This window comes from Aquimarina sp. MMG016 (genome assembly GCF_018100805.1).
Classification (GTDB): Bacteria; Bacteroidota; Bacteroidia; order Flavobacteriales; family Flavobacteriaceae; genus Aquimarina.
Map to the genome: position 1 here is coordinate 1 of NZ_JAGJEA010000009.1, position 57,671 is coordinate 57,671.

Genomic DNA, 57,671 nt, shown 5'->3' on the forward strand with positions numbered 1-57,671 from the left:
TTAAAAAAACAAAACCCCTAACTTCTCAATGAACTTGCAAAAAGAATCCCCCTTTTTGCGGGTGCAAACATACATGAAATTATAGGAACCGTGATATCTTTTTTAGATTTTTTTTCAAGAAAAAAGAAACGTCTTGATTTTTAAAAAGATAGAAAACGAAGATACTAAAAATTAATCAAATCAAAGATGGTTTTTTTGTTGTTTTTAACTTATAAACTATACTTCTTACCGAAAACTTGTTTTTTAATTGTATTAGGGATGGTAGTGACATCCTTTTACCTATCTCAATATTATTAAAAATATTATATTATAGGAGACAGTTATAATTATTATAAACTATCATCAATATTCATTGGTAAAAGATATAGCGGACAGCCCGACCGAGTTAGCGAGGGAATACCCAAATTACTTTTTTACTGAAGTTGTTTTTGCAGTATCTGACCACTTATTTCTTAAATCATAAAAACTAAAATCCAGAGCTGTTTTCTGTTCCTCGAGAATATTAGACTGAAAACTGCGCTGTAGTATATCTTCTATCCAGTAATCTTCCTCTACATTAATGGGATCATATTTTTCCTTTAATGATATATCAAAAAGTTTAGCTGTACTATTATACCAAAATGCTTTCCAACCACTCCTGTATTCTTTAATCAACTCGAACATAGTTTTACCAGTTTGTCGATTAATGAGTTTTACCAATATCTGACCTTCTGTACGCGTCATCTTTTTTAGTTCTGCCGTGAACTCTTCCTCCATATATTTCTGGAGTATTTTTATATATTTCTTTTTTCCTCTTTTGGAATCAATATTTTCTAACCTTTCCCTCAGCGTGATCAATCGATCGGCTGCTAATTTAGCATAAGGATATACTTTCCTGGTTTTACGTCTTAGGATGAGATACTTTCTTCGAGCAAGTTTATCTTTGAACTTTAATCTCCCTAAAATAACAACCTCATCAAGATCTATTGCCTCATGAGGAATCGTATCTCCCTCTATAATATAATATTGTACATAACGTGTACTATCTACTTTTGACGTATCTATCTTTTGCTCCCCCTTCTGAGCATAAACAAAAGATGTAAACATCAATAATAATATGTATGATAATGGTCTAAACATGATAGATTAAAGCTCCTCTAAAATTGTTCCAAAATTAAGAATTAACCTATTGTAAACTGTAAAATGAATGTGAATATTATTATTTTCGCATAAAACGACATATAACATGGCAAAAAAAAGCATTCTAAATAAAAAGTCTCTGACTTTTCTCGAAAAATATTTGAATAACCCTGCTCCCACAGGATATGAGTGGGAAGGTCAAAAAATATGGATGAGCTATTTAAAACCTTATGTTGATGACTTTATTACTGACACATACGGTACAGCTGTGGGTGTTATTAATCCTAAAGCTAAATATAAGGTTGTTATAGAAGGGCATGCAGATGAGATTTCGTGGTATGTTAACTACATTACTGATAATGGTCTAATCTATGTAATAAGAAATGGAGGAAGTGATCATCAGATTGCTACTTCAAAGCGGGTTAATATACATACTAAGAAAGGAATTGTAAAAGGTGTTTTTGGATGGCCAGCTATTCATACACGAAATAAAGCTAAAGAAGAAGCTCCAAAATTAGATAACATATGTATTGATGTTGGATGCTCCACTAAAGAAGAAGTCCTTAAACTTGGAGTACACGTAGGATGTGTAATCACATATCCTGATGAGTTTTTTATTCTGAATAAAGACAAGTTTGTTTGTAGAGCTCTTGATAACCGAATGGGAGGTTTTATGATTGCTGAAGTTGCTCGTTTACTTAAAGAAAATAAAAAGAAGCTTCCTTTTGGGTTGTATATTACCAACTCTGTACAGGAAGAAATAGGATTAAGGGGTGCCGAAATGATTACACATACCATCAAACCTAATGTAGCAATTGTGACTGATGTTTGCCATGATACCACTACACCAATGATCGAAAAGAAAACTCAGGGTGAAACTAAAATTGGTGACGGTCCAGTGATCTCATATGCTCCCGCAGTACAAAATAGACTTAGAGAATTACTTATTGATACTGCTGAAGATAAAAAGATACCTTTTCAGCGTATGGCATCTAGCAGAATGACTGGTACAGATACAGACGCCTTTGCTTATAGTAATGGCGGTGTAGCTTCTGCCTTGATTTCTTTACCTCTGCGATATATGCATACTACTGTCGAAATGGTACACAGAAACGATGTAGAAAATGTAATCAAATTAATTTATGAAAGTCTTCTAAATATTAAATCTGGAGAAACTTTTAGTTACTTTGGAAAGTAATCTATAAAACAAAATGATATGAATCCTGCCTTTTGGGCGGGATTTTTTATTTTTAGATTATGGCAGACGAACTTATAGATATTTTAGATAAATCAGGGAAATTAACAGGAGAGGTTAGATTAAAATCTGAAGCTCATCGATTAGGGTTATATCATGCCAGTGTACACATCTGGTTTTATAACAAGGAAGGAAAGATATTATTCCAAAAAAGGGCTGATGATAAAGATACTTTTCCAGGTTTTTGGGATGTGTCTGTCGCTGGACATATTAGTGCAGGAGAATCTCCTGAAGGTTCAGCAATTCGTGAAATTGAAGAAGAAATAGGTGTGTCAGTAACCCAAGAAGATCTTGAATTCATCGGAGTTTATTTAGCCGAAAAAACTCCTAAACCCAATCTTTTTGACAATGAGTTTCATCACATTTATACAGCAGAGCTAAAAGTCCCCTTGGAGAAACTTACACTTCAGGAGGAAGAAGTAGCTGATATTAAATTGATTTCAGTTTCTGAATTAAAGAACAGGGTAGAAAATGCTATTCCTAAAGAATATGTTCCTCACGATACTGAATATTTCGAGCTCATTCTTAAAGAAATCACAAATCGACTGGCATAATACCCCTATCACAACTAACTATTGTAACTTCAAATCTCAGAGCTTAATTATAGTAATTTTGTATTAAAACATAATAATCAATAAACAAAAACTATGGTTAATTCTAATAAAAAAACAATAGAAGCACTAAATATATTATTATCAGATTATCATCTATATTATCAAAAACTTAGAAATTTTCATTGGAATATTACCGGGCCGCATTTTTTTGAGTTACACTTAAAATTTGAAGAGCTTTATGAAGATGCTAAGTTAAAAATTGACGAAATTGCAGAAAGAATATTGACTCTTAGAGGAAAACCTATAAGCAATTTCAGTTCATACATAAATACTTCGAATATTGAAGAGTCTGACACTAACTTAGTTGATCACGAAATGGTTTCTGCAGTTCTTAAAGATCACGAAATGTTGTTAGATCAACTTAGAAAAGTAACAGAAAAAGCTGATGACGCTAAAGATGATGGTACTTTGGATATTACTGGTACATATATTGGTGAGTTAGAAAAAACAAGTTGGATGCTAAATGCCTGGAATCAAAGAAACTAAAATATCAAAAATTGCTTTCCTCATTTTTTTGGTAACTACTACTATTAGTTGTCAAAAAAATGAGGACACTAATTTAATTAAAATCAATTCTCTCCCCCACTCTATTCGAGAAGTGTCTGGAATTACCATGTTGCCAGACAATCACATATATGCTATAAATGATTCTGGGAATGATAATACACTGTTTAGGCTAAATAAAAAAGGTGAAATCATAAACAAATTAACCGTTCCAAAAGCTAAAAATGTAGATTGGGAAGATTTGGCATATGATCAGGAAAACAATATATATATTGGTGATTTTGGCAATAACGGTAATGATAGAAAGAATTTAAGAATCTATAAGGTTTCTGGTATCTTGTCTGACAGTATCGTGGTAACAAAAATTAAATTCTCTTTTGAAGATCAGAAGAAGTTTCCTCCTAAGAAAAAGAATTTCAATTTTGATGTAGAAGCTTTCATTTACCTAAAAGGAAATTTATATCTATTTACTAAAAACAGAGGATCTATAGCTGATGCGACTACTAAGCTTTATAAAATTCCGGCTACTCAAGGTAAACATACTGCAAAATTGATTGGATCTTTTAAAACTTGTGATGACAAATCAGATTGTCTTATTACAGCAGCTGCAATTAATTCATACGCAGATAAAATTGCACTATTGACTCACAACAAGGTTTTTTTACTCAGTAATTTTAAAAAAGATAATCTTTTTGGTGGTGATATTAAAAAGATAAAACTACATCATTACTCTCAAAAAGAAGGAATCTGTTTCAAAAATGATTCAATTCTTTACATAACGGATGAAGGTACTAAACATAAAAAAGCTGGCTTATACGAATACTCCCTAAACTAATCTTTTGTTTTATACCAATCTTCATCTAAGATGGCATACTCATAATTATCAGACCAACCAGATTTAAGAGGTAATACTTTTCGTTTATTCCCTTCTCTTATCATCCCTACTTTTTCAAGTACCCTTATTGAACCTAAATTATTCACAGCACACCCAGCTTCAATACGATGTAAATTCAATTCTTCAAAACCAAAATTTAATATTCCCATTAAAGCTTCTGTTGCATAACCTTTTCCCCAAAATTCTGGATTAATTTTATACCACACAGTAGCTATCTTATACTTTGAGTTACCAATACGGATTGCAATAAGGCCTATAAAACTAGAATCCTTCTCTATAGCATAAACATATTCTCTTCGAAGACGAATTGACTCTAACCATTCATCAACAACAAACTCTGTAACCTGAATATTAGTAGGAATACCTAATGCATTATACTTATCTACTTCCGGGATAGAATGCAATTCATGAATTTTTTTTAAATCCTCTTCTTTAATTACACGAAGCTGTAATCGATCTGTATATAACATCAAGTTTTTCAATTTAAAATTTAAAACAAACTAAAAAGTTATCAACCAAAACCACACTTAAACTTAAAAATAAGCTCTTAATCGATAAAAAACACATAATCAAATTATTAAGATATAATTTTTGTAATCTAAATCTTACTTATTAACATTTTGATAGCATCTTATCACCAATATCACAATTATAACTATTTATTATTCATTAAATTAGATTTGTTATTCAATTGAATACCCTCAAAATAACCCCCAAAAAAAATTATAATGAAATTAGCCTCAAAACACTTTCTGTTAATTGCATTTCTATTATCTTCTTTTGCTTTTTACGGTCAAGAACAAGTTTATACTTCTAACTCCAAAAACACAACTATATTGGTTCACAAGCATTCTCAAAACCTTAAAAAAGATTTAAATAAAAACACTTTACTTTTAAAAGAAGAAATAAAAGAAAATATTTCATATAAAGGTAAAAAGAAAGAGCTTTCATTAAAAGCCAAAAAAAAATCCGAATTATCTTTAAAGACTACTGAAGTTTCTGTTCCCAGAACTACAATAGACTTTTTTTAAAACCCTTCTTTACACATATATTTTTATTGCTTTCTATCAAAAAGTTCCTGGTATCCAGAGCATCACGGTACGTGGAACTTTTTCTTTTAGAAGCTCATTCCTAAACCAAAAGTAAATCGAACACCATCATCACTATTGAATAACCCTAATTGCCCTGAGACGGAATCCACAGCATTTACCCAAAAACCTCCTCCTATTGAATCGTTCCATCGATCAGAATCGTCATCATCATACCATACTCTACCAATATCATAACCACCAAAGATTCCTAATTGTAACGGTAACAGACCTGTTTTAAATTTATTAAAACTATACCGGAGATCTCCACTAAATGCTAAAGCACTCTCACCAACAAATCTCTCCTCACGATATCCTCTTAATCCATTGGTTCCACCTAAACTGGCTCCTTGATAAAATTCAAAATTATCTCCAATATTGACTTCTGCTATTACATCTGTTTTTAATACCAACTTTCCATTTCTGGTAATCGCATTATAAAAACCAAGTTTAGAATTGATATATCCATAAGTTCTATCCGTATCCTCCACATTCATTGTGGCTCCAGTTTGTATATTAAATAACATCCCTCTCGTTGGATTAGCAGGATTATCATAACTCTCGAACTTATATTGAACATTAAGACTTGTAAAGTATTTTCTATCAAAAAAATCGGGATCTACATTTACCAACTGAAGTCCGGAAGTAATAAATCTTCCTGGTGTATCTTGGACTTCGATTCCTTCAAACAAGGCATTGACAGATAACTCGCTTCCATAGAAGTTCTTCTTAGCTAATCCCAATCCAAAAGACCATATTCCAGTTTTTACACGATTAAAATCTAAACCAAGTGCATCATCCAAATTCAAAGTATTGTTTCCTAATCCGAAAAAGTTTTGTGCAAAATTCTCACTTGTATACAAAGCGTTAACAAGGATGTTCCAATTTCCTATCGCATTCATAAATTCTCCTGCATATGACAACTCATATCCTTCAGTAGCAAAATAGTATGCTCCTCTAAACCTATGCTTGCTATGATATGGATCATTTTTAAATCCTTTAGTAGTAAAAACATCTGTAACATTAATATTCAAACCATCATCAGGATTGAAGCCAATAAAAGGGGTTATAACATTCGTCTTCTCGATGAATTTATTATAATCATATATATTATAATTATAGATATTACTAAAAATAAATTTTGCCCCTCCTTTTTTATGTATTGTATTCGGTTTTGACTTATGGTCATAAACTTTGATTTTTCGCCCATTTTCTATGGTATACTCATCATTATTTTGTCCCCCAACAATTCGTATTTTAATTGGATTACTACCTTTTCCTTTTATTATAAATTTATCATCATCATCTAATCCATAAATCCATATTTCTTTGGTTTCTTTAGCATCAAAAACTCTTTCGTAATAAGGATCTTTTACTTTCTCGTTTTTAATTCTTGAAACTTTTACGCTTGTTTTATTATCTCTTCTTACAATTTCAAAAAAATCATCTTTATCCGTTCCTTTTATAATTACATGGTTAGAAAGATAGTCATAATAGCTATCTGCAATATCAACTATATCATCTCTTCTGGTTTTTAGGTAGCTTTTTATTTTTTCTGAAGTTTCATCCAAAGTTTCCTTTGGAAGATGGTTAAACGCATTTTCAATAGCATCATCAGATAGATTTTCTTTAATATAATTTGCTTGTTGCAACCATTCTTCTCTTCCAGAACTCTGTGTTAATGCTTTGTCTAAACGTGTCCCAGATTGATTAATCCATCGTGTTTTCTTAAGTTCATCATCGTACACCTGAAATTTACGAGCTAGTGGAGCAACAAATTTTACGATACCAAGAATGACACCATCGTAATTACAAAATACCTGATCACGATCCCTAGGAATTGGTCTATATGTTTTCTTTTGTTCTGTATCAAAACGTGCCCATCGCCACTGATCAGGATGACGATCCCAATCACCAAGGATCATATCAAAAAGCCTGGCTCTTATATAACTCTCTTCATCTATTTGATAGTCCTCATCTTTCCTGATTTTGCGCAGGAGATCATCTGTACTTTCTACATCATCAGGTTTACCAAAAGAAGTTAAATCATTATATTCTTTACTCGGGCGCTCTTCTAAGAAATATATTTCATCTCCAAAGGTTTCATTATACTCCCCCAAGGCAGGATGTTTGGGAATATAATATAGTTTAGGGTTTGCATGGTAAACCCCTATTGCATCTGCTAATGGGCCTACTGCCAAAAATGCATAAGGATAACTAGAGGTATAAAAATCAGACAATACATCTTCAGTAAAGGTATCATCAAAGCTATCTTCTAGATAAGTAAATTTAAAAGCTCCTTTTTGTAAAAATTGAGTTACACTCTTTCGCATTGCTCTTAAACTATATTGCTTTCCGTCCTTATCAATAAGCCGTAGAGATCGCGTAACCTGTCCTCCTCCTTGTCTATCTATTGTGAAACCGCCCATTAGTGTATCCAAAGTTGCTACTGGGACTTTTATGTTTTTTCCATAAATGTTACGATAGTGATCTCCCCAAAGCCATTTATGAAATTTTGATTTTTCAACCTCTTCCTTTTCATAAATAGAAGCAGAAACTTCATTATCAAAAGAATTAGAGAGATTACTATAATCCAATATTTTTTTATTTTGATGAACTTTGGTTTGATATACCAACTTAGGGTTACCTTTTTCACTTCCATAAAAACGCACATTGGATGAACCATCTTTATAAACATCTAAAACTGCAAATCCCTGACCCGGATAAGAGAACAACCCATCTTTACCTAAGGAGGCTGCTGAAACCTTAGACCCTGAACCTGATACAATTTGTTTTAAACCATCATTATCCAAATATTGTAACGAATGTTCATGACCTGACACAAAGACTACCTTATCTAAACTTCTCGTCATAGTAGTCAACCTTCTCATTAATCTATTATAATGTGTGTTAGAAAGGTCTTGTGAAGTAACACCCCCTTGAGAACGAATTTGAGTCGCTATGGATCCTAAAATCGGTAACGGAATCTTCTTTTTTGAAGGGAAAATATGTTTATCAAAACTAAATTTCCCACCATGAGGACCATTGGTAAACATTGGATGGTGTACCGCAATTATAATGGTCTTCTTACTATGCTTCTTTAATTCTCCTTCTATTTCAAGAAAGAATTTTTCTCGGGTCTTAATTTCACAATCATCATTTATAGTAGGGTTTTTATTCCAGTTAGCAAGATACCATTGCGTATCTAAAACCAATAAATGTATCTTATCACTAACTTTTACACTTTCCAGAGGGCATCCTTTAGCGGGTAAAAAAGCTTCTTTATCTTCAAGTTTTTTATTTACATATTTTTCTTCCCTTTTTAATCCTTGTACTCCATCATTATACCAGTCATGGTTTCCGGGAATAAAAATAACATCCCCATCAAAATCCTTTACGGATTCTACTTGCGCATTTATCCTATGCTCTGACAGGGATCGCTCAGGAGCTTCTTTTTTAGGCATTCCTTTCGGGTAAATATTATCTCCTAAAAAAAGTACATAATCATTTTTTGAAGATACCGTATCTAATACTTTTTTTAGTACCGTTAAACCATCGGTAGTCTCATCCTTACTAGCATAACCAGCATCGCCAACCAAATAAAACGTTTTTTCTATTTCACCCTTGGGTAATGTTTGTGCAAAATTTTCGACTTTATATCTAGGAGAGTATGTTGCACAAGAACTCAATAGTAGGACAGTGCAAATAGTTAGAATCTTATTATATTTATTCATTGTTTGGAATACAGTCTCTTATTTTTTAGTTAATTTGAGTCTTGAAAAATCATAAATATGTCTTCTTTACTAGAAAAAACTGACAGTTTTGTTTCGGAACTTTTTGAAAAAGAACTTCCTAACACCTGTATTTATCATAATTACGATCATACAAAAAGAGTATTTAAAAGTACAAAAGAAATTATTGATAACATCAAAATCTCTGATGAAGATAAAGAAGTATTATTATTAACCGCGTTATTACACGATACCGGTTATTCTAGAAGCTCAGAAAATCATGAGGAACATAGTGTAGCTATTGCAAAAGATTTTTTATCAGATCAGAAGGTTTCTCAAGAGGTTATAGATAAAGTTTCTAAACAAATTTTAGCCACCAAAATGGAACATACTCCTACTGATCTTATGGAAGAGATTATTAGGGATGCGGATGCATCACATTTTGCGAAAGATTATTATGGTGAGACTAGTGAGTTACTAAGACGCGAGTTTAAACTTAATGATGTAAAAAAAATGAATACTGCTGATTGGCTAAAGGCAAACATTGATTTATTTCAAAATAAGCATCGTTTTTATACCGACTATGCAAAAGAGAATTGGGAACCTAAAAAAGAAGATAATTTAGCTAAAATGCTAGAAGAACAATCTAAGTTGAAGAAGCAAAGAAAAAAGGAAAAAGAAAAGCTAAAACAAATGTATAAGGAGGAAAGCCCTGAAAAAGGTATCCAAACTTTATTTAGAGTTACATTAAGAAACCATCTAAAACTTAGTGATATTGCAGACACTAAAGCCAATATCTTACTTTCGGTTAATGCAATAATCATCTCATTAGCACTTTCTAATCTTATTCCTAAGTTAGATAACCCTTCGAATCAATACTTGATATATCCTACCTTAATATTCGTGACCTTCTGTATTGCCTCTATTATTTTATCTGTATTGGCTACTCGTCCTAATATTACCAGTGGTGAATTTACACATAAAGAAGTTGAGGAGAAAAAAGTAAACTTACTTTTCTTTGGGAACTTTCATAAAATGCCTCTTAATGATTATAAATCTGCTATGAAAGACCTTATGAATGATAAAGATTATATCTATGACACCATGATAAAAGACCTATATTTTCTTGGAAAAGTATTACATAAAAAGTACAAGATTTTACGTATAACTTACACTGTATTTATGATAGGGATTATTACTTCTGCAATTAGTTTTTTAGTAGCTTTTAATACGTTACAATAGTTGCTAATTAATTTCTTTCATTAAATCTTCATACGTATAATACTCTTTATCTTCTTCTCCTTTATGATATAAGATGTTTACCCTTATAGCTCTAAGACCTGTAACTCCCTGGAGATCTTCTATATCAACAATTTCAATTTCTTCTTCTAAGTATTTCTTAGATTGTAAAAAGTTTATGTACTTAACGTATTCTCTTTCATCAGAACTTTGAGAATATACAATTACCAGCTTCCCTTTTTCAGTAATTCGTTGATCCGTTCCTTTGATTTTTGATTTATCTACTCTCTTTTTAACAACCTCATATCTGGCATTATAGGTTCCATCTACATCAAAACGTTTCTCATCCATTCTAAATCTCACGGATAAAGATGAATTAAACACTAACACCATAGATGCAACATCTAGTTCTACAGGAAGATCTTTCTTCATCAAGTAATATGCATTTTCCATCTCACACATTACCTGTAACTGCCACAATCGTAGGTTATATAGGTATATTTTATTAAAACTATCTTGTTTAGTAATGGATTCTCCAATATACATATTATGCTCTACTCCATCAGATTTAAAACGTTCGAAATAGTGGGGGTACATCCCTTGGGCTTCATCCTGTTTCTGATCCAATAATGCAGCCATCTTTTTATTGATAAGCATAACAGAATCATCATATGCTTTGCGATGCTTATAAACTGTTTTAATATTGCTATCCAGCATTTCCTCATATCGATTGATGAGCACATCTAATTCATCATTTTTTTTCTGTAGATGTCTAAAAAGCGGAGTGATTTCTTTTTTAATGAAACTAATAATCTTTTGTTCACTATCTACTTGCAATCGCTCATTGATAACATTAATAAAATTATCAGTTCTATATTTTAACTGTTCATATATAGGCAAAGGTTCTGTTTCCAGTAGTTTATCAATTATATCTGCAATACCTTTAAGCTGTAGAACTAAATCTTTTTTTACCGCCTCATTACGTGCATCAGAAGACCCTTTTATATCTATTTGTCCATATAAAGGATATACATTTTCAAAAACCACTTCTCTAAATGAAACTGGGTTTTCATCTACCATAGCACGCATAAAACGTTTAGCCTCTTGCCTAAATTTCCATTGAACACTTGGATGTATAGAAGTACATTCCTGTTGAATAATTAATTCTAGTTCATTTTCCGCTTTAGCCTTAGATCTAAGAACAGAATCCACCAAGTATGGCATAACATCTTGGAGCTTATTAGCATTAATAGTATTTAATTCATGAACATTCGGTGATACAATTTCCAGAACTCCTAACATTTTACCTTCACTAACAATGGGAGCTATTATTGCGCTATTGATACCTTGAGCAATAAGGTTTTTGTACATCTTTTCATCCGGAGTAGATTTTTGATATCTCTTTACATCAGAAATTGCAAAATATGTTGATTCCTCAAAAAGATAATAGTAGGTACCTTTGCAAAGTGCAGCTTCGCAACTATCAGAAAATTGATCAAAAAGAATATAACTATCTATATCCTTAAAAGGTACTCTCTCGAACACCTTATCTTCTTCATTATAATTAGAAAAACCTACTTTAATTTCTCTCAGATTAAATATAGCTCTAAAAATATCTTGAAAGCTATCTACAAAATCTCCTTGTTTTTTATCATATCTAAGCAGACTAGTCTTAAAATCCGATAATGAAACATCTGTGGTAACATCAAAAAGATTAGCAATCACTACACCTTTAAATATCCAACTGTTCGGAGGAAATTTTTCTTTCCAAATTTCTACATTGTCAAAATTATCCAACAATTCAGCAACGTCTTCATCTGTAATATCCCTAGCTTTATCAGTCTTTTCTATTTCAATAAAATCTCCATTGTACAAAATTCTATAATGCCTTGTAATACCATTTGCATCAGGAATATCATAAAAAAATGGTCTTCTAAAATCAATAGTATATCCATAGTACTGGTTAAGAATAATACTACATCCCATTATAAAATAATGATCTTCATCTAAGTTTTTGATTTGTGGTTCAAAATCTACACCAGCATTTTTAACTATATTCTTATAGCGTTGTGAAGATTGTAATACTGTATTATTAAATGGTATCGTCGCAATTTTTATTTCATTTTGCTGTAAAATTTGAGCAAAAGAATCTTCTAATACCAGATGAATTTGTGGTAATAATTCCTTAACTCTTTCTTCTGTCTTAATACCATCTTCAAGTTCAGGATATGTTTTTGCGATTTTTAAAATCTTATTGGCACGATCTCTTAATAGTTCATTATCACTTTTCTGAAATTTTCTGTAATGATCAAAAAACTTAGAAAAGCTTATCCATATATCAAGTGGAAAATCCTGCTCTAACACCTCCATATCAGCTTATTTATCGTGGTTATAACAAAAATACTACAAAAGCTATGCATTGCGTATTAAGATTAACAATTAATTAAATTAAAAATCATGATTCACACATATCCATGACGATCACTACCATTATAATTGGACAGAGAAACCAGTAAATAATTACATTGTATATTAACTTAGACTATAAATCAAACTATTTTGTTACATCTATCTATCAGTTTTCTTTGGTCTGCAGAAGAAATTTTAACAAATATTGATATCAAAAAGTTAATTTTTGGAGTTTATACCTTGGATTCTTTATTTTTACCTCTTTACTAAATATGAATACCATGAAAAGAATTGCAATGCTGGCCTCAATTATTTTACTTGTTGCTTGTCAAAAAGAAGAAAAAGGATATATCATATCTGCAGAAACAGAGGGTTTTGAAGATGGAACTATGGTTTACGTTAATGCTGTAAGTCAGTCCAACAGAGCTAGTATCATAGATTCTGCAAGTATAAACCAAGGAAAGTTTAAAATAGTGCTTCCGCCAGTAGAGACTAAAGATTTTAATTATCTGACTTTTAAAAATTTACCCGGAAATGTTTTGTATTTAGGAGAGAATAGTCCTATTAAAATGACTATTTATAAAGATAGTTTAAGGTCTTCTATTGTTAAAGGAGGTCCTGAGAATGAGCTATTTTTTAAATATCTCAATAAAATGAAAGCTTTTAATGAGAAAAGAATAAAGCTAAATAATGAATATCAATATGCTACCAGATTAAATCAACCTGAGAAAGCATTAAAAATAGGCACACAGACTGAAGAACTAAAAAGTAAGGAACAAACTATTCGCAAAGAATATGCTCAAAACAACCCTCAGTCTTTAGTTTCTGTAATGGCACTTACAGATCTTATCAATTTAAAAGCATTACCTATTAAAGAAGTTCAAGAGATTTATAATACTATTGATGATTCTCTTAAAACAAGTCGTTTAGGTAAAAACCTAAGTTTATTGATTAATAATGCAGTTGTGCAGTCACAACAGAAAAAAATTGATATTGGTAGTGAAGCTGCGGATTTTTCAGCTCCCAATCCTGATGGTAAACTTTTATCTCTTAAAGAATCTTTAGGCAAAGTTACTATTATAGATTTTTGGGCGTCATGGTGTAAACCTTGTAGAATGGAAAACCCTAATGTAGTAAGAGTCTACAATAAATATCATGATAAAGGACTTAATATTATTGGAGTATCACTTGATAAAAGACAAGAGTCCTGGACAAAAGCTATTGCAGCTGATAATTTAAACTGGAATCACGTATCTAATCTAAAATATTGGCAAGAACCTATTGCAAAAGTATACGGAGTAAGGTCCATTCCTGCCACATTTATATTAGATGAAAAGGGTAATGTGATTGCAAAAAACCTAAGAGGCCCAGCTTTAGAAAATAAAATCTCAGAGTTACTAGGAGAAAAAGCGCTTTAGATTAAACTCAAAATATAGTATAACAAAAAACGATCTAATAAAGGTCGTTTTTTTGTTTTATAAGCTTAGCTTACTTAATTTGAACAGCTTTTAATGGTTTCATAAAAGCTTCTATACTCCTCATAAGTTACTAGCTTTCCTTTTTTATCTAAAACAATTTCATTACTCTGAAGAAATTCTTGAAAAGAAATTATTTTCCTGGCATAATCATCAATCACAATCTCCAACTGACTATTTTCTGTAATTTTACTTTTATCTAATTGCATACTAAATGTCCCATCAAAACTAGTATACGCGTATATACATTCAGAGTCATTTAGAGTTAATTTAATGGCTACCAGAGAAATCGAAGTATTATCTGGCTTCAATACCTTACCCTTTACTGTACCAATATCTTCGGTTTTGGTTCTTTCTTCTATTTCTATATTTTCATTGTTTTCTTCCGCTCCTTCAGAAGCTATTGCCGAAAGATCTTCTATAGTCCAATCATCGGTTTTTTCATCATTCTTATACCCACCTTTAACAATAACTCCGGATTTATCTCTCCTCCAGTATTCCCCATGTTTTTTACCATTACGGTACTCTATTTTCTCAAGCGCTCCGTTTTTAGTGATACTCCAAGATCCTGTTTTTTCACCATTCTTATAATATCCTTCTTCACTAAAATCTGTACTACTATCAGCATTATAATAATATCCTTCTTTTTCTCCATTATCATAATTTTCTATAGTAGCCAAATCAAGATCACCCTCCGAAAATGATTGAAAATGTAACCACTCGCCTTGTCTTTTTCCTCTGTCATATTCTACCCTGCTAATTTTGGTTAACTTCCCTTCAGTATAATATTTTATGTAATATTTACCTTCAAGATCACTTTCTTTATTCTCTTCTACCAATTTTTCATACCCTTCTTGCATTAGCCTAACATAACCATCTTTAGCAGGATCCTGGGCATTAAGATTAAGGCAGAAAATTAAACACGGTACTAAAAATAATAGTATATTCTTTATGATGATATTCAATTTCATGTATTGGTTTTTTTGTGGTTAAGAGCTTTAAAATATAATCCTCATACATACATATCGAATTACAGTATGATTTATTGTCAAAACTATATTTTGATTGTATAATAAAAATAAGGAAAAACAATAATATGATGCTTAATCTCAGAAAATATAAGTTAGTAAACTTATATCAAAGCTTACCTAGTCTTTGTAAAATAAAAAGTATGATTATAGGTATTGCCAACAGTATTATCATCAATAAGTTCTGCTCAAACAAATACGGTGCAAAAATCAAAGTGATCACATAACCTCCTACTGCTCCACCAAAGTGAGCATCATGACCAATATTTCCTGTTCTGGTTTTCATACCATAAATAGAGTATAATAAATAAACTATACCAAAAATATATGCCGGTATGGGGATTGGAATAAACATTAAATACAAACTCATCCCTGGCTGAAATAATATACCTGAATAAATTATGCCAGAAACTGCGCCACTGGCGCCAACAGCACTGTAATGATACTCGTCTTTATGAAAAAAAACAGAGAATAAGTTACCTATAAGTAAACTTCCTACATAAACTACCAAAAACTTGATATTTCCAAGAAAAGTTAACACAACTGGTGCAAAAAAATAGAGGGTAAACATATTGAAAAATAAATGCATCATATCAACATGTAAAAATGCTGAAGAAAACATTCGTATTTGCTCTCCTCTGCGGATTCCTCCTATATTAAACTTATATTTTTCAAAAAAAGAAAAATCATTAAACCCCATTAAAGAAACAATGACGTTAATAGCAATAATTACTATTACAACAATGTCCAGATTTATCATATTCAGTAAATTTTGATCAAATATACCATATATTTTATTTCAGAAAACCACCTGATTAAGACTTTCTTATTAGTAAAAGTTTAAGACAAAAAAAATCGAATACTTTTATCTTTGTATGCTTTAATTGATTCAGTTAATGCAGTTATTAGTATACCGTCTTATCTATCCGATGCTGTGGTGTATTTCGAAATTACCATGGAGAATATTTTATGTTTTTTCAACCTGTCTCTACATAGTAACTTATTATATAATTAGATATCGAAAAAAAATAGTTACTGAGAATTTGACCTTAGTTTTTCCTAGAAAATCAAAACAAGAAATTTATGGAATCCGCAAAGCTTTCTATAGACATATGTGCGATATGTTTTTAGAAATGATAAAAACGATGTCTATTTCTGAGAAAGAGCTAAGCAAACGTTTCAAGATCACTAACCCCGAGGTTTTAACAACTATTGAATCTAAAAATAAAAGCATTATAGTATTAATTGCTCATTATGCTAGTTATGAATGGTCGATTGCAGTACAATTTCTTGGTGGTTTTCCTATAGTTGGAGTATATAAAAAACTGAAGAATGAACATTTTGATAAGCTCATACACCAGATAAGAGGTCGTTTTGATGCTAGATTAATATCTAAACACAACACTATTAGAGCAATTACTAGAGATAAAGTACAAGGTAAGCTATGTGCTTATGGTTTTGTTACTGATCAATCTCCCAGGCTAAAAAATTCTATGTATTGGACTAATTTTATGGATATCAAAGTACCTATTTACCTTGGTGGAGAAAAAATTGCAAAACGAATGAACTTACCAGTTGTATACCTAAAAGTAGATAAAGCAAAGAGAGGTTACTATGAAGCGGAATTTATTCTTATTACAGAAAATCCTGAAGAATGTGATGATTATTATATTACTAAAGAATATCTAAAACTTGTTGAATCACAAATCCGTACTAAACCGGAGCATTATCTCTGGACACATAAAAGATGGAAATATCGTAATGCTAAAATCCCTAAAGGAGCTATTGTTGACTAAGCCATAGTTAACATTTAATTTTCATCTACAATTATACTCTGCTAAATTCTTTGTTAAGTTTTTATTAAGGTTTAATTAAATCCATGTATTTTCGTCCCAAAAGCAATAATACTGCATGCAATTAATTATCTACAGAATTGTTTATCCTTTATTATGGATAGTTTCTAAATTGCCATGGAAACTCTTTTATGCATTTTCGTCCACTATTTTCTTTCTGATTTATTATATCATTCGCTATAGAAGAAATGCAGTTACAGAAAATCTTCAATTAGCTTTTCCGGATAAATCATTAGATGAGATTAAAAAGATCAGGAAAGAATTTTATAAACATCTGTGTGATATGTTTCTGGAAATGATTCGGTCTATCTCTATTTCTAATGAAGAGATGATGGAGCGTTTTACTGTTACTAATCTTGATATGATTAGAGAATTAGAAGCAAAAGGAGAAAACATTATGGTATTCATAGCACATTATGCTAGTTATGAATGGTCCAATGTTATTGATATACAAACAGGTTTCCAGGCAGTTGGTATATATAAACCTATCGGTAACATTTACTTTGATCGACTGGTACACAGAATTCGTGCAAGGTTTGGCTCACGTGTGGTTCCGAACAGAGATGCTATGAGAGTAATAACAGAAGATCAAACTGATGACAGCTTATCTATGTATGGGCTTGCAGCTGATCAATCTCCCAAATTATACAAAGCGATGTATTGGACTAATTTTATGGGGATAAAAGTACCTGTATTCTTAGGAGGTGAAGTACTTGCTAAACGTTTTGACCTTAATGTATATTATCTAAAGGTTGAAAAGATCAAAAGAGGTTACTATGAAGCTACTTTTGTACCTATAAGTGAAGATTCTAAGAATGCTGAAGATTATACTATTACTAAAGATTATCTAAGATGCATAGAGAATCAGATTCGCAATAAGCCTCAATATTACCTTTGGACTCACAAACGATGGAAGCATCGTAATGCACAAATTCCTGAAGGTGCTACCATAGATTAATGATAACTTATCGAAACAATTCGGCACATTGATAAAAACAGTGTTAATCTAACCTTAATAACAGTTTTTAGAAGTATCTTTAGCACTTTTTGATTTAAAAATCATGTTATGCAATTACTAGTTTACCGTTTAGTATATCCTATATTATGGATGATTTCGAAATTACCCTGGAGACTATTTTACATGTTTTCTACTGGTGTTTACATCCTTATATATTATATAATAGGGTATAGAAAAAAGACAGTAAATGAAAATCTAACTCTTGTTTTTCCTGAAAAAACTCCAAAAGAAATCAAAAAAATAGCCAAGGGTTCTTATAAACATATGTGTGATATGTTTTTGGAAATGATCAAATCTATCTCTATAACAGAAACGGAAATAACAAAGCGTTTTGAAATCACAAATATGGATAAGCTTAAAGAGCTAGAGATCAAAAACAAAAGTGTTATTATAATGATGGGGCATTATAATAGCTATGAATGGACTAATTCAATAGATATTATTTCAAAATTTAGATGTGTTGGCATCTATAAGCCCGTAAAAAATAAATATTTTGACAGATTAGCACATCGTATTAGAGGAAGATTTGGTGCTCGTTTAATACCTAGCGCCAAGGTGTTTAGAGAAATGACTAAAGATCACAATAAAGAAAATCCAGAATTAAGCATTTATGGATTAATTTCTGACCAGTCTCCAAAATTAAATAAGGCTATGTTCTGGACAGATTTTATGGGTATAAAAGTCCCTGCTGTTATGGGGGGAGAAGTATTAGCTAAGCGATTAGATATGAGTATATTTTATCTACATGTAGAAAAAGTAAAAAGAGGATATTATCAAGCGACACTCATACCTATCTCAGAAGATTCTAAAAATTCTGAAGACTATGATATTACCAAACAATTTATAAAACTTTTAGAAAAACAAATACGCAATAAGCCAGAAAATTATTTATGGAGTCATAAACGTTGGAAACACCGTAATGCAGAGATTCCTAAAGGTGCTGTTGTAAGCTAGCACAAACTTACCAGGTTATAAAAACCTGGTAAATAAGTGTGCTTAAAAATTAAATTCCTGCAATTTCTTTTAGCGTAGTAATGGTATCTTTGGCTAATTGGTCAGCTTTCTCTTGACTCAATGCTTCAGTATAAATTCTAATAATTGGTTCTGTATTACTCTTACGCAGATGAACCCAGCAATCAGCAAAATCAACTTTTACACCATCAATAGTAGTTACTTCTTCTGACTTATGTTTCTTATGAAATCCATCCAGAATAGCATCAACATCCAACTCAGGTGTCAACTGAATTTTGTTTTTACTCATAAAATAAGATGGATAACTATTTCTCAATTCACTTACACTACATTTTTTCTCTGCCAAATGTGTCAGGAATAATGCAACTCCTACCAAAGAATCTCTTCCATAATGTGATTCCGGGTAAATAATTCCTCCATTACCTTCTCCACCAATCACGGCTTTATTGGCTTTCATCTTTTCTACTACATTCACCTCTCCTACTGCACTGGCTTCATAACTACCATTATGTTTTTCAGTAACATCTCTAAGCGCTCTACTAGAAGATAGATTAGAAACAGTATTACCTGGAGTCTTACTTAACACAAAATCTGCGCAAGCCACCAAAGTATATTCCTCTCCAAACATTTCTCCATCTTCACTCATAAAGGCCAAACGATCCACATCAGGGTCAACTGTAAGACCTAAATGTGCCTTCTCTTTAACAACTAGTTCTGATAGATCAGTTAAATGTTCTTTAAGAGGTTCTGGATTATGCGGAAAGTGACCATTAGGTTCACAATACAACTCCACAACTTCTACTCCCATTTTTTTAAGTAATCTTGGTATTGCAATTCCTCCTGTAGAGTTTACAGCATCAACAACTACTTTAAAACCAGCTTTTTTTACAATATCCGAATCAACCAAAGATAAATTCAATACTTCTTCAATATGTTTATCAATGTAAGTGTCATTTACCCTAATATTACCCAAATCATCCACTTCTGAGAAACTATAATCATCACTTTCTGCTATATCAAGGATTTTCTTTCCGTTTTCGGCATTAAGAAATTCTCCTTTTCCATTCAATAGTTTTAATGCATTCCATTGTTTAGGGTTATGGCTCGCCGTTAAAATAATTCCTCCATCAGCTTTTTCTAATGGAACGGCAACTTCTACTGTGGGTGTTGTAGAAAGTCCTAAATCTATTACTTCTACCCCTAACCCTATCAAACTATTCATTACCAACTGCTGAATCATAGAACCTGATATTCTCGCATCTCTGCCTACAACTACTATTGGATGTTCTTTATTTGTTTCTTTTTTTAACCAGCTTCCATATGCAGAAGCAAATTTAACTGCGTCAACAGGTGTTAGATTATCACCTACTCCCCCTCCTATGGTTCCTCTAATTCCTGAAATTGATTTGATCAGTGTCATATATTGTATTGATTGTATGATTTTGAGGACAAATGTACATTCTACAACCCATTACGACAACTTTACCATTAAAGTTTATATAAAAACAATACTAACATTACTAAAAATTGTAAATTGACCTAATGAATTTCCTAGCTCACATCTACCTTTCCGGAGACGATCCGGAGCTTAAAATAGGCAATTTTATTGCCGATTCCGTTAAAGGAAAAAAAGTTCTAGAATACCCTGATCGCATTCGACAAGGGATCACACTTCATCGCAAAATAGATCATTATACTGATAGTCACGAAACCGTAAGAAAAAGTGTATCTCGTTTGTTTCCCAGGTATGGTCATTACAGCACCGTAATTGTTGATATACTATATGATCATTTTCTAGCTGCCAACTGGAGTGAATATTCTAAAGAACCTTTGGAACAATATGTTAATGATTTTTATCTTTTACTTCAAGACAATTTTGATGTTTTGCCAAAACGTGTTCAGAACTTTATGCCTTATATGCTAAGAGATAATTGGCTACTAAGTTATGAGTCTATTCCTGGAATTGGCAGAATTTTATATCAAATGAATCATAGAACTAAAAATCGATCTAAGATGAACTTTGCTGTAATCGAATTAGAGCAATATTATGCTGAATTTGATAGCGAGTTTCGATCTTTTTTTGAAGAATTAGAGCTATTTACAAAAAATGAAATGAGAACATTATGAAGCAATTACTTTTCTTTTTACTTCTTCTACTAAGCTTTTCTTGCAAAACATCTACCCATGAAAAACCTGCACCTGTCAAAGGTTTAATTACTCAAAATGCAATGGTAGTTTCTGCCAGACAGGAAGCCTCTAAAATTGGAACAGATATTATGAAAAATGGAGGTAATGCTTTTGATGCTATGGTAGCTACAGAAATGGCTCTTGCCGTTTCATACCCTTATGCAGGAAATCTTGGCGGTGGTGGTTTTATGGTATACCGAGAATCAAATGGGCGAATTGGAGCACTGGACTACAGAGAAAAAGCTCCTTTAGCATCTACAAAAGACATGTATCTGGATGAAAATGGCGAGGTTATATCTAAAAAAAGTCAATTAGGTGCTATGGCTGTTGGAGTTCCGGGAACAATTGCCGGAATCTTTGAAGTTTATAAAAAATTTGGCTCTCTACCTATTGAAGATCTTTTAACCCCTGTGGCGGATCTTGCGAGAAATGGTATTATAATTACTAAAAAACAGGAAGCACGTTTTGAAAAATACAAGGACCTGTTCTTTGAAGCGAATGGAGATACCATTCCAATAACTAGTGGATATAAAGCTTCTGACACCCTTAAAAACCCAAAACTAGCGGAAACTCTAGAAAGAATTATTAAAAATGGCGTTGATGAGTTCTATCGCGGTGAAACCGCAGAAAAACTTGTAAACTTTCTTCAATCCAGAGGCGGAATAATTACGATGGAGGATCTCGCAAAGTATGAAGCTAAATGGCGTGAACCTGTTCAGTTTAAGTATAAAGATCTAAATATAATATCTATGTCTCCACCTTCTAGTGGTGGAGTATGCTTAGGTCAGATCATGAAAATGATCGAACCCTATGATTTGAAGCAATATGGACATAATCAACTCGAAACAATTCAGATATTAACCGAAGCAGAACGCAGAGCTTATGCCGATCGTAGTTTTTATCTTGGGGATCCGGATTTTGTAGAAATTCCTATAGATACATTAATCAGCAAAGAATATTTAAACTATAGAATGGAAGGTTTTAGCTTAGATCAAGCTACACTTTCTTCTACTATTAATTGTGGCATAATACCTGGGTACGAAAGTGATGAAACCACACACTATTCTATTGTTGATGAATATGGCAATGCTATTTCTGTGACCACAACACTTAATGGCGCATATGGTTCTAAGCTATATGTTCCCGAACTTGGTTTTTTTCTAAATAATGAAATGGATGATTTCAGTGCTAAACCCGGAGAACCTAATATGTTTGGGTTAATTGGTGCAGAAGCCAATGCAATAGCACCTGAAAAAAGAATGTTAAGTTCTATGACGCCAACAATTATCGAAAAAGATGATAAATTATGGATGTCCATAGGTACACCAGGAGGTTCAACAATTATCACTTCCGTTTTACAAACTATCCTCAATGTAAAAGAATTTGGGATGACTATGCAGGATGCTGTAAATGCTCCACGTTTTCATCATCAATGGTTACCGGATTCCATATATTTTGAACCAAATAAGTTTGATCAAAAGCTTTTTAAAGAATTAGAAGCTAAGGGATATAACATAAGTGAAAAGGAATCTAAAATTTCGAGTAAGGTGAATAGTATTTTAGTCTATCCTAACGGAACAATGGAAGGAGGAGCAGATAAACGTGGTGATGATACTGCTGTGGGTTATTAACAAATAAATCATGGAATTTGTTTTAGTTTTAAAATCCAAATTAGAACGTAATGCTAATGCAGAAGAAGCAAGAGCAATGGAGGCTTATATGAAAGACCTTTTCACTTATTATGGAATAAAAGCTCCTAAAAGAAAAATTTTATTAAAAGAAACGATCAATGAATTTAAAGGGGAGTTGACACGAGACAATGTTATAAAAGTTTCCAATACATTATATCAAGACCTTCATCGAGAACTTCATTATTGCGCTATTGAAATTGTGGATCGTTTTCTTAGGAAAAAGTATACGGTTAATGATATTCAATTCATTGAAAAACTAATTGTAACTAATTCTTGGTGGGATTCTGTGGACTTTATCGCAAAACATATTTTAGGAAACTATTTACTGCAGCATCCCGATCAGATTCAAGAAGTGATAAGCAAATTTTCTTCATCAAAAAATATGTGGTTGAACCGAAGTGCTATTTTATTCCAATTAGGATATAAAGAGAAAACTGATGCGCAATTATTGTTTTCACTATGTGAGAAACATAAATCTTCTGATGATTTTTTTATAAAAAAAGCAATTGGCTGGGCTCTAAGAGAATATTCTAAAGTTAACCCAGAAGCAATATTGTCATTTGTATCTAAAACAAAACTTAAACCTTTGTCAGAAAGAGAAGCTTTAAAAAGAATCCAATAAAAAAATGCGCAGCTTTTGACTGCGCATTTTTAAATATATAATTAAGATTTACTTCACTTCTTCGAAGTCTACATCTTCTACATCACTTCCTTCTGATCCACCATCAGCTGATTGGTCAGCTCCGGCATCTGGTCCAGGTTGTCCGTTTTGTTGTGCTTCTGCTTGAGCTTTGTACATCTCTTCACTAGCTACTTTCCAAGCTTCATTGATTTTATCAAGAGCTGGTTGGATAACCGCAAGATCTTTAGACTCATAAGCCTTCTTCAATTCTTCCAAAGCCTCTTCAATTGGTTTTTTCTTATCATCAGATAACTTATCACCAAATTCTTTTAGTTGCTTTTCAGTCTGGAAAATCATTCCGTCAGCTTCATTCAACTTATCTGCAGTTTCTTTAGCCGCTTTATCAGCTTCAGCATTTGCTTCAGCTTCTTGCTTCATTTTCTCGATTTCTTCTTCTGTCAATCCTGAAGAAGCTTCGATACGAATATCCTGAGACTTATTAGTAGCTTTATCTGTAGCAGATACCTTAATAATACCATTGGCATCAATGTCAAAAGTTACCTCGATCTGTGGTGTTCCTCTCTGTGCTGGTGGAATTCCATCTAAGTGGAAACGACCGATAGTCTTATTATCTGCAGCCATAGGACGCTCTCCTTGCAACACGTGGATCTCTACTGATGGTTGATTATCTGCTGCTGTAGAGAAAATCTGTGATTTCTTAGTTGGGATAGTAGTATTAGCTTCGATAAGCTTAGTCATTACATTACCCATTGTCTCAATACCAAGAGAAAGTGGTGTAACATCTAATAGTAATACATCTTTTACATCTCCGGTTAATACACCTCCTTGGATTGCAGCTCCAACAGCTACAACTTCATCTGGATTTACACCTTTACTTGGTGATTTTCCAAAGAATTTTTCTACTGCCTCCTGTACTGCAGGAATACGTGTAGAACCACCTACTAATATAATTTCATCAATATCACTAGTTGATAACCCTGCTGCTTTAAGAGCAGTACGACAAGGCTCAACAGTTCTTTTTACTAAATCATCAATTAATTGATCAAATTTAGATCTTGTTAATGATCTTACTAAGTGTTTTGGTCCACTAGCAGTCGCTGTTACATAAGGTAAATTGATTTCTGTCTGTGAAGAAGAAGACAATTCTATTTTAGCCTTTTCAGCAGCTTCTTTAAGACGCTGTAATGCCATTGGGTCTTGTCTAAGGTCCATATTCTCATCAGCCTTAAACTCTTCTGCTAACCAATCTATAATTTTTTGATCTACATCGTCACCTCCTAAGTGTGTATCTCCATCTGTAGATAATACTTCGAATACACCATCTCCTAGTTCTAAGATAGATACATCATGAGTACCACCACCAAAGTCAAATACTACGATCTTCTGATCAGTTCCTTTTTTATCCAAACCATAAGCCAATGCTGCTGCGGTAGGCTCATTGATAATTCTTTCTACTTTAAGACCTGCAATTTCTCCAGCTTCTTTAGTTGCCTGACGCTGAGCATCATTAAAATAAGCTGGCACAGTAATTACAGCTCTAGAAACGTCTTGTCCAAGATAATCTTCTGCTGTTTTCTTCATTTTCTGAAGTGTCATAGCAGATAATTCCTGTGGTGTATATAAACGTCCATCAATATCTACACGTGGCGTATCGTTATCTCCTTTTACTACTTTATAAGCTGCTCTTTCCGCTTCTTTTGCAGATTCAGAGAATTTATTCCCCATAAATCTTTTAATAGACGAGATAGTCTTAGTCGGATTCGTAACCGCCTGACGCTTTGCAGGATCCCCTACTTTAATTTCTCCACCTTCTACAAAAGCAATTACAGAAGGAGTTGTTCTTTTACCTTCGGCATTAGGGATTACTACAGGCTCATTACCTTCCATTACAGAAACACAAGAGTTGGTTGTCCCTAAGTCTATACCTATTATCTTACTCATATTTATATTAAATTGTTATTGTGTTTTCAAAAAAATATTCAATCCATTTAGGTCAATGATTATGCCACGACAATTTAACTGACATGATGTCACAATACCCTTTAACATCTTTGGTTTTATTCGTCTTAAAAATTACAATAAATGACACAAATAACTAATTCACAAAAAGAAGGTTTCTTTATTACCAAAAACCTATATTTACCACCTAAATCATCTCAATAATTACGAATAATGGAATGTATTAGTGTTTTTGATATGCTAAAAATAGGTGTTGGACCATCAAGTTCACACACATTAGGTCCCTGGAGAGCTGCACGTAGATGGATTGCTGAATTAAAAAAGAATGGTCAATTTCAATCCGTGACATCAATTAAGGTAGATCTTTATGGCTCATTATCCTTAACAGGAAAAGGACATGCTACTGACATTGCAGTGATATTGGGCCTTTGTGGGTATGACCCACAGACTATTGACACTTCTGCCATTAATAGCATAATTAGTAAAATTACTGACAAAAAGGAGATTTCTTTTAATCATGAGCTTTCAATTTCTTTTGATCCAAAAACACAAATTATTTTTAATAGAGAGTTTAAAGACTTTCATCCCAATGCAATTACATTTCAAGCTACATTAAAAGATAACCAAAAGATCTCTTCCTCATTCTACTCGATTGGCGGAGGATTTGTAATAAAAGAAGAACGAAAAAGAAAAGAGAAAAAGTTATCAGCATTTAAGGGATTTCCGTTGCCAATTCAGAAAGCAACGGATTTATTAGAATATTGCCAAATACGGCAAAAAAAAGTTTCGGAAATAGTCCTAGAAAACGAACGATCATTACTTAGTGATAAAGAGATTGATGAGCGGATTGCTCAAATATGGCGCGTGATGCTAGATTCTATGTATGATGGTTGTCATACAGAAGGTATATTACCCGGAGGATTAAATGTAAGACGAAGAGCCTATGACACTCATAAAAAACTAATTGGTGGTGCTTCTTATAATAATCCAACAGAATGGATAGAAGCAATTAGAGATACCGAGGTGAAATTTCGTCAGATATTAAAATGGGTATCGTGTTTTGCTTTGTCAGTAAATGAAGTCAATGCTTCATTAGGAAGAGTAGTTACTGCACCAACTAACGGAAGTGCAGGAGTCATTCCTGCAGTTATGATGTATTATATGGTGATTGAAAACCACGATGCGAATTTTGAAGACGTCAAACAATTTATGTTAGTCGCCGGAGAAATTGGCAGCCTTTTTAAAAAAGGAGCAACCATATCTGCTGCCATGGGGGGATGTCAGGCAGAAATAGGGGTTTCATCAGCTATGGCTGCCGGAGCCTTAACAGAATTAATGGGTGGCACTCCTGAACAGGTTCTAATGGCCAGCGAAATTGCTATGGAACATCATCTAGGTCTTACCTGTGATCCAATAGCCGGTTTGGTTCAAGTTCCTTGTATCGAACGAAATGCCATGGGTGCTGTCAAAGCAATCAATGCTTGCGAAATGGCGCTGGATACAGATGCTTCAAACGCTAAAGTCCCTCTGGATAAAGTAATAGAAACCATGTGGGAAACAGCTCAGGATATGAATACTAAATACAAAGAAACTAGTGAAGGTGGTCTAGCCGTTAAAGTGAGTTTGAGTGATTGTTAATATAGTTTGGGAGTATATGAGTATGTGAGCTTTTGAGGCAATCTTTACTTGAAATCAAGCCCAAACTTGTCATAAACTCACCTCTACTTACATCCTTCTCGTTTCCTGGTATCTGCTATGGATATGATTTTCCACGACTCTCCATCATTGTATAATTGAAAAGTGTTTACACCACAATGACTAAAATTATCATTTACATAAAATTCATAAGGAGTCCAGGCTTGAGCAATGCCTTCATTAGCTACAATAGTAAAATCCAATAATTTTTCGTTCCATTTTTGTTCTGCAGGTCTACTGCCTATTGCTGTCACAAATTTTTGAACATCTGTCGTAATTGCTTTTTTACCCCCTGATTTTGTCTTAGTAATGGTCAGCAAGACCATATTATGATCCATAGTATTTTTCATTTTGATAGTGTCTCCAGAATGAAACCCATCAAAAAACTCTTCAATAGTTTGTTTTACTTCGTCTTGATAGGTATTCATTTCAGATTTTGAAGTATCTTCTTGTGAAAAAGCACTAAAAGAAATAAATAAAACAACTAAAATGGATAGCTTTTGCATAATACTTTTCATTTTTTAATTTGTTTAAAAATAAGATTTTAAATATTAAATCATATTATTAATTTTTTAAAGCTAAAAAATATGATTAATCAAAAATAACATTCACTTGTTACGATATTGGTAAATGATTACTTTTACATCTCTAAAAACAACTGAAAATGTCAACAGCAAAAAAAGATTACAAGCGGGTTACTGTAAAATCTCTGGTAGAGATGAAATCTAACGGAGAAAAAATATCCATGTTAACAGCCTATGATTATACTATGGCTAAGATTGTTGATGGTGCTGGAATAGATGTAATTCTTGTTGGTGATTCTGCTTCTAACGTAATGGCTGGTCATGAAACGACATTACCGATTACATTAGATCAAATGATTTATCATGCATCTTCTGTAATAAGAGCTATTGATCGTGCATTAATTGTTGTTGATATACCTTTTGGAAGTTATCAAAGTGACCCTAAAGAGGCTTTGAGATCTGCCATTAGAATTATGAAAGAGTCCGGAGCACATGCTGTAAAAATGGAAGGAGGAAAAGAAGTTAAAGAATCTATCAAAAGAACTCTTAATGCGGGAATTCCGGTAATGGGTCATCTTGGTTTAACACCTCAATCTATATATAAATTTGGAACATATACTGTACGTGCTAAAGAAGAAGAAGAAGCTCAAAAACTAAAAGAAGATGCCTTAATGCTGGAAAAAGCTGGATGTTTCGCCGTGGTATTAGAAAAAGTTCCTGCCAAACTAGCTAAGGAAGTAGCAGAAAGTCTTACCATACCTATTATTGGTATTGGTGCTGGTAATGGGGTTGATGGCCAGGTACTGGTAACACACGATATGCTAGGTATGACACACGAGTTTAATCCACGTTTTCTAAGACGTTATCTTGATCTTTATACAGAAATGACTAATGCTTTTAAACAATATGTTACTGACGTAAAAAATGTTGATTTTCCTAACGAAAATGAGCAGTATTAAATAGTACTTAGTTGTTAGTTGAGCATATTCAATTATTTTATTTCTAAAAATTTGTCTTTAAAAATTCTATCCAATAAATCCAATCTACAAGTTCTTTATGAAGACAATCACATCATTATTGTCAATAAACGCCCTGGAGATATTGTACAAGGAGACAAAACCAGAGATAAACCGCTTAGCGAAATAGTCAAAGAATATATAGCAGAAAAATATAACAAACCGGGAGCAGTATACCTGGGAGTAGTTCATAGACTAGATCGTCCCACAAGTGGCATTGTGGTTTTTGCTCGTACAAGTAAAGCCTTACCAAGACTAAATAAGTTATTTGCTAATAAGGAAGCTCAAAAAACATATTGGGCAGTGGTAAAAAACAAACCTCCAAGAGGAAAGGATACACTGACACATTGGCTTAAGAGAAACCCAAAACAAAACAAATCTTACGCTCATAAAAATGAAGTCCCTGATAGTAAAAAAGCCATTTTAGATTATACATTGATAAAAAAACTTGATAACTATTATCTGTTAGAAATTGATCTACATACAGGACGTCATCATCAAATACGTTCTCAGTTATCAAGTATCGGATGTGTAATCAAAGGTGATCTCAAATATGGAGCCGATCGAAGCAATAAAAATGGAAGTATTCATTTACACGCAAGAAAATTAACTTTTATACATCCTGTCAAAAAAGAACAATTAAATATTATTGCTCCTCCTCCATCTGATCCTGTTTGGGATGATTGTTTATAAAAGTTATTTATAGGATCTAACACTTTCAATTACTACTGATGTTAAAATCAATGCTCCTCCAATAATTGTGGAGAACACTGGAATTTCTCCTAAAAAAATAACGCCAATAATAATACCATACACTGGCTGTACACTACTAATAATGCTAGCCGTCGTAATTGAAAAACGTTTAAAACTGCCTAAGAACATAGTATGACCTATGGCAGTTGTCAATAAAGCTAAGGTCAACGTCGGTAACCACTGTTCAGTAATTCCTGAACTATCCATAATAAACAAAAACGGAAGTAAACAAATACTAATTACCACCAATTGATACCACATCAGTATGGATCCATTATAATTACCTACTTTGGTTTTCATGATAATATTTCGGAGTGAATAACATAACGCAGAGATAATTCCTAAGATTACTGCTTTTGTATAAGAATTGCTAAAATCTAAATCAGGAACGAGAAAATAGATTCCTATCAAAACCAAAAACGCCAATAATATATGTACTTTCTGGAATTTGGTTTTTAACAAAATAGGTTCTAAAAGAGCTGTGATCACCGGATATGTAAATATCGACAACATACCAATCGCTACATTAGACAACTTTAAAGAATAGAAATAAGTAATCCAATGCAATCCCATCAACACTCCACTTAAGATAATCGTCGGCCGATCCTTACTGCTTGCACTAAAAGAAATACATTTCCATTTACAGTATATGAATAATAAGATACAAGCCATTATGGCCCTAAAACCTATAATCACTGGAACTGGCATATCAATATATCTTCCTAAAGCACCAGAAGTACTTATAAAAAGCATAGCAAGATTAAGCTCCAAAATGTTGCGCAAGTGTATGTTCTTTTGCATATAAAAAGTATTATCGAGCCAATTTTTCAGATTTTTCCTTAATAATATCTGCTACTGGTCTTCCCTCAATATTACTTTCTAGCCATGAGAGGATATCTAAGTATAAAAACGCTCTCTTTTCATAAGGATGATCTTCATACTGTTTTAGTGTTTTATGTAACTTCCTAAACTCATCTTTGATCTGATGAGGAAAAATATCTCCAAGATTCTTCAGGAATTTGATCATTTCTTTTTGAACTTCATGCAAGTCATTCATCTTAAGTAAAAATCGATATGTTTCCTTTAATTGAGTTTCTAGATAGTAATCCATTCCAGCTTCATAATGTGCAACTAGGCTTAATACTCTAGAAAAACACATAAGGTCTTCTCGCATTTTTAAGGATTTGTTTGTGATAATCTTAGCTAAATATTCAATACATTTTTTATGATTAGCCATCCCAAAATATAGACATCCTATTTTATAATACAACACCATAATATGATGGTCATCTAATCGATTTTTGAATTCAGCAATACCTTTGAGAATTTCATCGACTAAATATTCCCCTTCATCAAATGTACCTTCCAAAAAGTGAACATTCAATTTATTATTATAAATAAACTGAAACGATAGTACCTCAATATTGTCATCCTTAGGAAATGTTTTATCAGATATAGCTTCTTCAAATTGTATTAAAGTAGATTTTAACTGTGTCTTATCCTTTATTAAAAACAAAGATTCTAACAGATAGTGATTCCCTCTAAGAAAGAACACTGGATTCAATGCAATCATTTTTGGGTTTTCGTAAAAAAGATCAACCCATTTCTTTGAATATTTATAACAAGACAAAAAATCTTGAACAATAAAACTATACCAAAGATGCGCTTTATACAGCCATAGTTTTTCCCTAAACCCTAATAAATTCCATTCATATTTTGGCAATTTGCTATGAAAATAATTAGAAATCACCTTATGCTCTTCATCATTTCTAACATACCCACTTTTAAGCATCAAACCATATAATTGAAGAGATAAGTTTGACAACCTGCTAGTAAGTACATTTTTCATACTAAGCATTTTTGCTTCTATGGTCAACTCATCAGCTCTACTATTTATACTTCTGGTTATATATTGAGTTTCAATTATCTTTTCCAGCTCTACAATCTCATAGGCGATATTATGCTCTTCGTTTTCCTTTGCAAGAGCTTTAGCCTTTTCTAATATCTTCAAACTCTGTTTATATAAGCCTTTGTGATACAGAATTGATGCAAAATCCAATTGTTCTCGTATCTGGGAACGAACATTTTGGTGCAAAGGACTTAATCTCAGACTAATCAAAATTTGTTTATAAAGGTGCGCCTTGAGGTTAGAAAGCTGTAATTTGGTTACAATACCTTTTTTGACAATAAGATCTTCGTCTAAAGCATCACTTTTATCTAAATGATTAAAAAGTGCAAGGAATTTAGAATCGGTATTCACTCCTAAACGACCTACATATACCTTAAATTGTCGTTTTTCAGACTTAGAAAGCGACTTTACTAAAACAAACAAAGGATCTTTTTGATCATTAGTCATTGTAAGAAAACTTATTATAATTAACTGATTAAAAGAAAGTTATGTTTTCATCAAAACTTTTTAGCATTGTAAAAACCACCACAAAACACTTCCCTTTTGAATTCCCAAAATATAAATTCGTAAGAGATTTAGAAAACTTCTTGTTAAGAATATTTTAAAAAAGATGTTTTTCAAAACAAGCGCTAAAAACTGATAACTCAAAGAATTTATATGAGCAATAATAAAGTCCAAATATTTGACACAACTTTAAGAGACGGAGAACAGGTCCCTGGATGTAAACTAAACACCAAACAGAAATTGGTTATCGCTCAACAACTTGACCTTCTTGGCGTAGATGTGATTGAAGCAGGTTTTCCGGTTTCTAGCCCAGGAGATTTTGGTTCCGTAAATGAAATTGCAAAAATTGTAAAGAATGCTACTGTTTGTGGTCTAACCAGAGCTGTTGAAAATGATATCAAAGTTGCTGCCGAAGCTCTAAAATATGCTAAGAAACCAAGGATTCATACCGGAATAGGTACTTCTGAATCTCATATAAAATATAAGTTCAACTCTACACAAGACAAAGTTATTGAAAGAGGTATTGCTGCTGTGAAATATGCAAAATCTTTTGTTGAAGATGTAGAATTTTATGCAGAAGATGCCGGTCGCACCGATAATGAGTTCTTAGCACGAGTTTGTGAAGCTATGATCAAAGCCGGAGCGACCGTTCTTAATATACCCGATACTACTGGTTATTGCCTACCAGAAGAATATGGTGCCAAAATCAAATACCTTAAAGAAAATGTAAAAGGTATTGATAACGTTATTATTTCTTGTCACTGCCATAATGATCTAGGCTTAGCAACAGCTAATTCAATAGCTGGCGCAATCAATGGAGCTCGACAAATCGAATGTACCATTAACGGAATTGGAGAACGTGCTGGTAATACATCATTAGAAGAAGTAGTGATGATCATGAAACAACATCCTTATCTTAATCTTAATACGGATATCAATTCTAAGTTATTGTACGAAACTAGTTTAATGGTATCTGATAAAATGGGGATGATGGTACAACCTAACAAGGCTATTGTAGGTGCCAATGCATTTGCTCATAGTTCTGGAATCCATCAGGATGGAGTGATCAAAAATCGTGAAACATATGAAATTATCGATCCAGCTGAGGTTGGTGTAACAGAATCAGCCATTGTTCTCACAGCCAGAAGCGGTCGTGCAGCATTAGCATATAGAGCGAAGAAGGTTGGGTACGAATTAACCAAACTTCAGCTGGACGATGTATATCAAGAATTCTTAAAATTTGCAGATAGCAAAAAAGAAGTGGTAGATGAAGATATTCATTTAATTATGAAAAATACTAATGTAGAGGCTGCAATATTAGCCTAATATTTATTAAAACATACCTACCATATTCATTATGAAACCTGGTAGGTTTTTTTGTATATGAAAAAAACATTATTCGATAAAGTTTGGGATGCTCATGTCGTCAAAAAAATACAAGACGGTCCACAAATTTTATATATAGACAAACATTTGATCCACGAAGTTACTAGTCCGCAAGCCTTTGGAGAACTAGAACAACGTGGAATCCCTGTTTTTAGACCTAATCAAATTGTAGCAACAGCTGATCACAATACTCCGACAATAGATCAACACCTACCAGTAAAAGATCCTTTGTCTAGAAATCAACTACAACAGCTAACTATTAACTGCCAAAAGAACAACATCACTCTTTATGGCTTAGGACACAAATACAACGGTATCGTCCATGTAATGGCTCCAGAATTAGGTATTACTCAACCTGGAATGACAATGGTTTGTGGTGATAGCCACACCTCTACTCACGGAGCATTTGGAACCATTGCTTTTGGTATAGGAACCAGTCAGGTTGCACAAGTATTCGCCAGTCAATGTCTTTTATTACAGAAGCCAAAAAGTCTTAGAGTTAATGTCACCGGAAAACTAAAACCTGGTGTTTTACCAAAAGATGTCATTTTATATATCATTGCTAAACTAGGAACCAATGCCGGCACCGGATACTTTTGTGAGTATGCCGGTAATGTATTCGAAGAAATGTCTATGGAAGGTCGTATGACTGTTTGTAATATGAGTATCGAGATGGGTGCTCGTGGTGGTATGATTGCTCCTGACGAAACGACTTTTGAATATGTAAAAGGAAGAGAATTTGCTCCTAAAGGAAAGGAATTTGACAAAAAAGTTACCTATTGGAAAACATTACCTACAGATGAAGGTGCTGTTTTTGATAAAGAATATCATTTTGATGCTGAGGATATCGAACCCATGATTACCTATGGTACTAACCCTGGAATGGGAATCAAAATCAATGAAAATATACCAACTGAAAATAATGCTTCTTTCGAAAAGTCATTACGTTATATGAATTTCGAAAAAGGGCAATCACTTATTGACCAAAAGATTAATTACGTTTTTATAGGAAGTTGCACCAACAGTAGAATTGAAGATTTCCGAGTGGCGGCTGGCTTTATAAAAGGAAAGAAAAAGGCTGATAATGTAACCGCTTGGTTTGTCCCGGGATCGCAGAAAGTAGCAGAACAAATCATTGAAGAAGGCTTGAATGAAGTTTTTGAGGATGCCGGATTTAAATTACGTCAACCCGGTTGTTCCGCTTGCTTAGCAATGAACGACGATAAAATCCCTGAAGGCGAGTATTGTGTATCTACATCCAATCGTAATTTTGAAGGAAGACAAGGTCAAGGCGCCAGAACTATTTTAGCAAGTCCTCTCATTGCAGCTGCAACGGCTATCGAAGGAAAAATTATTGATATTACTAAACAATTGAATTAATCATGGATAAGTTTACTAAACTCAAATCCTCAGCTATACCGCTATCCATAGAAAATGTGGATACAGACCAGATTATACCGGCTCGTTTCTTAAAAGTTACTAGTCGTGATGGTTTTGGAGAAAATTTATTCAGAGATTGGCGTTATCATAAGGACGGAAGTCCAAATTTAGATTTTGTAATGAATAATGCCACATATAGTGGAAGTGTTCTGGTTGCAGGAGACAATTTTGGCTGCGGATCTAGTAGAGAGCATGCTGCATGGGCCATTCATGATTATGGATTTAAAGTTGTAGTATCTAGTTTTTTTGCAGATATTTTTAAAGGAAATGCTCTAAATAATGGAGTATTACCAGTTCAAGTATCTCCAGAATATTTGAAAGAACTTTTTACACAAATAAAAAAAGATCCGAAAACCCAGATTGAAGTTGATTTGGAAAACCAAAAAATAACTATCCTATCTACGGGTTCATCTTCAAGTTTTGAAATTAATAGTTATAAAAAAACTTGTTTGATCAATGGATACGATGATATAGATTTCTTAATCAGTAATAAAACTGAGATAGAAGCATTTGAAAACGAAAGAGTATAAATTTAGGAAAACAGACAATAGAAAAAAGAAAGTAGATCTTTAAATCAGCCTACATTCTTTCTCTTCTCTCCGCAAAAAAAAGAATATGAAACTAGACATCGCTGTATTATCAGGAGATGGCATCGGTCCTGAAGTGACTGCGCAAGCCATCAAGGCACTAGAAGCTGTAGCGCATAGCTTCGATCATAACTTTATTTTCAAAGAAGCTTTGGTAGGTGCAATTGCAATTGACAAAACCGGAAATCCATTGCCTAATGAAACGCTAGAGCTTTGTGCTAATACTGATGCTGTATTGTTTGGTGCCATTGGCGATCCAAAATATGATAACAATCCTAGTGCTCCTGTTCGTCCTGAGCAAGGGTTATTAAAATTGCGTAAAGAACTTGGTTTATACGCTAACATTCGTCCTGTAAAGGCATATGATACTCTGATTGATAAATCTCCGCTCAAACGTGAGATTATTGAAGGTACTGATATTTCCATATACCGAGAACTTACAGGTGGTATTTATTTTGGTAAAAAAGAGCTAAGCGATGATGGTACAGTTGCCTCAGATTTATGCGAATATTCTCAGGCAGAAATTGAGCGTATTGCACATTTAGCTTTTAAGGCAGCTCAAAAGCGCAGAAAAAAATTGACTCTAGTTGATAAAGCTAATGTTTTAGAATCTTCTAGACTATGGAGGAAAGTAGTTACGGAAATAGCCAAAGGATATGACGATGTGACTATAGACTTTCTTTTCGTGGATAATGCTGCCATGCAAATGATCCTAAATCCTAGCCAGTTCGATGTGATTCTAACAGAAAACATGTTTGGAGATATTATTTCTGATGAAGCAAGTGTAATTGGTGGTTCTATTGGTTTATTAGCATCAGCATCTGTTGGAGACACATGTTGTATGTTTGAACCTATTCATGGATCATATCCTCAAGCTACAGGAAAAGGAATTGCTAATCCTATTGCAGCTATATTATCCGCAGCAATGTTATTAGAACATTTTGACTTAATTAATGAAGCTAATGCTATAAAAGCAGCTGTAGAAAAAGCTTTAGAGTTAAATCTTACTACTCCTGATCTAAATAATAATAATCCTTTAACTACTGAAAAAGTTGGAGATTTTATAACAGATTATATTTTAAACCCGGAAGATTCAAATCTTAATTTCGAAAATATACACGTAGGCCAATCTACGATTATCTAAGATATATAACTTTTGTTTATAGAAAAAGCAACCAAAAACAAGATTTTGGTTGCTTTTTTAAGTTTCCATCATAGTAAAACAAAATAATAGTTTACTTTAGAATCAAAATAGCTTTAATACTATGAGTAACTCATATGCATTTTTGATTTTTTGTTTTATTATGAATTTAGTTTCTGCTCAAGAAATTATTTGTTCTGCGGAAGATAAAAATATTTTTAATTCCAAAATCGCAGAACTAAAGCATTTAACTTCTTCAGAAAATAAAACCGGTAAAAACATAGTCATTGTCGGAAAAAGCTTTCTCAATGTACCTTATGTTGCCAACACCCTCGAAGTTGGAACAACAGAATCTTTGGTGGTAAACTTACAAGGACTAGATTGTACGACCTTCGTTGAAAATGTTTTAGCTTTTAGCTTATTACTTAAAAATGAAACCAAAGATATCGATAGCTACACCCAACTCTTAGAAAAAATACGATATCGAGATGGTAAATTATCCGGGTACTCATCACGGTTACACTATTTCTCAGATTGGATTACTAATAACGAAAAGAAAGGGTTGCTAAGAGATATTACTTCTGAAATTGGTGGTCAAGAAATCAATAAAGAAATTAATTTCATGAGTACTCATCGGGACTTGTATCGTTTCTTAAAAGATAATGATCAAAATTTTGAAGGAATCAAAATTTCAGAAACCCAACTTAATCAAGAAAAACTATGCTTTCTTCCCCAAGATCGGATTAAGGATAATGAGCATTTAATTCGATCTGGCGATATTATTGCATTAACTACAAGCATAAAAGGTTTAGATATTACTCATACAGGTATTGCAACAAGAGAAAGTAATGGTCGTATACACTTACTCCATGCATCCACCTCCGGAAAAGTTGTTGTTTCTAAACTTCCATTAGTAGACTATTTAAAAAAGATTAAAAACAATACAGGGATTATGATAGCTAGGGCTATATCCAAATAAGAATAAAATGTAGTGATTTTTTTCTTTAAAGATCATCCGCTTTTTTGTACTTTCTAAAAATGAAAATTTCAGCTTTCTTAATTATATTTTTCCCTTCTCTAATGCTTTCACAAAGCCTCGAAAAGCATTTATGGAAAGATCGTGTACTTTTAATTATTGCTGATTCGTATGACTATTTATTAGTACAACAACAGCTTCAGGAATTATCTTCAAACAGAAGAAGTCTGGAGGAAAGAAAACTAGTAATATACCAAGTCACTCCTACTTCATATCGTTTTGGAATAACAGATGATGAAACCAATAAGAATCAAATACTTTATAAAAACTATAATCCTTCAAAAGATCCCTTTATAATTTTACTGCTGGGATTAGATGGAGGTGTCAAAATGAGTTCAAACAAATTGTTAAGTTCAAAGCAAATCTTTAAACATATTGATCAAATGCCAATGCGCATACAGGAACTGAGATCAAAAAAGAAATCATAACATCCTTAAATACCCAATTACATTCTCCTCAATCCTTTTTTCGATAGCGGTAACATCCCCTTTTTCAAAATCAGATCCTGTTATATTTTCATAGAGTTCAATATAACGTTCAGATACTGAAGTAATATATTCATCCGTCATTTCCGGAACTTGTTGTCCTTCTAATCCTTGAAAACCATTACTGATCAACCACTGACGCACAAATTCTTTGGATAATTGTTTCTGTGCTTCTCCTTTATTTTGACGTTCTTCGTAACCCTCAGCATAAAAATAACGAGAAGAATCCGGAGTATGAATCTCATCAATTAATACTATTTTTCCGTCTTTGGTTTTACCAAATTCATATTTAGTATCCACTAAAATCAAACCACGTTCGGCTGCAATTTCAGTTCCTCTTTGAAATAACTTTCTAGTATAATCTTCCAGAATTATATAATCTTCTTCAGAAACGATTCCTTTTGCCAAAATATCTTCTCTAGAAATGTCTTCATCATGATCCCCTTTTTCTGCTTTGGTGGCTGGAGTAATTATAGGTTCAGGAAATTTATCGTTTTCAATCATACCTTCAGGCATAGGTACTCCACATAAGCTTCGCTTTCCAGCTTTATATTCTCTAGCAGCGTGACCGGATAAGTATCCTCTAATTACCATCTCCACTTTAAAAGGTTCGCATAAATGCCCCACCGCAACATTAGGATCAGGAGTAGCAATCAACCAGTTTGGCACAAGGTCTTCTGTCGCTTTCATCATTTGAGTAGCAATCTGATTAAGGATTTGACCTTTAAACGGAATTCCTTTTGGCATCACTACATCAAATGCTGACAAACGATCGGTAGCGATCATTACCAACAATTCATCATTAATATTATATACTTCTCTTACTTTCCCTTTATAAACTGATTTCTGTCCTGGAAAGTTGTAGTTTGTATCTGTTATGGTATTCATTTTAGTTTATGAGTATTTTAGAGGTGAGTAAGTGAGTAGTTTTATTTATTATGTTTGGATGCTAAATGTTTTTTAAATGAAGTAATCATCTTAGATATTTCTGTAATATCAGCTCTATTTTTCTCATTTAATTCTTCAGATATAAAACCACGCAATCTTGCTTTCGTACTACAAACAATACACTCATGAGCGCTATCCCAAGCCATTTGAAGATATCTATTAAACTGTGCGTTTGAACTCGCTGAACCCTCTGCTATATTTAAAGCAATAGAATCCGCTGCTCTTATAAATTGAGAAGACAATCTATATATTTCTTCTTTTGGAAAATTTATTATTTGATCATTAACCGATTCACCAAACTCAATGGCTTTATTATAAATAATCAAATCTTCAAACTTAAAATGATATTTACTTCTCAATATATTTAACTTTTAACCCTTATTGAGTTTTGCATGATCTCCGAAACCCTCTCACATACTAACATACTCAAAAACTCAAATACGATATTTATCCATTTCTATTTTCAATTTCCTTATAAGCGGCAATTACTTTTTTGACTAGTTTATGACGTATCACATCCTTATCATCAAGATAAATCATACCTATTCCTTGAATATTTTTTAACACTAAAAGAGCTTCTTTAAGACCTGAAGTTACTCTACGTGGTAAATCAATCTGTCCTGGGTCTCCCGTTATTATAAATTTAGCATTTTTACCCATACGAGTCAGGAACATCTTCATCTGGGCATGAGTAGTATTCTGTGCTTCATCCAAAATTACAAAAGCATTATCCAGTGTACGACCGCGCATAAATGCCATTGGAGCGATTTGGATAATTCCTTTTTCAATAAAACTATCTAATTTTTCTGCTGGAATCATATCCCTCAGAGCATCATACAAAGGCTGCATATATGGATCTAGCTTTTCTTTGAGGTCTCCTGGTAAAAATCCCAGGTTTTCACCCGCTTCAACAGCTGGACGAGTAAGAATAATTCTTCGTACCTGTTTTTCTTTTAAAGCTTTTACTGCCAGTGCTACCCCAGTATACGTTTTACCCGTTCCTGCAGGACCAATAGCAAAAACCATATCGTTTTTATTTGAAGACTCTACTAATTTACGCTGATTAGCAGTCTGAGCTTTGATCAACTTCCCCCCTACACCATGAACTAAAGTCTCACCACTAATGGCAGAAGTTTCATAATCAGCCTTACTTTCACTGGTCAATACTCGTTCAATTACATTTTCATCCAGTTTGTTGTACTTACCAAAATGATCTAACAGCATATTAAGACGGGTGTCAAACTCTTCTAGCATCTCTTCATCGCCATATACTTTCATTTTGCTACCTCTAGCTACGATTTTTAACTTAGGGAAATATTTTTTTAGTAGTTGAATATTACCATTCTGAAGTCCAAAAAACTCCCTGGGATTAATTTCTGTTAGTTCAATTATAAGTTCGTTCAAAAGCTATAGAAATTTTAGTATGATTTGTTTTTAGGATTGACTAAGTTTGCTGAAGTTATTTTGCAGTTTTTAGAGGGAAAACAAATTGTAAAACGCAACCAGGAATACTTTTTAAGATTTAATATATTTTTATTACTAAAAAAATACCTGAATATTAGGTTTTATACATCAACTTATTGTCAGAACAAAAACTTTGAATAACTTCTAAGCAAATTTACATATTTTTAAGTGCTTACAATTAAAAGATATTAACAATTCGTTATAGATGCCAATAATAACATTAACTACAGATTTCGGAATCAAAGATCACTTTGTATCTGCTGTTAAAGGAGCAATCTATACAGAACTACCAGATGCCAGGGTTGTTGATATTTCACATGAAATATCGCCTTTTCATATTACAGAGGCGGCCTATATTATCCAAAACGCTTATAAGAGTTTTCCCAAAGGAAGTATTCATATAGTCGGAATTGATAGTGAATTACACCCTGAAAATAAACATATTGCAGTAAAACTAGACGATCATTATTTTATATGCGCTAATAACGGCTTGATATCATTAATTGCTTCAGAATTTAATCCCGAAAAAGTAGTAGAAATTAATATTCATGACGCAATTGTCACTAATTTTCCGGTATTAGATGTTTTTGTAACAGTGGCCTGTCATATTGCACGTGGAGGAACATTAGAAGTCATTGGTAAAAAGATACCAGAAATTAAAATGATCAAAGGCATCACTCCTATTGTTAATGTGGGAGACAAACAAATTGTCGGAAGTATTATCTATATAGACAATTACGGAAATTTAATCACTAATATTACTCGTAAACTATTTGAAGAAGTAGGAAAAGGAAGAAAGTTTAAGATTACGGCACGCAATGCAGTATTCGAAAATATTTATAACAGATATAGCGATGCCATTAATTTTGAGATAGAAAAAAGTAAACGCGAAGAAGATGGTAAAAAATTGGCTGTTTTTAATTCATCAGGATATTTAGAATTAGCCATTTATAAAAGTAATCCTAAAACTGTCGGAGGAGCTTCCAGTTTATTTGGGTTACATTTCAGAGATACAGTGAGTATTAGCTTTGAGTGAAATAGTTCGAGAGTCTTTGAGCAGGTGAGTTAATGAGTAATTAGTTGGTTAATGGGCGTTCGGGCAGGCTTTCAACTATATCTTTTTATGTACTCTCGAGTGAAGTCGAGAGTACATAAAAAGGATGTCGTTTCAATCCTTAACGCAAAAAAAAACTTTGTAGCTTTGCCTCTTTGAAACTTAGCAACTAGAAAAATGATCATTAGAATTGTAAAAATGGGCTTTATCCCAGAGGAGATAGATGCTTTCTTAGAGAACTTTGAAAAAAACAAAAACAAGATCCGAAATTTTAAAGGTTGTAGACATCTGAAACTCATAAGAGATATTCATAACCCTAATCAATTCTTTACATATAGTCATTGGGAATCTGAAGCACATCTCAATAACTACAGAAACTCTGCGTTATTCAAAGGGGTTTGGGCAAATACCAAAAATAAGTTTAATCAAAAGCCAGAAGCCTGGAGTGTAGAACAAGTTTGGGGTTCAGAATAATAAATTCATTTTTACCATATAATTTCAAAAAAGAATGTTAGCAATCATACGAAAAGAGATCAATACTTTTTTTTCATCAGCTGTTGGATATCTGGTTATTGCCATTTTTCTAATTCTTAGCGGTTTATTTTTGTGGGTGTTCAAAGGGCAATTTAATATTCTGGATAGCGGTTTTGCAGACCTTTCCCCTTTCTTTCAGATTGCACCGTGGATTCTATTGTTTTTGATCCCGGCAGTAACGATGCGAAGCATTTCTGAGGAGAAGAAACAAGGAACTTTAGAATTGTTATTAACAAAACCAATACAACATTGGCAGCTTATTTTTGGAAAATATTTGGGTGCTCTACTTTTAATTTTAATGGCATTGTTACCTTCAATATTATATATCATCACTATATATCAATTAGGAAATACTGAAGGTAATCTGGATATTGGAAGTACTTTTGGGTCTTATATTTCACTATTACTGCTATGCGCAGCCTATGTATCTATAGGGATCTTTGCTTCTTCAATAACTAATAATCAAATTGTAGCTTTTCTTACTGCACTATTCTTATGTTTTTTAGTTTATTATGGATTTAGCGGTTTAGCTAATTATTCCTTATTTGGGTCATCAGACTATTTTCTAGAACAACTAGGAATGAAGTTACATTATGAACGTATAAGTCAAGGCGTAATAGATACTCGTGATGTCTTATATTTTCTGAGCATTATTGCACTTTTTGTTTCATTAACTGTTATAATCCTCAGAAAAGGCAATGCAAAACAAAAACTTAGACCTTTAGGTATTGTGGTTATAGGAGTTGTTATTATAAATTTGATAGGCAACTCTGTATATGACCGATTTGACCTTACTAATGATAAAAGATTTACACTTTCTGAGGCAACAGAAAACCTAATCCTCGAAGCTGAAGTCCGAATTGCAATCGATGTGTTATTAGAAGGTGATTTTCCTTCAGAATTTAGAAAATTACAGGTTGAAACTAAACAATTACTCGAAGAATTCAATGCCATTAATCCAAATGTGCAGTATGTTTTTACTAATCCTCTGGAAGAGGAAGAGTTCAGAAGAGAAACCATACAAGAATTACAAAAATTTGGTTTAACTCCTATGGAGGTTAGCGTTCAGGAAAGCGGTAAAACAGAGATTGAAACCGTTGTTCCCTGGGCAATTATGAATTATCAGAATAGAAGCGTCAAAATTCCTTTAGTCAAAAACACTATGGGTGCTACTTCAGAAGAGCGGGTCAACAATTCTATTCAACAATTAGAATATACTTTTGCCGATGGTTTAAAAAAATTAATTCATCCTAAAAAACATAAAATTGCAGTTTTAAAAGGTAATGGTCAATTACCAGATGTTAAGATTGCTGACTTTATTAAAACACTTCAGGAATATTACTTTGTTGGAGCATTTACTTTAGATTCTGTAGCTACTAACCCCTCTAAAACACTAGAAGGTTTACAAAAATTTGATATGATCATCAATGCAAAACCTACAGAAGCTTTTACTGAGAAAGAAAAATACGTTCTTGATCAGTTTATCATGGATGGTGGTAAATCTCTCTGGTTAGTAGAATCTGTAGCTATGGAGATTGATAGTTTATTTAATCCAGAAGGTGTTTCTCTGGCCACTATAAGAGATTTAAGACTAGGAGATGCTTTATTTTCTTATGGTGTTCGTATTAATCCTGTTCTCATAAATGATCTATATTCAGCTCCTTTGGTTTTAGCTTCAGGACGAGGTGATAATACTCAATTCACTCCGTATAAATGGTTTTATGCTTCTTTGACTCAAAATAATACCAATCACCCTATTGTAAAGAACACAGAGTCTGTACGGTTTGAATTTTCAAATCAAATAGATACTCTTAAGAACGATATCAAAAAAACAATTTTACTAACAAGTTCTGAAAGAACTAAGATTGAAGGTGTTCCAAAACCTGTACGATTAGGAGTAATTCATGAGAAACCAGATATAAATAGTTATAATCAGGGGTCACAAAATCTTGCGGTGTTACTGGAAGGTAGTTTTAAATCTGTATACAAAGATCGCATTAAACCATTATCTATTGAAAATCAAAAAGACAATAGCTTAAACACCAAAATGGTTGTTGTTGCCGATGGAGATATTATCAAAAATGGTACTCGAAAAGGAAAACCAATCGAATTAGGACTTGATCCATATCTCAATATCAAATATGGAAATAAAGAATTCTTACTCAATACGATAAATTATCTTCTTGACGATTCCGGTTTGATAGCAGTACGAGGTAAAGAAATTAATATTCCATTTTTGAATATCGAAAAGGTGGTCAATAATAGAACTTTTTGGCAAGTAATAAATATTTTGTCCCCCCTACTAATTCTTGGAATTTTTGGATTTATATTTTCGTTTCTAAGAAAGCGAAAATATCAGAAATAATGACATTTCTGTCTAATTTTTATTTTTAACAAGTTAAATAGAAATTTTATGAAAGAGTATCAGTCATTTGAAACAGAAAGGCTACTACTTAAACCAACTTCTGAAGAGGACGCCTCATTTATAGTAGAATTGTTTAATACTCCTAAATGGATAAAAAACATTGGAGATAGAGATGTTAAGTCAATAGATGATGCTATTGAATATATTAAAAGTAAAATGACTCCTCAATTAAAAAAGCTTGGCTATTCAAATTATACTGTAATTAGAAAATCTGATGGGGTTAAATTAGGTACTTGTGGGTTATATGATAGAGATGGATTGGATGGGATTGATATTGGATTTGCTTTTCTTCCACAATATGAGAAAAAAGGTTACGCCTTCGAAAGCGCCAGTAAAATATTAGAAGTAGGGATTAATATTTTTAGAATAAAGTGAATAAGCGCCATTACGATTAAAGAGAATGTAGCTTCTCAAAAATTAATAGAAAAATTAGGGCTTCAGTATATAAATGTTATAAATTTTCCTGATGATGACGAAGATTTATTATTGTACAAACTACAGGTATCATAAAGTGGATTGTCGTATCTTTATTATAAACTTCTATAAATGAATTCAACTGAATATATAAAGGGTACAAAAAAGCAGTTTTTATATTATAAATCTATTGCTGAAAAAACTTTTGACACACTAACTGATGAACAAATATTCTGGCAATACAATGACACAAGCAATAGCATAGCTATGATTGTAAAACACCTTTGGGGAAATATGATGTCGCGATGGACAAATTTCCTTACTGAAGATGGAGAAAAGACTTGGAGAAAGCGTGATGCAGAATTTGAAAATGATATCAAATCCAGAGCAGAAGTATTACAAAAATGGAACGAAGGATGGCAGTGTTTGTTTGACGCTTTAGATAGCGTTAACGATACTAATTTTAATCAACCGATCTATATTAGAAATGTAGAACATAGTATCCAGGATGCTGTTAACCGTCAACTAGCACATTATCCATACCACATAGGTCAAATTATCTTTATCGGAAAAATGATTCAGGATAATAAATGGCAAAGTTTATCAATTCCTAAAGGAGAATCTGCAACATATAACAAAAAAAGATTTGCCCAACCAAAACATAAAGCGCACTATACAGACGATCTTATGTATGATCCTCATAAATCTTAATTTCTTAATTCATTCATATAGTCAATAACTCCTTATGGTTTGTTAATAACTAACGTTTTTGGCATAACAAAATCCTAATAGATTACAATTATATTTGCCTAAACTGTACATAAACGAGTCACACACATATGAAATTTATAGTATCTAGTTCTTACTTACTAAAACAACTTCAGGTATTAGGTGGTGTTATTAGCAATAGTAATACTTTACCTATTTTAGATAACTTCCTATTCGAATTAGACAATAACACATTAATGGTTTCTGCATCAGATTTAGAAACTACAATGTCTGCCAAATTAGAAGTAGAATCTTCTGATCAAGGAGTAATTGCGGTACCGGCAAAACTATTATTAGAAACACTAAAAACCTTTCCGGAACAGCCTTTAACTTTTGTTGCAGGAGATAGTAATACTGTAGAGATTAGTTCTAATCACGGTAAATATGCTTTGGCATATGCTGATGGAGAAGAATTTCCTAAAGCCGTAGAGTTAGAAGATCCTAGTTCCACAAACATACTTGGTGATATTTTGGCTACAGCAATTGGAAAAACCATTTTCGCAACTGGTAATGATGATTTAAGACCTGTGATGAGCGGTGTGTTTTTTCAATTCTCTACAGAGGGTTTAACTTTTGTTGCTACAGATGCTCATAAATTGGTGAAATATTCCAGAGAAGATGTAAAAGCTTCTCAGGCGGCAGAATTTATTATGCCAAAGAAACCTCTAAATCTGCTAAAAGGAATTTTAGCTGGAAGTGATAGTGAAGTTACTATTGAGTATAATGAGTCTAACGCTAAATTCACTTTTGATGAAACTCAGTTAATCTGTAGATTAATTGATGGAAAATATCCAAACTATGAAGCTGTAATCCCAAAAGAAAATCCTAATAAACTAACCATTGCTCGTACTCAGTTTTCAAACTCAGTGCGTAGGGTTTCTATTTTCTCTAACAAAACTACACATCAGATCCGTCTTAAAGTTGCCGGAGCAGAATTAAATATCTCTGCAGAGGATATTGATTATTCTAACAAAGCAGAAGAAAGATTAACCTGTGATTATCAAGGCGATGACATGCAAATTGGTTTTAACTCTCGTTTCTTAAGCGAGATGTTAAACAACCTAAGTGCGGATGAGGTACAATTAGAAATGTCGTTACCAAACCGTGCCGGGATATTGACTCCAATCGATGGTTTAGATGAAGGCGAAAATGTAACAATGCTAGTAATGCCTGTGATGCTGAATAGCTAATATTAAGCATTAAATATGATATATAAATCCAACCACTTTGCAGTAGTTGGATTTGTTTTTTATGCTTAAATTGTTAAATATCTAAAACAATTATATTGCCTTGCACAAACCCTTTCTTTGACTTAGAAAACAAATAATAACAAATTAAACCAACATAATATATTTACACATGAAAATCTCTTTAGAACAAGCAGAAAAAATTATAGCTGCTGCCAAAAAAAAGTCAATTGCTTTAGACACTAAAATGAATATCTCTGTAGTAGATGCAGGAGCTAATCTTTTGGCTTTTGCCAGAATGGATGGAGCTTGGTTAGGTTCAGCTGACATATCATTGAAGAAAGCAAAAACAGCTCGTTTCTTTGATATGAATACTGGTACTATTGGAGAACTATCTCAACCTGGAGGCTCTTTATATAATATAGAACATTCTAACGGAGGTCTAATAACATTCCCTGGTGGGGTACCTATCAAAAATGGAAACGGTGAAATCATCGGTGCTATTGGAGTAAGTGGTAGTACTGTAGAGAATGATCATGCGGTGGCAGAAGCTGGCGCTACAGCATTGTAACGATTTTATATAAAACGTGTGGATTATCAAGATTTTATATAGCATAATCTACACGTTTTTTAATAGTAGTTTTACTCCCATTCATGGCTACTAGCAACACCAGAAATATGAAAAAAATCGTTAGTTACATTTGGCCACTTACCAAAAAAATTCAGTCTAAAATTAACGGAACGTTGGAAATTACCTGGATGAATGGTAAAAAGGTGTTGGATAGTGAAACAGCCAATTATTCTTACGGTTCGTTACAGCGGGTTTTAGATTATGGATTATCTAAAATATACTTTGATAGTAAAGCAAGCATCCTTTTGTTAGGAATGGGTGGAGGAAGTGTTATAGATACATTAAGAAATAGATATAACCACAGGGGTCATATTACTGCCATAGAAATTGATCCGATAATTATTCAATTGGCAAAAGATGAATTCTATATCACAGAAAATAAAAACTTAAAGATTATTGCTGAAGATGCACATCGTTTTGTAATTAATTGTAAAAACACTTATGACCTGATCATCATGGATCTCTTTATTGATCTAAAAGTACCTGAAGAATTCTACAAAATTGAATTTTGGGATCAACTTATTAAATTAATGAAACCAAAAGGGAATGTGCTTTTTAATGCAGGTATTCAACTGGATGACGATTCTGATCTACAATCTCTCATAGCAAATTACCCTAAAGAGATAGAATTTCATCTACACGATAATGTTCACGGGACAAACACCCTGCTTATCGGAAGAAAAAAATAGTATCTTCGTGAGTGATTTTTACTACCGTACTTATGAACGCAAAAAGTCTTACTGGTACTGCCCAAACCATAGCATCTTATATTCATAGAACACCGGTGTTAACCTCCAGACTTCTCAATGAAATTGCAGGAGCAAAACTGTATTTCAAATGTGAAAACTTTCAGCGAATGGGGGCGTTTAAAATGCGTGGTGCCACACACGCTATTCTTCAATTATCTGATGAGCAAAAAGCTAAAGGTGTCGTTACACACTCTTCGGGTAATTTTGCACAAGCCCTATCACTTGCCGCTCAGAGTTTAGGAGTTAAAGCATACATTGTGATGCCATCAAACGCTCCTCAGGTGAAAAAAGATGCGGTAGCTGATTACGGCGGACATATTATAGAGTGTCCTCCTACTCATAAAGATCGCGAAGAAACAGCAAATAGGATTCAAACTGAAAAAGGAGCAACTTTCTTACATCCTTATAACGACCATAATGTTATATTAGGACAAGGTACTGCAGCTTTAGAGTTATTAGAAGATTATCCTGATTTGAAATATATATTCGCTCCTGTGGGTGGAGGCGGTTTAATCGCTGGTACGGCACTGGCAGCACACTTTTTTGGCAACAACTGTAAAGTCATTGGTGGAGAACCTTTTGAAGTTGATGATGCGTATCGAGCAGTACAAAGCGGTAAACTAGAAATTAATGAAACTACTAATACAGCCGCTGATGGACTGAAAATGCCATTGGGTGATCTTACCTTTCCTATCATACAAAAATATGTCTCAGAAATTATCCGGGTAGATGAAAAAGAAATTATATCGGCTATGCGATTGATTTGGGAACGCATGAAAATTATTATAGAACCTTCTTGCGCTGTTCCTTTTGCTGCTTTATTAAGAGAAAAAGAACATTTTCAAGATAAAAAAATTGGAATAATTCTCTCTGGTGGAAACGTTGATTTGGGTAATTTACCATTTTAAAAAAAACACTTCAACCATTTATCACGTTAAAATATACGCTCAATCTATGTAATAATTGTTGTATAGATATCCATACCCCTAATTCTACCACACTATCAGGTTTCATAGATGGTATAACTTCTTTAATGATAGAGTCATTAATTTCCGCAGGACTATTGGATATTGCCTTTGTTAACATTATGGTTGCAGCTTCTTCTTTGGTTAGACAAGTATTAGAAAATAAATTGGTAAGCAATTTTTTGCAGGATGATGTATCAATTGGAGTAGCTTGTCTTCCTATTCTTTTTATACCCTCTAAAGTGTCTATTCCAATATCCGGGATTAATTTTAAAATAATCACTTCAGCTTCTTTGGCAAGTGCTTTGTTTTGAATTGTCAAATAGTACACAAGACTGGAAAGATATTTAACCCTTAAACCTAATTCAGTTGTTACCGGATCAAGGTTACTTTTCAATACAAAGGTCAATGTCTTAATAACTCGTTTACTTTTTATGTTTTTCAAAAAAGGAAAAGTATATCCTGTATATTTTTCAAGGTATACCTTTGATTGTTCATAATTATCCGGCACACCTTTGGTCCAACGTTTTTCCATCATAACAGCCCAGGGAGCATATCTAAGAATACGCAAGTAGGTTAGAAAATTATCTTTTTTTATTGGTTTTGTATTAATCTCAGATAAATCAATATTCGATTCACTATGTTTTCCGGGATCCCAACCAATCGATAATAGCAGCTTACCTACATCTTGTATAGAACCTGTTTCAAGTTCAATTCCCACAGCATCCATAAATTTATTCAGGAACCCCATTAAACCAATAGAAAATATTATTTTATCTATTTCTTCCCCAGTCAAGTAAGAAGTCAACTTACTATAATTTTCTTTAGTTAATTGAGAAGGAATTGTTGACATTCCTTTGGCTAGACTTACTACTGCTTCTTCTAATTCTGTATACTCACGCTCACCAGAAATAACTTTTGAATCCAAGCCTCTACGCAGGGCAAAAGAACAACAATGTGCTGTACAGTATTGACAGCCTGCTTCTTTACTAGCTGTATACATTGCTAATCCCATTAATTGTTTCAATAATTTTCCTTTCCATAAAGAATTAGGTAAACCCAACAAATTAGGGACCAAAATATTATATGTTCTGAATCCTGTAGGCCAAATTTCAAGGATGGGATCAGCATTAGGTATTACTCCTATCAATTCATTGACTAATGAAAGCATAGGATGATAATTCTTATGTAAAGTCTCAAAATTTATTGCACAGGGCTGCAGTTGTTGAGCAAGAGTAGGTACCATTATGTAAAGAGTTGGTTAATATGCATACAATTTAAAAAATGTTTGTGTCATTTCTAAATTATTAACCATCAATATAAACATTACAAACCTTAAAACTAATCAATTAGTTAAAATACTAATAAATTAGTTGTAAAACTAAAATATTAGTAGTATGTTTGTTTTGTAAAATTGATATAATGCAAAAGTTAGCCAAAAGAGAAGAACAAATCATGCAAAGTTTATGGAAGCTCGACAAAGCTTTCATAAAAGAAATTATTGAAGAACTCCCAGAACCAAAACCACATTATAATACAACTGCCACTATTGTTAAAATCTTAGAAGAAAAAGGTTTTATTAGTCACGTAGCTTATGGAAATAGTTTTCAGTATTACCCACTAGTCTCTAAGGATGAATATCAGAAAGAGGTATTAGGAGAAGTAGTTAATAATTACTTTGACAACTCTCCTATGGCTTTGGTAAAGTTCTTTGCTAAGGAAGAAAAAATCAATACACAAGAATTAGAAGAAATCATTCAATTGATAAAAAACAAAAAGTAATGGATTATATCATTCATAGCTCAGCCTTAATAGGATTATCATATATTGTATATAAGTTTTTCCTTTCGAAAGAAACTTTTTACCATTTAAATAGATGGGTTCTTTTATCTTTAATTGTGCTCTCCTTTACTTTACCGTTTATAACTATCCCAGAAAGTTTGTCCTTTAAAAGTGTGGTAGTTGAGGAATCAACTGTTATAACAAAGAGTCCACCAGTTTCAGTTATAGAAACTCCTCAAAATACTGCAGTTATTGATGAAGTATCAACTAATGATTCACCATCAATTACTACAAGCCATATCAGTACTAATTTAGATTGGAAAACAATCCTTGTATACATTTATGTATTAGGAATTATGGTATTCGGTGTACATTTTCTAATCCAATTAGGAGTTTTATTATACCGAATCATAAAATATCCAACTATAGAAGTTGATGACTATAAAATCATCGAAACCAATAAAAAACATGCCCCCTACTCTTTCTGGAATCGAATATTCATGAATCCCAGCCAATATAACCCAGACACTTATTTGCAGATTCTAAAACATGAACAAATGCATATCAAAGGAAAACACAGTATTGATATGCTTTTAGTTGAGTGTTTAGTGATGTTACAATGGTTCAATCCTTTTGCTTGGTTATATCGAAAAGCTATTGATAACAATCTTGAATATTTGACCGATGAAAGTATGCTTACTATTGGTGAGGATAAAGAGGTCTATCAAATGAATCTTTTAAAAGTCTCAACTCCTAATATGCCTACAGGCTTGGCAACAAGTTACAATCAATCATTTCTCAAAAAACGAATACTTATGATGAATTCTAAAAAATCGACAGCAAAATCAGGATGGAAATACCTAATCATTATTCCATTACTAGCACTTACGGTATTTTCTTTTAATCCGGTTAAACCAAGTACCTCTCTTGTAGTAGCTAATGAAAAAGAACCCGAAAACATGATCCTAAACCCTGAAAAACAAAATATAGTTTCTGAAGCCGATGGAGATTTTACCAGAGGGGTTTGGGATGCTGAAGTTGGTGGCGGAAAATTATGTATAATGTTTAGAAGTGCAGAACCTCTGAAAAGAAATTTCTGGTCTACGACAAGATGTTATGATCCTTCGTTTTTTGCCAATTTCCCAAAAGGAGATAAACAAAAGTTAGAGATCACCAGAGATGCTGGTACCATGACACTCATTGGTGAGTTTGATGGCAAAATTGGTGACGGGCGATATACATTTACTCCTAATACTAATTTTATCACTTCTTTGAAAAACTATGGTTTAAACGCTGATAACAATGACTTAGCACATTGCTTCTTAACTGATTTTGATACTACATACCTTGCCTATCTAAAAAAAGAAAACCTTTCCATAAATCAAGATGATTTTGAAGATATTATTCATAAATCATTATCTCTTGATAAACTAAAAATATACCGAAAAGAGTTAGCCAGGTTAGGGTACAACAGTTATACTATGGAAGAAGTTGCAAAGCTTAATCTATTTGATGTTGATGTTGCTTATATCTCTTTTATCAATAAAGTTAACAGTTCCAAAACATCATTGAAGAAAATCACCAAAGCCAAAATTCATAATCTCACTCCAGAGTTTATCAACTCATACAAAGACAATGGTTATGGTAGCATGTCCCTGGATGATTATATGAAGCTAAAAATTCATAATGTAACTCCGGATTATATAGCATCTTTTAAGAAAGAAGGATATACAAATATCTCTGTAAAAGACGCTAAGAATCTAAAAATCCATAATGTATCACCAAAATACATTCAGTCTTGGAAAAGTATCGGATATAATAATATTACACTTAAAGAAGCCAAAGAATTAAAAATTCATAATGTTACACCAGGATACATTAACAGCTTTAAAAAAATAGGATACCCAAACATAACACTACAGGAAGCGAAAAAACTGAAAATTCATAATGTAACTGCGGAACTCATTACATCATACAAAAATGCCGGACAAACTAATCTTTCATTAAAAGAGGCGATTAAGTTAAAAATTCACAATGTAACTCCAGGTCAAGTTAAAGCAACTTCTGGTTATTCTTCTAGCTCTACTAGTAACTCAGGAAAAGGCTATCAAGAAACTCAGCAAACACCCAATGATTTCATAAAAGCATTTAAAGCCCTTGGGTATGAAAATATTGAAGTAGATGATATCATCTCTCTTAAAATTCATAATGTAACACCAGAATTCATAAAAAGATATCACAATGCAGGATACAAAAACATTCCTTTAGATGATGTCGTAGGATTAAAAATTCATAATGTAACACCAGATTTTATTGATACTTTCAAAAAGGCAGGATATAAGAACATTTCCTTAGAAGATGCTATGTCTTTAAAAATTCATAATGTTTCTCCCGACACAGCTTCAGCATATACTAAAATTGGATATAACAACCTTACTATAGACGATCTAATGTCTCTAAAGATTCATAACGTATCACCAGAATTCATAAAAGAATTTAAGAAGACTCGGTTTGGCAATCTTCCATTAGATGATATTATATCGTTTAAAATTCATAATGTAACTCCAGGGTTTGTGAAGCCTTTTGAAGATTTAGGATACAAAAATATTACAGCGGATCAAGCTATGAGTCTTAAAATTCATAATGTAACTCCAGAATTTGTAAAATCTTTAAAAGATCAGGATCCAGATATATCGCTTGAGCAAGCAACCAGAATAAAAATTCATTTTTAAAAACTAATTAATACATATTCATCAATCAAAAAAACCTGCAATTTTGAAAGTTGCAGGTTTTTTTGATTAATAAACAGTATTCTAGCATGCTAGCATCTGATCTAAAATAATACCTATAACTCCTTCTCTAGCGTCATCAGTCATGTTCAGACTATTAGCTTTTACAATTTGTTTTTGAAACTTCCTTATACACCTATTTCTTCCACCACCATTTAATGAAACAAGTTCGTTTCTTGTCAATTTTTTCATTCCCTTTAAATCTATCATAACTTTGTTTTAAATATTGAGCAGCTAAATTAGAGAATAGGATTACTTCCTTTCCTACCCGAAATGGGTGTTTTTTAAACTATAAAATCAAATTATTAATATATTACTCCACAAATATTCATAAACCAATAAAAAGGTTGTTTCGTTATTTATGCAACCCTATTTGTCGATGTATTCTGAGTGAATTATCTTTTTCTCTACGCCAATATGAAATGCCGGTTCCTGCAGCATTTCCGGAAAATCCAGAAGCTGTCCATTCTACATAGAATCCACCATATTTGATGTAACCATCTCCTACTTTATCATATGCATAGGTCATCAACTCCAGAGCATCTATTTTTGCCGGATTATGATAATATGCTTTATAGTGATCTAACAAAACAGACTTTCCTGTTTTAATCGTATCTGCAAATGGCAAGTACATTGCATCATCTGTATATGCATCAGCGGTTTTTTCGGGGATTCTTGCAAATACGTTACTCTTACCCAAAGTTGAGTAGGCATCTAATTCTCTTGGAATTGTAATAGCTTTAGGTTCAGCGATACTAGCCTCTGAGACAAAGAGCAAAGTAGGATCATCGATACGCTTTAAATATCCAAATGCTTCTGCACGTATGGTTAGTTTTCCGGTTACATTCTTTTTCCAAACATTAAGATATTTACCTTCTAATTTTTCTGAGTTTTCAAAAACCTTGGTAAACAATCCTATCTCAATAATTTTGTCAGTAAATTCTAAAATATCTACGGTTTGCCTATGATATTCTTTGATATTCTGTCTGGCAAATATGGTATCATAGTATATTTTAATATTATCATTATTTACTATTAGCGGATTGTAATCTGTCATTAACAAAGATTCTTGATCATAAAGATCACGTATGGTTTCAAACGATCTTGTCTTTGCTGCATTACTTATTTTTTGATTGTATTGAAGTAAAAGGTCTTCTACTGTTTCTGATTGTTCAACTTTATCAACTTTATTACTTTTTGAGTTTTCGCAAGCTAATAGTGTTATTAATACAATCGCTAAGAATATATATTGCTTCATTATTTTACTATTTTTAAATTCTGAATTTTGTTTAAGAAGTCATATTAAAAATCACTTTCCAGATTTTCAAAGAATTATCTTCCATCCTTCTGAAAACAAATAGATTTTTGGTTTCAAACCTATTGAATGCATTGTTATTAATGGGATAAAAGGTCCCTGTCACTTTACCATGCATCACCACAACCTTTTCAAAAGAATGCATTTCAACTATTTCGTGCTTCATATCGACACATCCGTATTGCTTTTCGTTATTGATATGTTCTATCAATTCAGTTTTATTAGTAATTGCAGAATGATTAGGCGCCATATGAACTAAATCATCAACCCAAACCTCCATTTTATCTTCGGTTGATACGGTAACGTCATCCAATACTTCTAAAACCATCTGCACTAATTTTTCATCTTGTTCTTTAGAATAATTGTTGGTTTCTAAATGATTTTTACATTGTATGCATAGTAACATAGTTGTTATAACTACAGAGAGATGTCTAACTTTCATTTTCTTGTGATTTAATAGCTAGTTAAAACTTCAGGTGCTCGTTTAAAAATGGCAGGACTCTTTTGGCAATACGTCCGTCTTCTCCCCAATATTTATTCCAGGGATCTCCAACAAATTCCTCACCTATGTGCTCCACACCTATATCCATTAATTTTTTACTAAATCTGCGATTAGAAATCACATGTGCCTGTGTTTGATCAAATCTGGCCCAGTCAAATGCAATTGCTTTTAGGTTTCTTAAATTATCGGCGTATTCATCTAGTCTTTCATCTAAATGAAACCCTTTTTGTTCCTTTCTAACATTTTTTGGGTTCAGTTTTAATGTACCATTTTCATCCTTTTCGAATAAAAAATCGCAATACAATGGAGGTCTATTAGAGTTTGGTAAAAATGCTTGACAAACACCGGTAAAAATTTTTGCCATCACATTTTCATTTATATCTTCATAAGACTTGGCAGCGTGTATCTTCTGCCAATCAATGTCTAACGAAACTCTTGGCAGATAACCAGAACCTGTAGCTACCGGATGCAGTGCATACACTACACTAAAAATATTGGGATACTGCATTCCTACTGCTAATGCTCCTCGCCCACCCATAAAATGGCCTATAACAGCCCTACTACTCTTATCAGGAATTGTTCTATAATTTTGATCAATATATGCTACCAATTCCTTGCTTATAAAATCTAACCAATGACCACTAGTGCTAGAGTTTTCGAAAAAACTTCCTATAGTGGGAGATGTAAAATCTGCAACTACAAAAATGAACTCTTTGGATCGGTTTTCAGAAATACTTTTATCTATAATTTCTGGTGTTTTATGATCAGAAACTATGTGATTTGGATTTTCAAATAAGCTATGTAAATAATAGACGACCGGATACTTATTTTTTGATTGAGAATAACCTGGAGGAAGATAAATTTTGATGTTTCGTTTTGTATCTAAGTCTATTTTATTATTTGCTAAAATTTTGGATTCTATGGTGTCACTAATTATTGTTCCTTTTATGGTATACTGGGCATACGTATTAGTAATAGAGAATATCATAAGAAAACATAGCAATGATACTCTGAATAATAAAGTTGAATATTTGATGGAGTATTTCATTTTATCGAATATTAGGTTAATAGTTATAATCGTAAGTAGCGATTTGTCTTATGATTTTAAGTGACCCATTGGGTTCTCTTCTCCAAATCTTAATACCTTTTCCTGTGCTTATTCCTGAATATTCGTCATTGCGCCAATTGGCTATATGACTGGCATAATTCACAACATATGTCCCTAAATCATCAATATGGTCGTTCCTGATATCTAATTTCTCGAAAATTGGTAGTTCGGCAACATGTGCTTCCAGAAATGTATCCAATGATTTTTTATCTCTATATATTGGTTTGTAACTAAACATTGCAATAACATCATTCGCATATAGTTGTGACCATATTTTATGATCACCTTGTGAAATGAACTCTTCCATGAATTGATTCAACGCTGCCAGTTCAAAACGTATGTCATTGTCAACTGGTAGATGTCCCTGATACGCCAGAACAGTACCAGGAACGTTATCGAATTTTAGGTGTTCGGTTAGGTCTGTATGATGATTATAATTCCATATTTCTGAAATTAAAGAAAGTGATTCTCCTTCTTTCTTCCAGATGTCGATGTATTTCCCTTTGAGTTCTTCTATTTGTACTGAATTCTTCAACCTAACTTTCATACTAAAAGTTCCTAAGACACAAAGCTGAGCGCCCAAATCCAGTGTTTCTATCTGTCCTCTTTTATATTCCAAAATATCAAATCGATCAAAAAATGCTTTATGATAGATGGTTGCGTTCTCTTTTCCTAAAAGTGTTTTTTGAAAAGCCGGCATTAACCGAATATCTTTATCATAATACTTTACAAAAAGTTGGGGATCTGCATCCTGTATTCCTTTATTATAATCAACAATGAATTTATTAAGGTATGCTTCAATTTCATTAGGTATTGATTTCGTTTGAGCGACAACACTCTGCATACTCGCGAAAATTAAAGTTAGCAGGAGAAAGTGGTT

Annotated in this window: 53 protein-coding genes; 33 read left to right on the plus strand and 20 right to left on the minus strand. The window is 32.8% G+C overall.

Going from position 1 to position 57,671, the window contains the following annotated elements; genetic code table 11:
• Positions 1 to 405: 405 nt before the first annotated feature.
• A complete protein-coding gene (locus J8M14_RS16115; protein ID WP_247672674.1) occupies positions 406 to 1,086 on the minus strand; it encodes a DUF4294 domain-containing protein in 681 nt (226 codons plus the stop codon).
• Between the two features lie 139 nt (positions 1,087 to 1,225).
• Between J8M14_RS16115 and J8M14_RS16120 the strand changes: the two genes are divergently transcribed.
• The 4 genes from J8M14_RS16120 (at position 1,226) to J8M14_RS16135 (ending at position 4,327) form a co-directional block, all read left to right on the plus strand.
• Positions 1,226 to 2,317, plus strand: coding sequence for a M42 family metallopeptidase (locus J8M14_RS16120; RefSeq protein ID WP_211075842.1), 1,092 nt, complete (start codon positions 1,226 to 1,228; stop codon positions 2,315 to 2,317).
• A 59-nt stretch (positions 2,318 to 2,376) separates the two neighbouring features.
• The gene (locus J8M14_RS16125; protein ID WP_211075843.1) at positions 2,377 to 2,928 is read left to right on the plus strand and encodes an NUDIX domain-containing protein; all 552 of its coding nucleotides are present in this window, start codon (positions 2,377 to 2,379) and stop codon (positions 2,926 to 2,928) included.
• Between the two features lie 93 nt (positions 2,929 to 3,021).
• The gene (locus tag J8M14_RS16130) at positions 3,022 to 3,474 is read left to right on the plus strand and encodes a DNA starvation/stationary phase protection protein (protein ID WP_211075844.1); all 453 of its coding nucleotides are present in this window, start codon (positions 3,022 to 3,024) and stop codon (positions 3,472 to 3,474) included.
• A complete protein-coding gene (locus J8M14_RS16135; RefSeq protein WP_211075845.1) occupies positions 3,452 to 4,327 on the plus strand; it encodes a hypothetical protein in 876 nt (291 codons plus the stop codon). The genes J8M14_RS16130 and J8M14_RS16135 overlap by 23 nt, the downstream gene beginning before the upstream one ends.
• On the opposite strand, the gene J8M14_RS16140 is transcribed toward J8M14_RS16135, so the two are convergent.
• Complete coding sequence (locus J8M14_RS16140; RefSeq protein WP_211075846.1) at positions 4,324 to 4,857, minus strand: GNAT family N-acetyltransferase; 534 nt, start codon at positions 4,855 to 4,857, stop codon at positions 4,324 to 4,326. The genes J8M14_RS16135 and J8M14_RS16140 overlap by 4 nt on opposite strands.
• A 258-nt stretch (positions 4,858 to 5,115) precedes the next feature.
• On the opposite strand from J8M14_RS16140, the gene J8M14_RS16145 reads away from it, so the two are divergent.
• Positions 5,116 to 5,418, plus strand: coding sequence for a hypothetical protein (locus J8M14_RS16145; protein ID WP_211075847.1), 303 nt, complete (start codon positions 5,116 to 5,118; stop codon positions 5,416 to 5,418).
• Positions 5,419 to 5,504: 86 nt separating this feature from the next.
• On the opposite strand, the gene J8M14_RS16150 is transcribed toward J8M14_RS16145, so the two are convergent.
• On the minus strand, positions 5,505 to 9,209 hold the full coding sequence (locus J8M14_RS16150; RefSeq protein WP_211075848.1) for a metallophosphoesterase: 3,705 nt from the start codon (positions 9,207 to 9,209) through the stop codon (positions 5,505 to 5,507).
• Between the two features lie 57 nt (positions 9,210 to 9,266).
• Between J8M14_RS16150 and J8M14_RS16155 the strand changes: the two genes are divergently transcribed.
• A complete protein-coding gene (locus tag J8M14_RS16155) occupies positions 9,267 to 10,448 on the plus strand; it encodes a Pycsar system effector family protein (RefSeq protein WP_211075849.1) in 1,182 nt (393 codons plus the stop codon).
• Between the two features lie 3 nt (positions 10,449 to 10,451).
• On the opposite strand, the gene J8M14_RS16160 is transcribed toward J8M14_RS16155, so the two are convergent.
• The gene (locus J8M14_RS16160) at positions 10,452 to 12,815 is read right to left on the minus strand and encodes a GAF domain-containing protein (RefSeq protein WP_211075850.1); all 2,364 of its coding nucleotides are present in this window, start codon (positions 12,813 to 12,815) and stop codon (positions 10,452 to 10,454) included.
• Between the two features lie 320 nt (positions 12,816 to 13,135).
• On the opposite strand from J8M14_RS16160, the gene J8M14_RS16165 reads away from it, so the two are divergent.
• Entirely contained in the window at positions 13,136 to 14,272 is a 1,137-nt protein-coding gene (locus tag J8M14_RS16165; RefSeq protein ID WP_211075851.1) for a TlpA disulfide reductase family protein, read from the plus strand.
• Positions 14,273 to 14,346: 74 nt separating this feature from the next.
• Here the strand turns inward: J8M14_RS16165 and J8M14_RS16170 are convergent, their stop codons facing one another.
• Positions 14,347 to 15,300: a hypothetical protein gene (locus tag J8M14_RS16170; RefSeq protein WP_211075852.1), complete on the minus strand. Its 954-nt coding sequence runs from the start codon at positions 15,298 to 15,300 to the stop codon at positions 14,347 to 14,349.
• Positions 15,301 to 15,466: 166 nt separating this feature from the next.
• Entirely contained in the window at positions 15,467 to 16,117 is a 651-nt protein-coding gene (locus tag J8M14_RS16175; protein WP_211075853.1) for a rhomboid family intramembrane serine protease, read from the minus strand.
• A gap of 169 nt (positions 16,118 to 16,286) precedes the next feature.
• On the opposite strand from J8M14_RS16175, the gene J8M14_RS16180 reads away from it, so the two are divergent.
• The 3 genes from J8M14_RS16180 to J8M14_RS16190 all read left to right on the plus strand — a co-directional run bounded on the left by J8M14_RS16180 (position 16,287) and on the right by J8M14_RS16190 (position 19,182).
• Positions 16,287 to 17,153: a lysophospholipid acyltransferase family protein gene (locus tag J8M14_RS16180; protein WP_247672679.1), complete on the plus strand. Its 867-nt coding sequence runs from the start codon at positions 16,287 to 16,289 to the stop codon at positions 17,151 to 17,153.
• A 115-nt stretch (positions 17,154 to 17,268) separates the two neighbouring features.
• Entirely contained in the window at positions 17,269 to 18,168 is a 900-nt protein-coding gene (locus J8M14_RS16185; protein WP_211075855.1) for a lysophospholipid acyltransferase family protein, read from the plus strand.
• Between the two features lie 108 nt (positions 18,169 to 18,276).
• On the plus strand, positions 18,277 to 19,182 hold the full coding sequence (locus J8M14_RS16190) for a lysophospholipid acyltransferase family protein (RefSeq protein ID WP_211075856.1): 906 nt from the start codon (positions 18,277 to 18,279) through the stop codon (positions 19,180 to 19,182).
• 49 nt (positions 19,183 to 19,231) lie between these two features.
• Here J8M14_RS16190 and glmM read toward each other — a convergent pair whose 3' ends face one another.
• A complete protein-coding gene (glmM, locus tag J8M14_RS16195) occupies positions 19,232 to 20,620 on the minus strand; it encodes a phosphoglucosamine mutase (RefSeq protein ID WP_211075857.1) in 1,389 nt (462 codons plus the stop codon).
• Between the two features lie 122 nt (positions 20,621 to 20,742).
• On the opposite strand from glmM, the gene J8M14_RS16200 reads away from it, so the two are divergent.
• From J8M14_RS16200 to J8M14_RS16210, 3 genes are read left to right on the plus strand one after another with little or no spacing between them, the layout of a single operon-like run.
• Entirely contained in the window at positions 20,743 to 21,327 is a 585-nt protein-coding gene (locus J8M14_RS16200; RefSeq protein ID WP_211075858.1) for an acyl carrier protein phosphodiesterase, read from the plus strand.
• Positions 21,324 to 23,018 carry a gamma-glutamyltransferase gene (ggt, locus tag J8M14_RS16205; protein ID WP_211075859.1) on the plus strand — a complete coding sequence of 565 codons (1,695 nt, stop codon included), beginning with the start codon at positions 21,324 to 21,326 and terminating at the stop codon, positions 23,016 to 23,018. The genes J8M14_RS16200 and ggt overlap by 4 nt, the downstream gene beginning before the upstream one ends.
• Before the next feature lie 10 nt (positions 23,019 to 23,028).
• The gene (locus tag J8M14_RS16210) at positions 23,029 to 23,700 is read left to right on the plus strand and encodes a DNA alkylation repair protein (RefSeq protein WP_211075860.1); all 672 of its coding nucleotides are present in this window, start codon (positions 23,029 to 23,031) and stop codon (positions 23,698 to 23,700) included.
• Positions 23,701 to 23,748: 48 nt separating this feature from the next.
• Here J8M14_RS16210 and dnaK read toward each other — a convergent pair whose 3' ends face one another.
• On the minus strand, positions 23,749 to 25,662 hold the full coding sequence (gene dnaK / locus J8M14_RS16215) for a molecular chaperone DnaK (protein ID WP_211075861.1): 1,914 nt from the start codon (positions 25,660 to 25,662) through the stop codon (positions 23,749 to 23,751).
• 231 nt (positions 25,663 to 25,893) lie between these two features.
• On the opposite strand from dnaK, the gene J8M14_RS16220 reads away from it, so the two are divergent.
• On the plus strand, positions 25,894 to 27,318 hold the full coding sequence (locus J8M14_RS16220) for an L-serine ammonia-lyase (RefSeq protein ID WP_211075862.1): 1,425 nt from the start codon (positions 25,894 to 25,896) through the stop codon (positions 27,316 to 27,318).
• Positions 27,319 to 27,401: 83 nt separating this feature from the next.
• Here the strand turns inward: J8M14_RS16220 and J8M14_RS16225 are convergent, their stop codons facing one another.
• Entirely contained in the window at positions 27,402 to 27,893 is a 492-nt protein-coding gene (locus J8M14_RS16225; RefSeq protein WP_247672675.1) for a nuclear transport factor 2 family protein, read from the minus strand.
• Between the two features lie 146 nt (positions 27,894 to 28,039).
• Here J8M14_RS16225 and panB point away from each other — a divergent pair, with 146 nt between their 5' ends.
• Together panB and J8M14_RS16235 are read left to right on the plus strand one after the other, a co-directional pair.
• The gene (gene panB / locus J8M14_RS16230; RefSeq protein WP_211075863.1) at positions 28,040 to 28,858 is read left to right on the plus strand and encodes a 3-methyl-2-oxobutanoate hydroxymethyltransferase; all 819 of its coding nucleotides are present in this window, start codon (positions 28,040 to 28,042) and stop codon (positions 28,856 to 28,858) included.
• A gap of 51 nt (positions 28,859 to 28,909) precedes the next feature.
• Positions 28,910 to 29,608: an RNA pseudouridine synthase gene (locus J8M14_RS16235; RefSeq protein ID WP_211075864.1), complete on the plus strand. Its 699-nt coding sequence runs from the start codon at positions 28,910 to 28,912 to the stop codon at positions 29,606 to 29,608.
• Positions 29,609 to 29,611: 3 nt separating this feature from the next.
• On the opposite strand, the gene J8M14_RS16240 is transcribed toward J8M14_RS16235, so the two are convergent.
• Complete coding sequence (locus J8M14_RS16240; protein WP_211075865.1) at positions 29,612 to 30,469, minus strand: DMT family transporter; 858 nt, start codon at positions 30,467 to 30,469, stop codon at positions 29,612 to 29,614.
• A gap of 10 nt (positions 30,470 to 30,479) precedes the next feature.
• Complete coding sequence (locus J8M14_RS16245; protein ID WP_211075866.1) at positions 30,480 to 32,024, minus strand: hypothetical protein; 1,545 nt, start codon at positions 32,022 to 32,024, stop codon at positions 30,480 to 30,482.
• A gap of 210 nt (positions 32,025 to 32,234) precedes the next feature.
• On the opposite strand from J8M14_RS16245, the gene J8M14_RS16250 reads away from it, so the two are divergent.
• From J8M14_RS16250 to J8M14_RS16275, 6 genes are all read left to right on the plus strand, one after another.
• Positions 32,235 to 33,407: a 2-isopropylmalate synthase gene (locus J8M14_RS16250; protein ID WP_211075867.1), complete on the plus strand. Its 1,173-nt coding sequence runs from the start codon at positions 32,235 to 32,237 to the stop codon at positions 33,405 to 33,407.
• Positions 33,408 to 33,464: 57 nt separating this feature from the next.
• Positions 33,465 to 34,847: a 3-isopropylmalate dehydratase large subunit gene (gene leuC, locus J8M14_RS16255; RefSeq protein ID WP_211075868.1), complete on the plus strand. Its 1,383-nt coding sequence runs from the start codon at positions 33,465 to 33,467 to the stop codon at positions 34,845 to 34,847.
• A 2-nt stretch (positions 34,848 to 34,849) separates the two neighbouring features.
• Positions 34,850 to 35,437, plus strand: a complete 588-nt coding sequence (leuD, locus tag J8M14_RS16260) for a 3-isopropylmalate dehydratase small subunit (RefSeq protein WP_211075869.1) — start codon at positions 34,850 to 34,852, stop codon at positions 35,435 to 35,437.
• Between the two features lie 85 nt (positions 35,438 to 35,522).
• Positions 35,523 to 36,638, plus strand: coding sequence for a 3-isopropylmalate dehydrogenase (leuB, locus tag J8M14_RS16265; protein ID WP_211075870.1), 1,116 nt, complete (start codon positions 35,523 to 35,525; stop codon positions 36,636 to 36,638).
• A gap of 121 nt (positions 36,639 to 36,759) precedes the next feature.
• Complete coding sequence (locus tag J8M14_RS16270; RefSeq protein WP_211075871.1) at positions 36,760 to 37,614, plus strand: N-acetylmuramoyl-L-alanine amidase-like domain-containing protein; 855 nt, start codon at positions 36,760 to 36,762, stop codon at positions 37,612 to 37,614.
• 59 nt (positions 37,615 to 37,673) lie between these two features.
• Positions 37,674 to 38,099, plus strand: coding sequence for a DUF4174 domain-containing protein (locus tag J8M14_RS16275; RefSeq protein ID WP_211075872.1), 426 nt, complete (start codon positions 37,674 to 37,676; stop codon positions 38,097 to 38,099).
• Here the strand turns inward: J8M14_RS16275 and J8M14_RS16280 are convergent.
• The 3 genes from J8M14_RS16280 to J8M14_RS16290 form a co-directional block, all read right to left on the minus strand.
• The gene (locus tag J8M14_RS16280) at positions 38,094 to 39,044 is read right to left on the minus strand and encodes a phosphoribosylaminoimidazolesuccinocarboxamide synthase (protein ID WP_211075873.1); all 951 of its coding nucleotides are present in this window, start codon (positions 39,042 to 39,044) and stop codon (positions 38,094 to 38,096) included. The two genes, J8M14_RS16275 and J8M14_RS16280, sit on opposite strands and share 6 nt — an antisense overlap.
• A gap of 41 nt (positions 39,045 to 39,085) precedes the next feature.
• Entirely contained in the window at positions 39,086 to 39,463 is a 378-nt protein-coding gene (locus J8M14_RS16285; protein WP_211075874.1) for a four helix bundle protein, read from the minus strand.
• An 88-nt stretch (positions 39,464 to 39,551) separates the two neighbouring features.
• The gene (locus J8M14_RS16290; RefSeq protein ID WP_211075875.1) at positions 39,552 to 40,508 is read right to left on the minus strand and encodes a PhoH family protein; all 957 of its coding nucleotides are present in this window, start codon (positions 40,506 to 40,508) and stop codon (positions 39,552 to 39,554) included.
• A gap of 265 nt (positions 40,509 to 40,773) precedes the next feature.
• Here J8M14_RS16290 and J8M14_RS16295 point away from each other — a divergent pair, with 265 nt between their 5' ends.
• The 9 genes from J8M14_RS16295 (at position 40,774) to J8M14_RS16335 (ending at position 49,238) form a co-directional block, all read left to right on the plus strand.
• Positions 40,774 to 41,604, plus strand: coding sequence for an SAM-dependent chlorinase/fluorinase (locus tag J8M14_RS16295; RefSeq protein WP_211075876.1), 831 nt, complete (start codon positions 40,774 to 40,776; stop codon positions 41,602 to 41,604).
• Between the two features lie 195 nt (positions 41,605 to 41,799).
• Positions 41,800 to 42,096 (plus strand): antibiotic biosynthesis monooxygenase family protein, encoded by a 297-nt coding sequence (locus J8M14_RS16300; protein WP_211075877.1) that lies wholly within the window; start codon positions 41,800 to 41,802, stop codon positions 42,094 to 42,096.
• 34 nt (positions 42,097 to 42,130) lie between these two features.
• Entirely contained in the window at positions 42,131 to 44,521 is a 2,391-nt protein-coding gene (gene gldG / locus J8M14_RS16305) for a gliding motility-associated ABC transporter substrate-binding protein GldG (RefSeq protein WP_211075878.1), read from the plus strand.
• Positions 44,522 to 44,569: 48 nt separating this feature from the next.
• Positions 44,570 to 44,956, plus strand: a complete 387-nt coding sequence (locus tag J8M14_RS16310) for a GNAT family N-acetyltransferase (RefSeq protein ID WP_348772853.1) — start codon at positions 44,570 to 44,572, stop codon at positions 44,954 to 44,956.
• Positions 44,957 to 45,127: 171 nt separating this feature from the next.
• On the plus strand, positions 45,128 to 45,706 hold the full coding sequence (locus J8M14_RS16315; RefSeq protein WP_211075879.1) for a DUF1572 family protein: 579 nt from the start codon (positions 45,128 to 45,130) through the stop codon (positions 45,704 to 45,706).
• 128 nt (positions 45,707 to 45,834) lie between these two features.
• On the plus strand, positions 45,835 to 46,953 hold the full coding sequence (gene dnaN, locus J8M14_RS16320; RefSeq protein WP_211075880.1) for a DNA polymerase III subunit beta: 1,119 nt from the start codon (positions 45,835 to 45,837) through the stop codon (positions 46,951 to 46,953).
• A gap of 169 nt (positions 46,954 to 47,122) precedes the next feature.
• Positions 47,123 to 47,521, plus strand: coding sequence for a heme-binding protein (locus tag J8M14_RS16325; protein ID WP_211075881.1), 399 nt, complete (start codon positions 47,123 to 47,125; stop codon positions 47,519 to 47,521).
• A gap of 107 nt (positions 47,522 to 47,628) precedes the next feature.
• Positions 47,629 to 48,270, plus strand: a complete 642-nt coding sequence (locus J8M14_RS16330; protein ID WP_211075882.1) for a fused MFS/spermidine synthase — start codon at positions 47,629 to 47,631, stop codon at positions 48,268 to 48,270.
• A 32-nt stretch (positions 48,271 to 48,302) separates the two neighbouring features.
• Positions 48,303 to 49,238 (plus strand): pyridoxal-phosphate dependent enzyme, encoded by a 936-nt coding sequence (locus J8M14_RS16335; protein WP_211075883.1) that lies wholly within the window; start codon positions 48,303 to 48,305, stop codon positions 49,236 to 49,238.
• A gap of 10 nt (positions 49,239 to 49,248) precedes the next feature.
• On the opposite strand, the gene J8M14_RS16340 is transcribed toward J8M14_RS16335, so the two are convergent.
• A complete protein-coding gene (locus J8M14_RS16340; protein WP_211075884.1) occupies positions 49,249 to 50,466 on the minus strand; it encodes a hypothetical protein in 1,218 nt (405 codons plus the stop codon).
• 251 nt (positions 50,467 to 50,717) lie between these two features.
• Here J8M14_RS16340 and J8M14_RS16345 point away from each other — a divergent pair, with 251 nt between their 5' ends.
• Positions 50,718 to 51,077: a BlaI/MecI/CopY family transcriptional regulator gene (locus tag J8M14_RS16345; RefSeq protein WP_211075885.1), complete on the plus strand. Its 360-nt coding sequence runs from the start codon at positions 50,718 to 50,720 to the stop codon at positions 51,075 to 51,077.
• Complete coding sequence (locus J8M14_RS16350; RefSeq protein ID WP_211075886.1) at positions 51,077 to 53,809, plus strand: M56 family metallopeptidase; 2,733 nt, start codon at positions 51,077 to 51,079, stop codon at positions 53,807 to 53,809. Before J8M14_RS16345 ends, J8M14_RS16350 begins: the two co-directional genes overlap by 1 nt.
• Positions 53,810 to 53,890: 81 nt before the next feature.
• On the opposite strand, the gene J8M14_RS16355 is transcribed toward J8M14_RS16350, so the two are convergent.
• The 5 genes from J8M14_RS16355 to J8M14_RS16375 form a co-directional block, all read right to left on the minus strand.
• Entirely contained in the window at positions 53,891 to 54,076 is a 186-nt protein-coding gene (locus tag J8M14_RS16355; RefSeq protein WP_211075887.1) for a hypothetical protein, read from the minus strand.
• A gap of 145 nt (positions 54,077 to 54,221) precedes the next feature.
• Positions 54,222 to 55,124 carry a hypothetical protein gene (locus tag J8M14_RS16360; RefSeq protein ID WP_211075888.1) on the minus strand — a complete coding sequence of 301 codons (903 nt, stop codon included), beginning with the start codon at positions 55,122 to 55,124 and terminating at the stop codon, positions 54,222 to 54,224.
• Between the two features lie 31 nt (positions 55,125 to 55,155).
• Positions 55,156 to 55,623 carry a hypothetical protein gene (locus J8M14_RS16365; RefSeq protein WP_211075889.1) on the minus strand — a complete coding sequence of 156 codons (468 nt, stop codon included), beginning with the start codon at positions 55,621 to 55,623 and terminating at the stop codon, positions 55,156 to 55,158.
• Between the two features lie 22 nt (positions 55,624 to 55,645).
• Complete coding sequence (locus J8M14_RS16370; RefSeq protein ID WP_211075890.1) at positions 55,646 to 56,731, minus strand: alpha/beta hydrolase-fold protein; 1,086 nt, start codon at positions 56,729 to 56,731, stop codon at positions 55,646 to 55,648.
• A gap of 16 nt (positions 56,732 to 56,747) precedes the next feature.
• Positions 56,748 to 57,635, minus strand: a complete 888-nt coding sequence (locus J8M14_RS16375; RefSeq protein ID WP_211075891.1) for a nuclear transport factor 2 family protein — start codon at positions 57,633 to 57,635, stop codon at positions 56,748 to 56,750.
• Positions 57,636 to 57,671 lie beyond the last annotated feature (36 nt).

What these genes read in the sequence shown, in the direction of transcription:
- J8M14_RS16115 (WP_247672674.1), bottom strand. Translation starts at nt 1,086, where the DNA reads ATGTTTACATCTTTTGTTTATGCTCAGAAGGGGGAGCAAAAGATAGAT.
- J8M14_RS16120 (WP_211075842.1), top strand. Translation starts at nt 1,226, where the DNA reads ATGGCAAAAAAAAGCATTCTAAATAAAAAGTCTCTGACTTTTCTCGAA.
- J8M14_RS16125 (WP_211075843.1), top strand. Translation starts at nt 2,377, where the DNA reads ATGGCAGACGAACTTATAGATATTTTAGATAAATCAGGGAAATTAACA.
- J8M14_RS16130 (WP_211075844.1), top strand. Translation starts at nt 3,022, where the DNA reads ATGGTTAATTCTAATAAAAAAACAATAGAAGCACTAAATATATTATTA.
- J8M14_RS16135 (WP_211075845.1), top strand. Translation starts at nt 3,452, where the DNA reads ATGCCTGGAATCAAAGAAACTAAAATATCAAAAATTGCTTTCCTCATT.
- J8M14_RS16140 (WP_211075846.1), bottom strand. Translation starts at nt 4,857, where the DNA reads ATGTTATATACAGATCGATTACAGCTTCGTGTAATTAAAGAAGAGGAT.
- J8M14_RS16145 (WP_211075847.1), top strand. Translation starts at nt 5,116, where the DNA reads ATGAAATTAGCCTCAAAACACTTTCTGTTAATTGCATTTCTATTATCT.
- J8M14_RS16150 (WP_211075848.1), bottom strand. Translation starts at nt 9,209, where the DNA reads ATGAATAAATATAATAAGATTCTAACTATTTGCACTGTCCTACTATTG.
- J8M14_RS16155 (WP_211075849.1), top strand. Translation starts at nt 9,267, where the DNA reads ATGTCTTCTTTACTAGAAAAAACTGACAGTTTTGTTTCGGAACTTTTT.
- J8M14_RS16160 (WP_211075850.1), bottom strand. Translation starts at nt 12,815, where the DNA reads ATGGAGGTGTTAGAGCAGGATTTTCCACTTGATATATGGATAAGCTTT.
- J8M14_RS16165 (WP_211075851.1), top strand. Translation starts at nt 13,136, where the DNA reads ATGAAAAGAATTGCAATGCTGGCCTCAATTATTTTACTTGTTGCTTGT.
- J8M14_RS16170 (WP_211075852.1), bottom strand. Translation starts at nt 15,300, where the DNA reads ATGAAATTGAATATCATCATAAAGAATATACTATTATTTTTAGTACCG.
- J8M14_RS16175 (WP_211075853.1), bottom strand. Translation starts at nt 16,117, where the DNA reads ATGATAAATCTGGACATTGTTGTAATAGTAATTATTGCTATTAACGTC.
- J8M14_RS16180 (WP_247672679.1), top strand. Translation starts at nt 16,287, where the DNA reads ATGCTGTGGTGTATTTCGAAATTACCATGGAGAATATTTTATGTTTTT.
- J8M14_RS16185 (WP_211075855.1), top strand. Translation starts at nt 17,269, where the DNA reads ATGCAATTAATTATCTACAGAATTGTTTATCCTTTATTATGGATAGTT.
- J8M14_RS16190 (WP_211075856.1), top strand. Translation starts at nt 18,277, where the DNA reads ATGCAATTACTAGTTTACCGTTTAGTATATCCTATATTATGGATGATT.
- glmM (WP_211075857.1), bottom strand. Translation starts at nt 20,620, where the DNA reads ATGACACTGATCAAATCAATTTCAGGAATTAGAGGAACCATAGGAGGG.
- J8M14_RS16200 (WP_211075858.1), top strand. Translation starts at nt 20,743, where the DNA reads ATGAATTTCCTAGCTCACATCTACCTTTCCGGAGACGATCCGGAGCTT.
- ggt (WP_211075859.1), top strand. Translation starts at nt 21,324, where the DNA reads ATGAAGCAATTACTTTTCTTTTTACTTCTTCTACTAAGCTTTTCTTGC.
- J8M14_RS16210 (WP_211075860.1), top strand. Translation starts at nt 23,029, where the DNA reads ATGGAATTTGTTTTAGTTTTAAAATCCAAATTAGAACGTAATGCTAAT.
- dnaK (WP_211075861.1), bottom strand. Translation starts at nt 25,662, where the DNA reads ATGAGTAAGATAATAGGTATAGACTTAGGGACAACCAACTCTTGTGTT.
- J8M14_RS16220 (WP_211075862.1), top strand. Translation starts at nt 25,894, where the DNA reads ATGGAATGTATTAGTGTTTTTGATATGCTAAAAATAGGTGTTGGACCA.
- J8M14_RS16225 (WP_247672675.1), bottom strand. Translation starts at nt 27,893, where the DNA reads ATGAAAAGTATTATGCAAAAGCTATCCATTTTAGTTGTTTTATTTATT.
- panB (WP_211075863.1), top strand. Translation starts at nt 28,040, where the DNA reads ATGTCAACAGCAAAAAAAGATTACAAGCGGGTTACTGTAAAATCTCTG.
- J8M14_RS16240 (WP_211075865.1), bottom strand. Translation starts at nt 30,469, where the DNA reads ATGCAAAAGAACATACACTTGCGCAACATTTTGGAGCTTAATCTTGCT.
- J8M14_RS16245 (WP_211075866.1), bottom strand. Translation starts at nt 32,024, where the DNA reads ATGACTAATGATCAAAAAGATCCTTTGTTTGTTTTAGTAAAGTCGCTT.
- J8M14_RS16250 (WP_211075867.1), top strand. Translation starts at nt 32,235, where the DNA reads ATGAGCAATAATAAAGTCCAAATATTTGACACAACTTTAAGAGACGGA.
- leuC (WP_211075868.1), top strand. Translation starts at nt 33,465, where the DNA reads ATGAAAAAAACATTATTCGATAAAGTTTGGGATGCTCATGTCGTCAAA.
- leuD (WP_211075869.1), top strand. Translation starts at nt 34,850, where the DNA reads ATGGATAAGTTTACTAAACTCAAATCCTCAGCTATACCGCTATCCATA.
- leuB (WP_211075870.1), top strand. Translation starts at nt 35,523, where the DNA reads ATGAAACTAGACATCGCTGTATTATCAGGAGATGGCATCGGTCCTGAA.
- J8M14_RS16270 (WP_211075871.1), top strand. Translation starts at nt 36,760, where the DNA reads ATGAGTAACTCATATGCATTTTTGATTTTTTGTTTTATTATGAATTTA.
- J8M14_RS16275 (WP_211075872.1), top strand. Translation starts at nt 37,674, where the DNA reads ATGAAAATTTCAGCTTTCTTAATTATATTTTTCCCTTCTCTAATGCTT.
- J8M14_RS16280 (WP_211075873.1), bottom strand. Translation starts at nt 39,044, where the DNA reads ATGAATACCATAACAGATACAAACTACAACTTTCCAGGACAGAAATCA.
- J8M14_RS16295 (WP_211075876.1), top strand. Translation starts at nt 40,774, where the DNA reads ATGCCAATAATAACATTAACTACAGATTTCGGAATCAAAGATCACTTT.
- J8M14_RS16300 (WP_211075877.1), top strand. Translation starts at nt 41,800, where the DNA reads ATGATCATTAGAATTGTAAAAATGGGCTTTATCCCAGAGGAGATAGAT.
- gldG (WP_211075878.1), top strand. Translation starts at nt 42,131, where the DNA reads ATGTTAGCAATCATACGAAAAGAGATCAATACTTTTTTTTCATCAGCT.
- J8M14_RS16310 (WP_348772853.1), top strand. Translation starts at nt 44,570, where the DNA reads ATGAAAGAGTATCAGTCATTTGAAACAGAAAGGCTACTACTTAAACCA.
- J8M14_RS16315 (WP_211075879.1), top strand. Translation starts at nt 45,128, where the DNA reads ATGAATTCAACTGAATATATAAAGGGTACAAAAAAGCAGTTTTTATAT.
- dnaN (WP_211075880.1), top strand. Translation starts at nt 45,835, where the DNA reads ATGAAATTTATAGTATCTAGTTCTTACTTACTAAAACAACTTCAGGTA.
- J8M14_RS16325 (WP_211075881.1), top strand. Translation starts at nt 47,123, where the DNA reads ATGAAAATCTCTTTAGAACAAGCAGAAAAAATTATAGCTGCTGCCAAA.
- J8M14_RS16330 (WP_211075882.1), top strand. Translation starts at nt 47,629, where the DNA reads ATGAAAAAAATCGTTAGTTACATTTGGCCACTTACCAAAAAAATTCAG.
- J8M14_RS16335 (WP_211075883.1), top strand. Translation starts at nt 48,303, where the DNA reads ATGAACGCAAAAAGTCTTACTGGTACTGCCCAAACCATAGCATCTTAT.
- J8M14_RS16340 (WP_211075884.1), bottom strand. Translation starts at nt 50,466, where the DNA reads ATGCTTTCATTAGTCAATGAATTGATAGGAGTAATACCTAATGCTGAT.
- J8M14_RS16345 (WP_211075885.1), top strand. Translation starts at nt 50,718, where the DNA reads ATGCAAAAGTTAGCCAAAAGAGAAGAACAAATCATGCAAAGTTTATGG.
- J8M14_RS16350 (WP_211075886.1), top strand. Translation starts at nt 51,077, where the DNA reads ATGGATTATATCATTCATAGCTCAGCCTTAATAGGATTATCATATATT.
- J8M14_RS16355 (WP_211075887.1), bottom strand. Translation starts at nt 54,076, where the DNA reads ATGATAGATTTAAAGGGAATGAAAAAATTGACAAGAAACGAACTTGTT.
- J8M14_RS16360 (WP_211075888.1), bottom strand. Translation starts at nt 55,124, where the DNA reads ATGAAGCAATATATATTCTTAGCGATTGTATTAATAACACTATTAGCT.
- J8M14_RS16365 (WP_211075889.1), bottom strand. Translation starts at nt 55,623, where the DNA reads ATGAAAGTTAGACATCTCTCTGTAGTTATAACAACTATGTTACTATGC.
- J8M14_RS16370 (WP_211075890.1), bottom strand. Translation starts at nt 56,731, where the DNA reads ATGAAATACTCCATCAAATATTCAACTTTATTATTCAGAGTATCATTG.
- J8M14_RS16375 (WP_211075891.1), bottom strand. Translation starts at nt 57,635, where the DNA reads ATGCAGAGTGTTGTCGCTCAAACGAAATCAATACCTAATGAAATTGAA.